Below are 57,192 nucleotides of genomic sequence, written 5' to 3' on the forward strand. Positions count from 1 at the left end.
CGCCGCCAGGTCTGTCGCCGAGCTCCAGGAGCTCCATGCGTGCCGCCGGTCGCCCGGACCCGGGGGTGGTCGTCAGCTTCTGCCGGAGACCTTCTCGGAGTCGTTCCCGGACTTCTGGCCGGAGTCGTCGGAGGAGTCGTGGGAGGAGTAGTCGAGCTGCTCGTGCTCGAGGCGCAGCTTCCGGCCCTGGTCGACGAGCTTCTCCTCCTTCTTCTCCTTCTTGTCGACCTGGCGGGTGTCGCGCGGCGGGAGCTGGATGGTCTCCTCGGCCTTGATCCCGCCCTGCAGCTGGCGGCCGCGCTCGACCTCGGCGTCGATCTCGGCGCCCAGCAGCAGCACGTTGTTGATGATCCACAGCCCCAGCAGCAGGATGATGACGGAGCCGATGATGCCGTAGGTCGCGTTGTAGGAGGCGAAGTTGATCACGTACCACGTGAAGGCCGCGGCCGCCAGGGCCGCCACGAGCAGGGCGACGATCGAACCCATGCTGATCCAGCGGAACTTGGGCTGCTGCACGTTGGGCGTGAAGTAGTAGAGCACCGCGATGAGCACGATCGCGAGGATCACGACCACCGGCCACTTGGCGATGCTCCACACCGTCACGGCCGTGCTGCCGAGGCCGACGAGGTCGCCCACCCACTGGGCGATGCCGCCGGAGATGAGCAGCATCAGCATGATCAGGACCACGATGAGGACCAGCATGAGCGTCACGAGGATGTTCATCGGCCGCAGCTTCCAGACGGGCCGGCCCTCCTCGACCTCGTAGATGCGGTTCATGGCCCGGCCGAAGGCCCCCGTGTAGCCGGAGGCCGTCCACAGGGCACCCAGGAGACCGGTGAGGAGGGCGAGCCCGGCGCCGGTGCTGGTGGTGAGGTTGTTGATCGGGCCCTCGAGCAGGGTCACGAGCTCGGCCGGAGCGTACTGGGAGAGGAAGTCCGTGAGCGCCTGGGTGGTGGCCTGTCCCTGGCCGAACACACCGAGCAGGGACACGATGGCCAGCAGCGCGGGGAAGAGGGAGAGGACTGCGAAGTACGTCAACGACGCGGCGAGGTCGGTGCAGTCGTCCTTGGAGAACTCGGAGAGCGCGCGCTTGACGACGTAGCCCCACGAGGGCTTGCTGATCTCGGTGGGGCTGTCCGGCTTGCGGGAGTCCTCGGGGTCCGGCGCGGTGCGCTCCTTGGAGCGGCTGTCCTGGGTGGTGTCCTGGGCCATGCTGCGTCCTTCGCGGTCGGCCGCCGGGTGCAGTGCGCGGGCTCCGGCCGGCGGCGGGGCGTGTGGGGGATGTCTCGTGCATCAGTGTACTGATGATCGCGCCGGTGGGCGACAATGGACCGGGCGGGCGATCGGTCCGCCGTCCGTCCCAGCACACCAGGAGGCCATCCGTGCCCACCACCCGGCGCACCGTCTCCGCGGAGGTCGACTTCGCGTCAGAGACCGACCACCTGGCGGTGTTCTCCCTCGCGGAAGCGCGCACCGGTGGCCGCGGCCGTCCCGGCGAGCGCCTGAGCCTGCGCGTCGACGGGGCCGAGGTGGAGCTCGAGGAGGCGGAGGACCTGCACGGCACCCGGCTGCACCTGGCCCGGGTGCCGGGCGGCACGCAGTGCACGGTGTCCTACGCGCTGGAGCTCGACGGCGACGCGGGCTCTCCGCCGCCGGCGGAGAGCGTCGACCACGTCCGCTACACCCGCCCGAGCCGCTTCTGCCCGTTCGACGAGATGGCCGGGACCGCCGACGCGCTCTTCCCCGGGGCACGGGGCGGCGGCTACGAGACGCTCCAGCGGGTGCGGGACTGGGTGCACGAGCACCTGGACTACGTGGCCGGCTCCTCGACGGCCACCGACACCGCCGTGCACACGTTCCTCACCCGGCGTGGTGTCTGCCGCGACTACGCGCACCTGCTCATCACCCTGCTGCGGGGTCTCGGGGTGCCGGCGCGGCTCGTGTCGGTCTACGCGCCCGGGCTGTCCCCCATGGACTTCCACGCGGTGGTCGAGGCCTGGGACGACGGCGCCTGGTACGTCCTCGACGCCACGGGCCTGGCTCCGCGCACGGACTTCGTGCGCATCGCCACGGGCGCGGACGCCTCGGAGACGGCGTTCCTGACCACCCTCGAGGGGGCGATCACGCTGGGGGGGATGCGGGTGTCCGCGGAGTCCTCCGCGCCCGCGCACGAGGACCCGCGGGCCAGGGTCGTCCTCCCGCTGCAGGACGGCCGGGCGGACCGGTTCACAGGTCGTTGACGGCCTCGCGCAGGCGGTCGGCGAGGCGGGTGAGGATCCGCAGCTCCTCCGGGTCCAGGCCCGCGGACATCAGCTCGTGGACGTGCAGCCGGAACTGCTCGGCGATCTGCACCTGCATCTGCCGGCCCCGGTCGGTCAGCCGGATCCGCAGCCCCCGCAGGTCCTGCGGGTCCTGCCAGCGGTGCACCAGCCCCTTGAGCTCGAGGCGTTCGAGCATCCGGCTGAGACTGGACTGGGTGAGCAGCACGTACTCGTTGAGCTCGTTGAGGCGCATGCCGGACTCGTCGGAGCGGGAGAGGTTGAACAGGACGTCGTACTCGCGGGCGGACAGCTCCGCGAACTCGGGTTGGCGCTGGAGACGCCGCATGACCGTCACCTGGGCCCTGAAGAGGGCCTCCCAGGCGTCGGCGCTGTTCTGCACACGATCTGTTTCTCTGCGGGGCACACGTTAATGCTACGACCCGGTTACATCGGCGTGCGGCGCCCCGGTGTCCCCCCTTTCGGGGGATGCTCCGTCCGGCCGCGCGGCGCACGGGCCCCGTGCCGCCCGCAATTCCCGGCGTGACCTGCGGAGATGATAACGCCCGGGGCTCCTGCGCACAGCAGGACGGCGTGCTCCCTCCTGTATTTTCTATAGCAAACGTCCACGAAAGAGCACACGGTGCCCGGCGTCACGTCCCGCGCGGCGGACGCGCGGAGCCCGTCCCGGACCCGGTCAGCGCGGTGATCCGCTCCTCACGGCGACGGTGCCGCTCCTCCTTGCGCGCCTCGACGAGCCGGTACAGCACCGGCACGAGCACCAGCGTCAGCAGGGTGGAGGAGATCAGCCCGCCGATCACCACCACGGCCAGCGGCTGGGAGATGAAGCTGCCCTGGCCCGTGATCCCCAGCGCCATGGGCGTCATCGCCAGGATGGTCGCCAGGGCCGTCATCACGATGGGCCGCAGCCGGCGGGCGGCGCCCTTCTCGATGGCCTCCCCCAGCACCATCCGGTGCTCCCCTCCCCGGTACTGGTTGATGAGGTCGATCAGCACGACCGCGTTGGTCACCACGATGCCCACGAGCATCAGCACGCCCACCAGCGACGCGAGCCCCAGCGGCACCCCGGAGGCCAGCAGAGCGAGCACCGCGCCCGTGGCGGCGAAGGGGATCGAGACCAGCAGGATCAGCGGCTGGACCAGCGACTTGAAGGTGGCCACGAGCACCACGTAGACGATCGCGATCGCGGCGAGCACGGCGAGCCCCAGCTGCCGGAACGTGGTCTCCTGCTCCGTGGCGGCCCCGCCCAGCTCGGCCGAGGCGCCCTGGGGCAGGTCCAGGTCCGCGAGCGCCTCCTGGACGTCGTTGCTCGTGGCACCGAGGTCGTCGCCGGCCGGGGTGACGGCCACGGTGGCGGTGCGCTGGTCGTTGCTCGACGTGATGGTCTCGACCGTGAGCGCCTCCTCGACCTCGGCCAGCTCGCCGAGCCGGACGGTCCCGCCCGCCGCCGGCACCGGCAGGGCCCGCAGCGCCTCGACGTCCTCGACGGCAAGGCCCTCGCCGATGGTCACGGCCACCGAGTCGGCGTCCAGGTCGATGGACCCGGCGGGGAGGGGGTTCACGGTGCCGGCGAGCGCGCCCGTGACCTGCTCCTCGCTCAGACCGCGCGCGGCGGCGGCGGCCCGGTCGACGGTGACGACCACGGTGGGCTGGGTCGCGGCCAGGTTGCTCGTGACCTGCCCCGCGGAGCCGAGCTCCCGCATGGCCCGGACCACGGCCTCGTCAGCCTCCACGAGCGTCGGCTGGTCCGTGGCGCTGACGGAGATCTCGACGTCGTTGCTTGTGAAGCCCTGGGCGCCCTGCACCGAGAACTCCCCGGCGCCCTCCAGCCGGTCCAGGCGCTCGCCGACGGTGCGGCGCAGCCGCTCCTGGTCCACCGCGGCGTCCGTCGTCACGGAGAACGTGGCGCTGTTGGTGCCGCTGCCGGGCAGGAACGCGGAGAAGCCACCGCCGGGGCCCATGGTGACCTGCACGTCCTCGATGCCCTCGGTCCAGTCCAGCACCTCCTCGGTGCGGCTCGCCTGCTCGGAGGTCACCGCGAGCGCGGTGCCGGGCGGCAGGTCCTGCTCGATCGTCATGGTGTTCTGCCCCGTGTCCCCGAGCAGGTTGGTGGGCAGCACCGGCAGCAGGGCGGCCGTTCCGCCGAGGATGAGCACGCTCACCCCGAGAGTGGCCCACGGGTGGCGCTGCGTGCCGCGCAGGACCGGGAGGTAGCCCTGGGCCAGCCGCGTCGGCGTCCCGGCCGCGGTGCCGGCCGCGGGCTCGGCCCAGGGCGCGGGGCGGTGCGCCGGCGCCCGGTGGCCCCGCCGGACCAGACGGGGGTCCCGCAGGAACCAGAACGCGAGGACGGGCACGATGGTCAGGGACACCACGAGCGAGGACAGCAGCGCGATGGTCGTGGTCAAGGCGAACGGGCGGAACAGCTCGCCGGTCACGTCGCCCACGAACGCGATGGGCACGAACACCGCCACCGTGATGAGGGTGGAGGCGGTGATCGCTCCCGCGACCTCGCGCACGGCGGTGAGGATGGCCCGGCGCTTCGCGTTGGCGGGGTCGGTGCGGAGGTCGACCGTCCCGTAGTGGCGCTTGATGTTCTCGATCACCACGATGGAGTCGTCCACGACCCGCCCCACGGACAGGGTGATCGCCGCCAGGGTCAGGAGGTTCAGCGAGTAGCCCAGGGCGTTGATCCCGATGAACGTGGCGAGCAGGGACAGCGGGATGGAGATCGCGGTCACCAGCGTCGAGCGCAGCGACGCCAGGAACACCAGGATGACGAGCACGGCGAACGCCAGCCCGAGGAGTCCCTCGACCGTGAGGTCCTCGATCGACTGCTCGATGTAGGGGGCCTGGTCGAAGACCGCGGTGATCTCGGCGCCGTTGCCGAGGTCCTCCTCGAGCTCGGGGATCATCTCCTCGACGGCCTGCGAGATCCCCACGGTGTCCCCGTCCGGGGTCTTGGTCACGGACAGTGCCAGGGTCGGGTCCCCGTTGGTGCGGGTGATCGACGTCTGCTCCTGCTCGTCGAGCTCCACGGTGGCCACCTCGCCGACGGTGGTGGGCTCGGCGCCGTCGGGCGCGTCCTCCGGGAGGGGCAGCGGGACGTTCTCCACGGCCTCGAGGGAATCGAGGGGGGAGCCGGCCTGGACGGGGAGGGTCGTGGCCCCGTCGTCCACGGTGCCCACGGGCACCAGGCCGCCGCTCTCCTCCAGGGCGGTGCGGATGTCGGCGGGCGTGGCTCCGGCCCGGGCGAGGTCGGCCCGGTCCGGCAGGATCGAGACGACCTGGTCGGGGGCGCCGCTGACCTCGGCGGAGCGCACGCCCTCGATCTTCTGCAGGTCCGGGACCGTCAGCCGTTCGAGGTCGGCCGCGAGCGGGCTGAGCTCCTCGTCGGAGGACACGGCCAGGAAGACGATGGGGAAGTCCGCCACGGAGCCGGCGAACGCGGTGGGCTCGACGTCGTCGGGCAGCTGCGTGCGCACGTTGGAGATCGCCCGCTCCACCTGGTTGCGAGCCCGGTCCAGGTCGGTGCCGTACTCGAAGCCGAGCTGGATGTTGGACAGCCCGCCGCGCGAGGTGGACGTCGAGCTCTCGAGGCCCTCCACGATGTTGAGCGCGCGCTCGAGGGGCCGGCCCACCTGCTCGTCGACGACCTCCGCGGACGCGCCGGGCATCGCCGAGACCACGCTGATGGCGGGGATCTCGAGGGACGGGATGAGCTCCTGCTTCATGGACCGCATGCTGAGCACCCCGAAGAGGGCGACGAACAGCGTGATGAGCACGATCAGGGCGCGGTTGGCCATCGATGCGCGGGCGAGGGAGAACACTCTGCTCCTTGGGGCGGGAAGGTCGAGGTCGTCCCGGCCGGGGCCGGGGCGCACGCCCCCCAGGGTACCGCCGCCTACCGACAGGTCACCGGGCCCCCCGGGCCCGGCCACGGGGGCGGGACGGACGACGACGAGGCCCCGGACCGACCTGCGGTCCGGGGCCTCGTCCCGCGGGCGGAGCCGTGCGGGGCGTCGCGGTGTCAGTTGATGCCGAGCACCCGGGCGGTGCGGCCCATGACCTCGTCCGCGAGCTGCGGGTTGTCGTTGAGCTTCACGCCGTAGGACGGGATGAGCTCCTTGATCCGCGGCTCCCACCCGGACATCCGCGCCGGGAAGGACTTCGCCAGGAGGTTGAGCATGATGGGCACGGCGGTGGAGGCCCCCGGGGAGGCCCCGAGCAGCCCGGCGATGGAGCCGTCCGCGGCGGTGATGAGCTCGGTGCCGAACTGCAGCACGCCGCCCTTCTCCTTGTCCCGCTTCATGACCTGCACGCGCTGCCCGGCCTCGACGAGCTCCCACTGCGGGCCGTCGGCGGTCGGGTAGAACTGCTGCAGCGCCTCGACCCGCTGGCCCTTGGACTTGGCCAGCTCGCTCAGCAGGTACTTCACCAGGTCCAGGTTGGCCAGGCCCGCGCGGGTCATCGGGTAGATGTTGTGCGGGCGCACGGACAGGGGCAGGTCCAGGTAGGAGCCCTGCTTCAGGAAGTTGGGCTTGAACCCGCCGAAGGGGCCGAACAGCAGCGCCCGGCGGCCGTGCTCGTAGCGGGTGTCCAGGTGCGGGACGGACATGGGCGGAGCGCCCACGGAGGCCTGGCCGTAGACCTTGGCGTTGTGCTGGGCGGCGACGTCCTCGTCGGAGTTGCGCAGCCACAGCCCGGAGACCGGGAACCCACCGTAGCCCTTGGCCTCCCGGATACCGGACTTCTGCAGCAGCGGCAGGGCGCCGCCGCCCGCCCCCACGAACACGAACTTCGCGCGGATGAGCCGGTGGCCCTCGGAGTTGAGCCGGTTCTTGACCTTCGCCACCCAGGTGCCGTCGCCCTGGCGGTCAAGGTCCACGACCTGCCGGCCGTAGCGCACCTCGCCGCCCCGGGCCCGGAGGTGGGCGACCTGCTGCCGGGTCAGCTCCCCGAAGTCGACGTCGGTGCCCTCGGGGGACCAGGACGCGGCCACGCGCCCCGCGCCGCGGCCGTGCATGGTCAGCGGTGCCCACTCGGCGATCTTCTCGCGGTCCTCGGTGTACTCCATGCGCTCGAAGAGCTTGTTCGGCCGGAGCGCCTCCCAGCGGCGGCGCAGGTAGTCGCTGTGGGCGTCGCCGAAGACGAGGGACATGTGCGGCACCGGGTTGATGAAGGTGCTGGGCTCCTGCAGCTTCCCCTCGGCCACGAGGGAGGCCCAGAACTGGCGGGAGAGCTGGAACTGCTCGTTGATGCCGAGCGACTTCTCGGGGCTCACGGATCCGTCGGCTGCCTGGGGGGCGTAGTTCAGCTCGCACAGCGCGGAGTGCCCGGTGCCGGCGTTGTTCCAGACGTTGGAGCTCTCCGCGCCCACCTGGTCGAGGCGCTCCAGCATCGTGACGTCCCACTGCGGCTCGAGCTCCTTGAGGAACACGCCGAGAGTGGCGCTCATGACGCCTCCGCCGATCAGGAGGACGTCGGTCGATTCCGTTGCCTGAGGTGATGTCACAGTCGATGCTCCCGTTGAAGGCCCGGCGCTGCGCCGGTGGATGGTCGGAATCAGACTATCGCCACGCCCGGACGATCCCCGAATGCGGCCGGGGGCGCGTCGGGGGCCGTGCTCATCCCTCGGTGTCGAGGTCCACCCGGTTGAAGGCCTCGTAGCCGGTCGAGCTCAGGGGGAAGGACGTCACGGAGTCGCCGACGGCGACCGCCGAGATCGGATGGGCCAGCGGGACGGCGGGCAGCAGGCGGGAGACGCGGTTGTTGATGGACGCGTACGCGCTCGACCGGGCCTCGCCGTCGGGCAGCGCCGGCGCGCGGTTGACCGCGCGGAACAGGGACGCGGCGTCCACCCCGAACTCGCCGTGCGGGGCGCCGAACAGCGCGGCCGTGAAATAGTCCGGGTCGCGGTATCCGCCGTTGAGCCCGAGCAGGTGCAGGGCGTGGTCGCCGTCCGGGTCCAGGACCCGCTCCACGTAGCCGTCCGACCACTCCACGGGGACGGGCTCGACCACGAACCCGGCCCGCACGAGCTGGGCCGCGATGTCGGCGTAGACCTTCTCGGGCTCCTGCATGTAGGTGCGGGAGGTGTTGCGCGGGTAGTAGAACCTCAGCGGCTCGCCGGCGTAGGACGAGGCCGCCAGCAGCTCCTGCGCCCGCTGCGGGTTGTAGGAGGGGACCTGCAGGTCGGTCCCGTCCATCGCGAAGCGGGCGGGCAGGAACTGGTCGGCCACCCGAGTGCCGTCGGGGTAGTGCTCGCGCACGATCGCCCCGCGGTCCACGGCGGCGGCGATGGCCGCCCGCACGTCGGGATCGTCCAGCGGCGCCACGTCCTGGTTGATGCCGAGGTAGGACACGGAGTACGGGTCGCGCTGGAGGACCTGCACGCCCTCGCGGGCGAGCGGGGCGAAGGAGTCCAGGCCCACCTGGTCGTAGCCGTCCACCTGGCCGAGGCGCAGGGCCACGTAGCGCAGCTCGGGCTCGGCGATCGTGCGGAACTCGAGCCGCCCGATGTCCCCGAGCTCGCCCCAGTAGTCCGGGTTCGCGCTGAGCACCACGTTCGTCCCGTCCCCCGACTCGTAGCGGAAGGGGCCGGTGCCCACGGGGTGCGTCTCGTGCGTGCCGGCCGCGAGGGCCGAGGGGGACGCGATCCCGAACGCGGGCTGCGTCAGCGCCCGGAGCAGGGGGGTGTGCGGCGCGGAGAGCGAGAGCACCACCGAGGAGGCCGATGCCGCGGTGCACCCCCCGTACAGGGACTCGGTGCCGGGAGCGGTGGTGCGGAAGACGGTGGCGAACGGGGTCCGCGCCCCGTCGGCGGCGAGCGACTCCCAGCGCTCGAAGTTCGCGCACACCGCCGCCGCGTCCAGGTCGGTGCCGTCGTGGAAGCGCACGTCCTCGCGCAGGGCGAAGGTGTAGGTGAGTCCGTCCGGGGAGCGTCTCCAGGAGCTGGCGAGGGCCGGTACCGCCTCTCCCGTGGAGGGGTCGGCGGAGACGAGTCCCTCGAGCATCTGGGCCCCGATCCGGGACGTCTCCAGGATGTTGACCGTGGCCGGGTCGAGGGTGGGGGCCGCGGCGGCGTTGGCGAAGACGAACTCCGCGCTCGGCACGGACCGGGAGGGGGTGGGCGCCCCGGGCGCGTCGTCGCCCCCGGGGGAGCACCCGCCGAGGGCGAGGAGCCCCGCGGCGAGCGCGAGCGCGGCCGCGGTGCGGGGGATTCGCCTGGGCGCCATGGGTCCTTCGCTGCCTCGCCGGATCGGTCGTGGGTGTCGTCGTGGGCGGTCCCCGGGCCGGGGACCGCCGGGTGCGCGAGGCGGGACTCGAACCCGCACGCCTGTCAGGGCACAGGAACCTAAATCCTGCGTGTCTGCCAGTTCCACCACTCGCGCCGAGGGGCCCGTGCGGGCCCCTCGTTCATCCTAGCCTCAGCCCTCGAGCCCGAGGTCGCGGCGCAGCTTCGCCACGTGGCCCGTGGCGCGCACGTTGTACTGGGCGAGCTCCACGTCGCCGTCGGGGCCGACCACCACGGTGGAGCGCACCAGGCCCTCGTAGGTCTTCCCGTAGTTCTTCTTCTCGCCCCAGGCCCCGTACGCCTCGGCGACCCGGTGGTCGGCGTCGGAGAGCAGGGGGAAGGTGAGGGACTCCTTCTCGGCGAACCGTGCCAGGGCCTCCGGCCCGTCCGGGGAGATGCCGAGCACGGCGAACCCGTCCGCGGCGAAGCGCTCCAGGCTGTCCCGGAAGTCGCACGCCTGCGTGGTGCAGCCGGGGGTGGACGCCTTCGGGTAGAAGTAGACGACCACTCGCCGCCCGCGGTGGTCGGCGAGCGAGACGGTCCGGCCCTGGGCGTCGGGCAGGGCGAAGTCGGGGGCCTGCCGGCCCGGTTCGAGACGTGCTGCCATGGGATGCTCCTCCGTGGTTCCGGTAGTGGTGCCGCCCGTGCCGCCGGTCGCGGTGCCGGTGCGGCGGGACGGCCGCGGACCACGAACACTACCGGCGCTCCCCCCGGGGATCCTGGACCCCTCGGCGGCGCCCCCCCCCCCCCGGCCCGCCCTGCGTTCACGCGCAGAGAAATGCTCATAAGTTTGCTTAGCATGGTGCTGTATTCCGTGTTCCGGGTCGGTAGACTGCTTTGCATGCCTTTCACCACTCAATGGCCGACCAACCGATTGCTCTCGACCGCGGCCCGGCTCGTGGAGCACGCGTGGAACGAGCGCCTGGCCACGCTCGGAGTGACCCACGCGGGTGTCATGGCCCTGGACGTGCTGAAGACGGCAGGGAGCATGACCCAGGCCCAGCTGGCGCACCGTGTCCGGGTGCAGGCCCAGACCATGGGCAAGACGCTGCACCGGCTCGAGCTGCACGGCCACGTGACCCGGTCGAAGAACATCCGTGACCGCCGCAGCCACCTCGTGTCGATCACCCCGGAGGGCCAGCGCATCCTCGAGGCCGCCACCCAGCTCGAGGACGAGCTGGTGGACCACGGGCTGCTCACGGACGAGCACCTGCGCCGCACCCTGGCCGACATCATCACCACGCTCGGCGGGGCCCGCTGGAAGCTGCGGGTCGAGCCGGACGGAACCGTCACCGACGCCGGTTCCGCCGACGCGACCCCGCCCGAGGAGTCGCGCGAGATCGCCGAGGCCGGCAGCCAGGGGGACGCCGCTCCCTGATCCGGCCACGGCCCACGGTTCCCCCACCCGCGGGCCGGGTCGCCAGGGGACGGGACCCCAGCACGAGACCCATGGGCGAGGTCACGAGGACGTGACCTCTGCCGAGAGCATCCGGGGGCACGGCGACGACCCCGGTTTTTTCGTGCCCGGCTCCCGTGCCCGGGAAGGACGGGTGCCTGCCCGGCGGTGGTGCGCGCGGTGTCGACCGCGGCCACGGGCCCGCCGGTGACGGACGGGAGGCGGGCGACGAAGAGCTCGCGCACGGCGAAGGGCCCCACCGCGACGTTCCGCGCTGGGGCCCTTCCGTGGTGCGCCCCCTCGGACTCGAACCGAGAACCCATTGATTAAGAGTCAATTGCTCTGCCAATTGAGCTAGAGGCGCTGGTGGTGCGGCAAGAACGTTAGCACGCCTCGGCCCGGGGGCCGAATCGCACCGGCCGGCTTCCGCCGTGCCCCGCCTCGCAACGAGAAAGTACTCTACCATCCCGGCCCGGCTTGTCCATTCCGCGGCCACGCCCACCGGCGGCCCCGACGTCTACCATGGCGGTCATGTCCTCCGCACAGACCCCGGCGCCGCCCACCTCGTCCGTCCCGCTCTCCGAGCTCCGCGTGGTCTCCCTCCCGGAGCAGCAGCTCGTGGACCACCTGAGCGCCCGCGTCCCGGGTTTCCGCTACGTCCTGTGGGACATGGCCGGTGACCCGGTGGGGGCCCGCGCCGACGAGATCGACATGGCGGTGGCCCCGTACTTCACCGGCCGCTGGATCGGGGCCCTGCCCGCCGCGACGCGCCTGCGGCTCCTGCAGCTGCAGAGCACCGGCTTCGACGGGGTGCCGGAGGCCGTCGGGCCGGATCTCGCGCTCTCGACCGCGGGCTGGGTGCACGCCGCCGGGACCGCCGAGCTGGCCCTGGGCCTGATCATCGCCGCCCAGCGCGAGCTCGACCGCGCCGTGCTGCAGCAGCACGACGGGATCTGGCAGCGCTTCGGGACCCGCAGCCTGGCCGACAGCCGCGTCCTGGTGCTGGGGGTGGGCGAGATCGGCTCCGCCGTGGTCGACCGGCTGCTCCCGTTCGAGGTCGACGTGACGCGGGTGGCCTCCCGCGCCCGCACCGACGAGCGCGGCCCCGTGCACGGGGTCGACGAGCTGCCGGCCCTGCTGCCCGACGCGGACGTGCTCGTGGTGGCACTGCCCGCGAGCCCGGCGACCGACGGCCTCGTCGACGCCCGCGTGCTCTCCCTGCTGCCCGACGACGCCCTGGTGGTCAACGTGGGCCGCGGCCGCGTGGTCGACACCCCCGCGCTCACCGAGGAGGTCGTGTCAGGGCGGCTCCGCTGCGCGCTGGACGTCGTCGAGCCCGAGCCCTTCCCCGGCGACCACCCGCTGTTCCGCGCCCCCGGGGCGATCCTCACGCCGCACACCGGGGGCTCCTGCACCTCGTACAAGCCGCGCGTGCGGCGGCTGCTGCGGACACAGCTCGAGCGCATCGCCGCGGGGGAGCGCCCGCTGTTCCTGCAGCAGGAGGGCCGGCTCGCCGTCCCGGCGGCCGGGGACCGGTAGTCCTGGACGTGCCGTGTCTCACATCTTGGGACACGGCGTCCGGAGATTGACACGCCTGGACGGGCGGCAGAGCATGGGACCATGCAACTCAGCCACGGTGTCGTCCAGCTCACGGTACGCGTCCTCGTCGGACGCGGGGCCTGAGCCGACGACCGGTCGAGCGCACGGGCCCTGTCGCACCTCCCGGTGCAGCGAGGGCCTTTTTTCTTGCCCGGCACCCCGGGGGACCGACTTCCCGGCCGGAACAGAACCACCCAGACCAGAAGGACTGCTGACATGAGCAAGGGACAGCCCATCAGCCCAGCGCTGATGGCCACCAAGCGCGCGGAGACCGCCGCTGACCACCGGCCCCCCGGGGCCCCGGAGAAGTCCGTCCCCGCCGTCCCGTCCGTCATGGGCCCGAGCAACACGGTGGCCCCCACGGAGATGACCGGCTCCCAGGCCGTCATCCGGGCGCTGGAGGAGCTGGGGGTCACCGACATCTTCGGCCTCCCCGGCGGCGCGATCCTGCCGACCTACGACCCGCTCATGGACACGGACAAGATCAACCACATCCTGGTCCGCCACGAGCAGGGCGCCGGTCACGCGGCCGAGGGCTACGCCCTCGCCTCGGGCCGCGTGGGCGTGTGCATCGCGACCTCCGGCCCCGGCGCCACGAACCTCGTCACCGCCCTCGCCGACGCCCACATGGACTCGATCCCGATGGTCGCGATCACCGGGCAGGTCTCGTCCAAGGTGATCGGCTCCGACGCCTTCCAGGAGGCGGACATCGTCGGGATGACGATGCCGGTCACCAAGCACTCCTACCTCGTGACGCGCGCCGAGGACATCCCGCGCGTGCTCGCCGAGGCGTTCCACCTGGCCTCGACCGGCCGTCCCGGCCCGGTGCTCGTGGACATCGCCAAGGACGCCCAGCAGGACACCATGACGTTCTCCTGGCCGCCCCGGATGGACCTGCCCGGCTACCGGCCCGTGACGCGCGGGCACGCCAAGCAGATCCGGGAGGCCGCCAAGCTCATCGCCGCGGCCCAGCGGCCCGTGCTCTACGTGGGCGGCGGGACGATGCGCGCCGACGCGGCCGCCGAGCTCAAGGAGCTGGCCGAGCTGACCGGCGCACCCGTGGTGACCACCCTGACGGCACGGGGCGTGTTCCCGGACTCCCACGAGCAGAACCTCGGGATGCCCGGCATGCACGGCACCGTCCCGGCCGTGTACTCGATGCAGCAGGCGGACCTGCTCGTGACCCTCGGCGCGCGCTTCGACGACCGCGTCACGGGCCACCTGGAGACCTTCGCCCCCACGGCCAAGATCATCCACGCCGACATCGACCCGGCCGAGATCTCCAAGAACCGCACCGCCGACGTCCCGATCGTGGGCGACGTCAAGGAGATCATCCCGGACCTCGTGACCGCCGTGCGCCAGGAGTTCGAGCGCGGCGGCAGCCCCGACCTCTCGTCGTGGTGGACCGCGCTGAGCAGTCTGCAGGCCACCTATCCGCTGGGCTATCCCCAGCCGGCCGACGGGCTGGGGTCGCCGCAGCACGTCATCGAGCGGATCTCCGCCCTGACCGGGCCCGAGGCCGTCTACGTCTCCGGCGTGGGCCAGCACCAGATGTGGAGCTCGCACTTCGTGCAGTACGAGCGGCCCCGCCAGTGGCTGAACTCGGCCGGCCTGGGGACCATGGGCTTCGCCGTCCCGGCCGCGATGGGGGCCAAGGTCTCCCAGCCCGACCGCGTGGTCTGGGCGATCGACGGCGACGGCTGCTTCCAGATGACCAACCAGGAGCTCGCCACCTGCACGATCAACAACATCCCGATCAAGGTGGCGGTGATCAACAACTCCTCGCTGGGCATGGTGCGCCAGTGGCAGACGCTGTTCTACGACGGCCGGTACTCCAACACCGACCTGAACACGGGCCACGACAGCATCATGGTGCCGGACTTCGTCAAGCTCGCCGACGCCTACGGGTGCGCCGCCCTGCGCTGCACCCGCGACGAGGACGTCGACGACGTCATCCGGCAGGCCCTCGAGATCAACGACCGCCCCGTGGTGATCGACTTCGTGGTCTCCGCCGACGCGATGGTGTGGCCGATGGTGCCCTCCGGCGTGTCGAACGACCAGATCCAGATCGCCCGCAACATGACCCCCGAGTGGGACGAGGAGGACTGACCATGAGCCGACACACCCTCTCCGTGCTGGTCGAGGACAAGCCGGGCGTGCTGACCCGGGTGGCCGGACTGTTCGCGCGCCGCGCCTTCAACATCGACTCGCTCGCCGTGGGACCCACGGAGCTCGACGGCGTCTCCCGCATCACCGTGGTGGTGGACGCCGAGGGCGAGCTGCTCGAACAGGTCACCAAGCAGCTGAACAAGCTCATCAACGTCATCAAGATCGTCGAGCTGACCCCCGACTCGTCGGTGCAGCGCGACCACATCATGGTCAAGGTCCGCGCCGACGCCGCGACCCGTCTGCAGGTCACCCAAGCCGCGGACCTGTTCCGGGCCACCGTTGTCGACGTCTCCACCGAGTCGCTCGTCATCGAGGCCACCGGCGCCCCGGAGAAGCTCCGGGCGCTGCTGGACATCCTGGAGCCGTTCGGCGTCCGGGAGATCGTCCGGGCCGGTACGCTGGCCCTCGGACGTGGTCCCAAGTCGATGAGCGACCGCGCCCTGCGCCACTGACGCCTCCGGGCGGCGGTGGCAGCGGGCGCCGGCCCGCAGACACCCCAACCACCTCGCGGCGGTGCAGCCGCCGCGCCCACCCATGCTTCAAGGAGACATTCCCATGGCAGAGATCTTCTACGACGACGACGCCGACCTCTCGATCATCCAGGACCGCTCCGTGGCCGTCATCGGCTACGGCTCGCAGGGCCACGCCCACGCGCTGAACCTGCGCGACTCCGGCGTGGACGTGCGCATCGGCCTCGCCGAGGGCTCGCGCTCCCGGGCCAAGGCCGAGGCCGAGGGCCTGCGCGTGCTCACCGTCGCGGACGCCGTCGAGGAAGCCGACGTCATCATGATCCTGACCCCCGACCAGGTCCAGCGCCACGTCTACGCCGAGTCCATCGCCCCGAACCTGGAGCAGGGCGACGCGATCTTCTTCGCCCACGGCTTCAACATCCGCTACGGCTACATCGAGGCCCCGGAGGGCGTCGACGTGGTCATGGTCGCCCCGAAGGGCCCGGGCCACACCGTGCGCCGCGAGTTCGAGGCCGGCCGCGCCGTGCCCGCCCTCGTGGCCGTGGAGAAGGACGCCTCCGGCAAGGCCCTCGAGCTGGGCCTGTCCTACGCCAAGGGCATCGGCGGCACCCGGGCGGGCGTGATCAAGACCACGTTCACCGAGGAGACCGAGTCCGACCTCTTCGGCGAGCAGGCGGTCCTGTGCGGCGGCATGTCCCACCTGGTGCAGTACGGCTTCGAGACCCTGACCGAGGCCGGCTACCAGCCGGAGATCGCCTACTTCGAGGTCCTGCACGAGCTCAAGCTCATCGTGGACCTCATGGTGGAGGGCGGCATCGCCAAGCAGCGCTGGTCGATCTCGGACACCGCCGAGTACGGCGACTACGTCTCCGGCCCCCGGGTGATCAACCCCGCGGTCAAGGAGAACATGAAGGCCGTGCTGGCCGACATCCAGGACGGCACCTTCGCCAAGCGCTTCATCGAGGACCAGGACAACGGGGGCGCCGAGTTCAAGAAGCTGCGCGAGAAGGAGGAGTCCCACCCGATCGAGGTCACCGGCCGGGAGCTGCGCAAGCTCTTCGCGTGGACCTCCCCGGACGCCGACTACGTCGAGGGCACCGCGGCCCGCTGATCCGCACCGCCCCCCGCCGCCGCGAGCGGTGGCGGGGGCACCGGCCGAGGGGCCGCGTCCGCNCCGCACGTGATGTGCCGAGCACTCCGTGCGGGCGCGGCCCCTCGCCGCGTCCGCCGGTCCGGCCCCGGCGCAGGTGCCCGTCGTCGTCCTCGCCCGCGGTCGCCGCTCGCCCGGCGGTGACCGGGCTCAGCCCTGCCGCACCGCCGGCACGCCCTCGGAGGGCTGGACGACGACGAAGCCCGGGCCGGAGAAGGCGAGCTGGAACGCCTCGCCGGAGCCGCCGCGCAGCAGCGAGCCCATCGACAGGTCGTTCTGGATCCCCGGCACGAGGTTCGCCGACCACGCGACCGCCGCCTGCGGGTCCACGAAGGTGGGCTGGACGGAGCAGTCGAGGATCATGGGCGGCCCGTCCGAGCACAGGGCGAGCACGCCCTGGCCGGAGAGCTCCAGGTTGAACAGCCCGCCGGACATCAGCCCGGCCCCGCCCACCCGCCGGATGTCCCAGGCCAGGGTGTCGTCGAAGGCCAGCAGGGACCCGCTGCCGACGGTGATGGCCTCGCCCTCGAGCAGGACGGTGAACACGTGGCGCGCCTGCCGGGCGAAGAACACCTCGCCCTCGCCCGAGACCCGCATCATGGGGGCGTCCTCGTTGGTGAGGACCTTCTTCATGAGCTTGCCGATGGAGCCGGAGCCCTCGTGCCGGAAGGCCATCCGGCCCTGGTAGGCGACCATGGCGCCCTTGGTGGCGACGACGTCGGGGCCCAGGCCCACGCGCAGCATCCGGTCGGACTGCCGTGCCCAGCGCTCCCGGCTCTGGTGCTCGAAGTGGTCCTGGGCGAAGAGCTCGCTGCGCACGGTGGCCTCCTGGGGTTCTCGGTGCTCGCTGTCCCCACCCATCGTGGCACCGGAACGCCCGGATCCGCACCGTCCGGGAGGTCGGTAGAGTGGAGGCCGTGACTTCCTCCCACCGCACCCCGTACTACATCACCACGGCCATCGCGTACCCCAACGGCACCCCGCACATCGGGCACGCCTACGAGGTCATCGCGACCGACGTCATGGCCCGGTTCAAGCGGCTGGACGGCTACGACGTCCGCTTCCTGACCGGCACCGACGAGCACGGGCAGAAGATGCAGCAGACCGCGGAGAAGGAGGGCCTCACGGCCCGGGAGCTCGCGGACCGCAACTCGGCGCGCTTCCGCGAGATGGACGACGCGCTGAACATCTCCTACGACCGCTTCATCCGCACCACGGACGCCGACCACTACGCGGCGTCGGCGGCCATCTGGCGGCGGATGGAGGAGGCCGGGGACATCTACCTCGGCAAGTACGCCGGCTGGTACTCCGTGCGCGACGAGGCGTTCTACGGCGAGGACGAGACCGAGCTCCGCGAGGACGGCGTGCGGTGCTCGACAGGCACCGGCACGGAGGTCACCTGGACCGAGGAGGAGTCCTACTTCTTCCGCCTCTCCGCCTACCAGGACCGGCTGCTGGCCCTCTACGAGCAGGAGGGCTTCGTCTTCCCCGAGACCCGCCGCAACGAGATCTCCTCGTTCGTGCGCTCGGGCCTGGAAGACCTCTCGATCTCCCGCACCACCTTCGACTGGGGCGTGCCCGTGCCCGGCAACCCGGACCACGTGATGTACGTGTGGGTGGACGCCCTCACCAACTACCTCACCGGGGTGGGCTTCCCGGAGACCGACGCCGAGACCTTCCGGCGGTACTGGCCGGCCGACGCCCACGTGATCGGCAAGGACATCGCCCGCTTCCACGCCGTGTACTGGCCGGCGTTCCTGATGTCCGCCGGGCTGCCCCTGCCCAGGCGCGTCTTCGCCCACGGCTTCCTGTTCAACCAGGGCGAGAAGATGTCCAAATCCGTGGGCAACGTCATCGACCCGCACGCCCTCGTGGCCGAGTACGGGCTCGACCCGCTGCGCTTCTTCCTGCTGCGCGAGGTGCCGTTCGGCCAGGACGGCAGCTACTCGCACGACGGGATCAAGAACCGGATCAACTCCGACCTCGCCAACGACCTCGGCAACCTCGCGCAGCGCTCGCTGTCGATGGTCGCCAAGAACTGCGAGGGCCGGGTCCCCGTGCCGGGGGAGCTCACGGCCGAGGACCGCGCCATGCTCGCGGCCGCAGCCGGGCTCTACGAGCCGGTGCGCGCCGAGTTCGACGAGCAGCAGTTCCACCGGGCGCTCGAGCGGATCTGGCGGGTGGTCGCCGAGGCCAACCGGTACTTCACCGCCATGGAGCCCTGGAAGCTGCGCAAGACCGACGCCGAGCGGATGGCCACCGTGCTCTGGGTGACGCTCGAGGTGGTGCGCGTGGTCGGCGTCCTGGTGCAGCCGGTGATGCCCGACGCCGCCGCCCGGCTGCTCGACGTGCTCGGCCAGGACGAGGGCGGGGCCCGGCTGTTCACCGCCCTGGGCACGGCCCTGGTCCCCGGCACGGAGCTGCCCCGGCCCGCGCCGGTCTTCCCGCGCTACGAGGAGCCCGCGGCGCTGCAGGCCTGAGCCCGCCCGCTCCGTCCATCATGTGAGACGTCCGTCCACTCCGTGGTCGGACGGGTCGTCGTGCTCCTATCCTGGGGCCATGAGCCAGCCGACATCCGCAGCAGCCCCCGTCCACCTGAAGATCGCCCTCGTCCCGGGAGACGGCATCGGCCCCGAGGTCGTCGCCGAGGCGGAGAAGGTCCTCGACGCCGTGACCGCCGCGGCCGGCGTCACCGTGGAGAAGCGGGAGTTCGGCCTCGGCGCCCGGCACTGGCTCGAGACGGGGGAGACCCTCACGGACCGCACGCTGGACGAGCTGCGCGCCTACGACGCCATCCTGTTCGGCGCCGTCGGCGCCGCGCCGGACGACCGGCGGGTCCCGTCCGGGATCATCGAGCGCGACGTGCTGCTGAAGATGCGCTTCAGCCTCGACCACTTCGTCAACCTCCGCCCGTCCAAGCTGTTCCCCGGCACCACGAGCCCGCTCTCCGCCCCCGGGGACATCGACTTCGTGGTGGTGCGCGAGGGCACCGAGGGTCCCTACGCCGGCAACGGCGGGGTGCTGCGCGGCGGCACCGACGCCGAGATCGCCACGGAGGTCTCCCTCAACACCGCCCACGGCGTGCGCCGCCTCGTGCGCTACGCCTTCGAGCTCGCCGCCACGCGGGAGCGCAAGAGGCTCACGCTGGTCCACAAGCACAACGTGCTCGTCAACGCCGGCCGCCTCTACTCCCGCCTCGTCGAGGAGATCGGCGCCGAGTTCCCCGACGTCGCCGTCGACTACCTGCACGTGGACGCGGCCACGATCTTCCTCACGACCGACCCGGCACGCTTCGACGTCATCGTCACCGACAACCTCTTCGGGGACATCCTCACCGACCTCGCCGGCGCGGTGACGGGCGGCATCGGCCTGGCCCCGGCCGGCAACATCAACGCGGACCGCACCGCGCCGTCGATGTTCGAGCCCGTCCACGGCTCCGCCCCGGACATCGCCGGGCAGCAGCTGGCGAACCCCGTGGCGGCGATCCTCGCGACCGCCATGATGCTGGACCACCTCGGCCACCCCGGGCCGGCCGCCCGGATCGAGGCCGCCGTGCAGCGGGACCTCGCCGAGCACGGCAACGAGACCCGCACCACCGCCCAGGTGGGCGACGACGTGCTCGCCGCCCTGGCCTGAGCCGCTCCCGGCGTGCTCCGGGGATAGGCTGGGGCACGGAAGCAACAGCTGAGCCCCGCGTGCCGGTCGCCACGGGGTCGACCTCGCAGGGAGACGCAGTGACCACACAGCCCACCACCTTCGCCCACCACCTCAGCCAGGACCCGGTCCCGGAGGAGGTGCGGGCGGCCATCCTCGCCGATCCTGGGTTCGGCACGAACTTCACGGACCACATGGTGAAGATCGACTGGTTCGGGGACGTCGAGCAGGGGACGGGGCGCTGGAGCGACCCCAGGATCGAGCCGTACGGCCCCCTGGTGCTGGACCCCGCCGCGGCCGTGCTGCACTACGGCCAGGAGATCTTCGAGGGGCTCAAGGCCTACCGCCACGCGGACGGCTCCGTGTGGACGTTCCGGGCCGAGGCCAACGCCGCCCGGCTCAACCGGTCCGCCCGCCGGCTGGCGCTGCCGGAGCTGCCCGAGCAGATGTTCCTGGACTCGCTGCGGGAGCTGGTCTCGGTGGACGAGCAGTGGGTGCCGGACGGGGACGGCGAGTCCCTGTACCTGCGCCCGTTCATGATCGCCACGGAGGCGTTCCTGGGCGTGCGCCCGGCCCGGCAGGTGCTGTACTCGGTGATCGCCTCCCCGGCCGGCAACTACTTCGGCGGACCCGTGAAGCCCGTGGACATCTGGCTCTCCCGGGACTGGGCCCGGGCCGGGCGCGGCGGCACGGGGGCGGCCAAGTGCGGCGGCAACTACGCCGCCTCCCTGATCGCCCAGATGGAGGGCGACGCCCACGGGTGCCAGCAGGTGATGTTCCTGGACCGCGACCGCGGGGACGCCGTCGAGGAGCTGGGCGGCATGAACGTGTTCTTCGTCTACGAGGACGGCCGCCTGGTGACGCCCGAGCTCACCGGCACGATCCTCGAGGGCGTCACCCGCCGCTCGATCATCCAGCTCGCGAAGGACCGTGGGATGAGCGTCGAAGAACGTCGTTTCACCCTCGACGAGTGGCGCGAGGGCTGGCAGGCCGGGACCATCACCGAGGCGTTCGCGTGCGGGACCGCCGCCGTCATCACGCCCATCGGCCGGCTCCTCTCCCCGGAGGAGACCATCGGCGACGAGGGCTCCCGGCCCGGCGAGGTCACCATGGACATCCGCAGGCAGCTCCTGGAGATCCAGACGGGCCGTGCGGAGGACCCGCACGGCTGGCTGACCCGCCTGGTCTGAGCCCCGGCGGCCCCCGGGACGCCCCCGGGGGCCGCGCCGCGGCCCGCGGACCGTGGGATAGCCTGGTCCCATGCGAATTGCCAGGTTCACGGTCGACCACGAGATCCACTTCGGCGCGGTGCAGGGCGCCGCCGGCGAGGAGACGGTCACCGTCCTCGCGGGCGACCCCTTCTACACCGGGATCAACCCCACCCAGCAGCGCCACGACATCGCCGACGTCCGGCTCCTGGCCCCCGTGATCCCGCGCTCCAAGATCGTGTGCGTGGGCCGCAACTACGCCGACCACGCCGCGGAGCTGGGCAACGAGCTGCCCGCCTCCCCGATGCTGTTCCTCAAGCCCAACACATCCGTCGCCGGTCCGGGCGACCCCGTGACGCTGCCGTCGTGGACCGAGCAGGTCTCCTACGAGGGCGAGCTCGCCGTCGTCATCGGGCGGATGTGCAAGGACGTCCCGGCGGAGCGCGTGTCCGAGGTGGTCTTCGGCTACACCGCCGCCAACGACCTCACCGGCCGCGACGTGCAGAAGACCGACGGTCAGTGGGCGCGCGCCAAGGGCTTCGACGGCGCCTGCCCGCTCGGGCCCTGGATCGAGACGGACCTCGACACCTCCGCCCTCGCCGTGCGCAGCCGCGTCAACGGCGAGACCAAGCAGGACGGCAACACCCGGGACATGGTCTTCGACGTCCCGTTCCTCGTCTCCTACGTCTCCCAGGCCTTCACGCTCCTGCCCGGCGACGTCATCCTCACGGGCACGCCCGCAGGCGTCGGCATCGTCGACGAGGGCGACCGGATCGAGGTGGAGGTCGAGGGCATCGGCGTCCTGTCGACCGTCCTGCGCCGCTGACCTCCGCGAGCCCCGGCTCGCCCCGCCCTCCCGCACGACCACGCCCGCACCCCGATCGATCCACGAAAGAGCCATGACCGACACGTCCGCCAGCCCGGCCACCGCCTCCACCACGTCCACGCCCGTGCGCGTGCGCTTCTGCCCGTCCCCGACGGGCACCCCGCACGTGGGGCTGATCCGCACCGCGCTGTTCAACTGGGCCCACGCCCGGCACACCGGCGGCACCATGGTCTTCCGCGTCGAGGACACCGACACCCAGCGGGACTCGGAGGAGAGCTACCAGCAGCTGCTCGAGGCGCTGGCGTGGCTGGGGATCGACTGGGACGAGGGCGTCGAGACCGGGGGCCCGCACGCACCGTACCGGCAGTCGCAGCGCCTGGACGTCTACCGGGACGTGGCGGCCCGGCTGCGGGAGCACGGGGCCGTCTACGAGGCCTACTCCACCCCGGAGGAGGTCGAGGCCCGCCACCGCGCGGCCGGCCGCGACCCCAAGCTCGGCTACGACAACTTCGACCGCGACCTCACCGAGGAGCAGATCGCGGCGTTCCGCGCCGAGGGCCGGGAGCCCGTGCTGCGGCTCCGGATGCCGGACGAGGACATCGTGGTCCACGACATGATCCGCGGCGAGATCGTCTTCCGCGCCGGTTCCATCCCGGACTACGTGGTGGTCCGCGCCAACGGCCAGCCGCTGTACACGCTCACCAACCCCGTGGACGACGCCCTCATGGAGATCACCCACGTGCTGCGCGGCGAGGACCTGCTCTCCTCGACGCCGCGCCAGATCGCGCTGTTCCGCGTGCTGGTGGAGATCGGCTTCGCGAAGTACGTGCCCGAGTACGGCCACCTGCCCTACGTCATGGGGGAGGGCAACAAGAAGCTGTCCAAGCGTGACCCCGAGTCCAGCCTCTTCCACCTCAAGGACAGCGGGTTCGTCCCCGAGGGCCTGCTCAACTACCTGGCCCTGCTGGGCTGGTCCCTGTCCGCGGACGAGGACGTCTTCACCGTGGAGCAGCTCGTGGAGCACTTCGACGTCCACGACGTCCTGGCGAACCCCGCGCGGTTCGACCTCAAGAAGGCCACCGCCATCAACGGCACCCACGTCCGCCGGCTCGCCCCCGAGGACTTCCGGGACCGGCTCGTCCCGTACCTGCAAGCCGGCGGCGTGCTGGGGGAGGACCTGGACGAGCGCCAGCAGGAGATCCTCGACCGGGCGGCGCCGCTGGTCCAGGAGCGGATGAACCTGCTCGGCGAGGCCCCCGAGCTGCTGTCCTTCCTCTTCGCCGGCGACGACGAGATCGAGGTCGCCGACGACGCCCGCAAGCAGCTCAAGGACTCGGCCGGCGACGTCCTCCGGGCCGCGCTCGCGGCCCTGGAGCCGCTCGAGCAGTGGAGCGCCGCCGACCTCGAGGCCGCGCTGCGCGAGGCCATCGTGGACGGGCTGGGCATCAAGCCGCGCCTGGCCTTCGGGCCGGTCCGCACCGCCGTGTCCGGGCGGCGGATCTCCCCGCCGCTGTTCGAGTCCCTCGAGATCCTCGGCAAGGACTCCTCCCTGACGCGCCTGCGCGCGCTCGCCGCCCAGCTGGGCTGAGCCCCCGCACGGCCGGCGACGNCGGTCCGGGACTCGTGCCGCGGCAGGAGGCCCGGACCGTCGTCGTCATCTGCGCGCACCGGGGCTCTCCGGCGTAGCCTGGAGCACGGGGGGCGATCACCATGGAACGGACCGACGAGCAGATCGACGCGCTGCGCGCAGGACGCCCGCAGCACCGCAACCCGGTGCAGCGGGACACCGTCACGTGGTTGCGGACCGGGGCCGAGACGGGGGGCGAGCACGCCCTGCTGCACGTCGAGGTGGAGCCCGGCGGAGAGGTGCTCGCCCACTACCACCGCCGGTTCGGGATGCGCCTGCGCGTCCTGGAGGGCACGCTGCGCGTGCAGGTGGGCCACGTGGTGCGGGACCTGGCCGCCGGGGGAGAGGTCGAGGTGCCCCAGGAGCACGTGTTCCGCTGGAAGAACCCCGCCGGGACGCCGGCCCGGTTCGTCGTGGAGCTGCGGCCTGCCCACGAGGGCTTCGAGAAGGGCCTGGTGGCCCTGTACGGGCTGGCCCGGGACGGCCGCGCCCGCCGGGACGGCCGGCCGAAGAGCCTGCTGCGCACGGCCCTGCTCATCCAGTGGACGGACATCAACCTGCCGGGGATCTACCGCTGGCTCGGACCGGTCCTCCGGGTCCTCGCGGGGGTCGCCCGCCGCCGGGGGATCGACCGTGAACTCGAGGACCGCTACTGCGGCTGAGCCCGATTTGCCGCCCCGCCGGAAGGCCGGTATAGTTTTCTTGCGTTGCGCCGGTCGCCGCGGGAAACCGCCGGACCGGGGACGACAGTGGGATATGGTGTAATTGGCAACACTACGGTTTCTGGTACCGTCATTCTAGGTTCGAGTCCTGGTATCCCAGCACTGCTCCATCGGATCAGTACGGCCCCATCGTATAGCGGCCTAGTACGCCGCCCTCTCACGGCGGTAACGCGGGTTCGAATCCCGCTGGGGTCACCACCGCTGAACACCCCCGGACCACACGGTCCGGGGGTGTTCTCGTGTGCGGGCTCCGGCTGCCGGGCCGGCGTCCGGAGCAGGGTTCCGGACCTGGTACAGTGTACGAGGCCGGTCGCGGTGAAGCCGCGGACCGGATCGTCAGGGCCCCATCGTATAGCGGCCTAGTACGCCGCCCTCTCACGGCGGTAACGCGGGTTCGAATCCCGCTGGGGTCACCACGAGCGAAATCCCCCGGACCGCACGGTCCGGGGGACTTCTGCGTCTCCGGGGCCCGGCGTCCGCAGCGACGGTCCCGCCGAGGTGACAGCCCGTCGGGCCCTGTGCCGGTGCGCTTGTCGACCGGTCTCCTCCAGGGGCGGGACGCGTCCGTCCCACGAGCCGGCCCGGGTCAGCCGTCCAGCTCGTTCGACGGACGGGCCCACGGACCTGTGATGGCCAGGGTGAAGCCGGGCTGCTGGATGTTGACGAACAGGTGGTTCCCGTCCTCGGAGAACGCCGGGCCGCAGAACTCCGAGTCGTTGTAGTCGTTCCGGGCCAGGGCGTAGGCGCGTCCCCGCTCCGTCACCCCCACCAGGTGGCTGGTCCCGTCCCCGTCCTCGGCGAGCACGAGACCGCCCTGCGGGGAGATCGTGATGTTGTCGGGCCGCTCGAAGCGCATCTCGAGGTCCGGGTCCTCCCTGACCCCGAAGAGCACGGTCAGGGTCACCGTCCCGGCGGCCGGATCGTGGAACCACACCTGACCGTTGTGCACGTGCTCGGCCCCGCCCCGGGTCCCGCCGGCCCCACCGTCCTCCTCCGGCCCGTCCTGGGCGTCCGCGTAGCTGGAGACGAAATAGACCCCGTCGTCGTTCCACCACTGTCCCTCGAGCTTGTGCGCACGGGTGATCGCGTCGTCGGAGAACTGCCTGCGCACCGATTCGTCCCGGCCATCGCGGTCGGGGACGTCGATCCACTCGACGTCGTAGCGGGTGCCCACGCCGGTCGCCTCCGCCAGGTCCTGGACGACGGTCCCCTCCACGAGGCACCGCATGGCCTGCAGCCGGCCGGCGGTGTCACCGTCCTGCGACTCCGCGAGCTCGCGCAGGGCGTTCCGTCCCGGCACGAAACCGGGTGGGGGAGTCCAGCGGAAATAGAGCCCGCTGGGGTCCCCGGCGTCCTCCGTCAGGTAGATCCGGGTGGTGGCCGGGTCGACGGCCACGGCCTCGTGCGAGTAGCGGCCCAGGAACTTCAGGGGGACCGGGGACCTGCCGAGGTTGGCCTCGCGGCTCTCCGGGTCGACCTCGAACACGTAGCCGTGGTCCTTGGTGAGGCCGTCCTCGCCCGCTCGCGCGCTCGTCTCCTCGCAGCTCAACCACGTGCCCCAGGGCGTGACGCCGCCGGCGCAGTTGTTGACCGTCCCGGCCAGCGACGTGTACTGGGACACCCTGCGTCCCTGGGTGTCCACGACCAGGGTGGACGTGCCGCCGGAAGCGCCCGGATCGTAGGTGAGCCCGTCCACCGCGGGCACCGCGTGCGGCTCGGAGCCGTTGTTCTCGTGGTTGCAGACCAGCACGGTGCCGCCCTCGGGGCCGCCGAAGACGCCCATGCCGTCGGGGTCGGACGGATGGGTCCCGTCGGACGTCGCGGTCTCGCCGGAGCGTGCCAGCACCGTGTAGGAGAAGCCGCTCGGCAGCGCGAGGACGCCCGCGGGATCGGCGATCAGCGGCCCGTAGCCGACGGCCGCACGGGTCGTGGGATGGTCGATGCGACCGCACGACGCCAGACCCCCGAGGCCGGCGACCGCGAGGCCGAGGGCACCGGCGCCGAGAAAGCCGCGGCGGGAGAGACGAGATGGCATGGCACGGCTCCTCGGTCGAGGACAGGTGGCTGCCGGAGTGCAGCCCTTCGGCTCCGGTCACCCTAGCGGCGGCCGTGGCGTCGCGGCACTCCTTGACGCCGGGTGATGGGCGCGCGCGGCCCCGCCACAGCACTAAGCAGGCTTACATTTACGCCCCGGCACTGCTAGGTTGGCAGGGCGGCGCAGCACCGAAGCCGAGACCGTCGCCGGGACGAAGGAGCGCAGCATGAACGAGAACTACGACGTGGTCGTCGTCGGAGGGGGACCGGCAGGCCTCGCGGGGGCCCTGTGCCTGGTCCGCGCCCGGCGGACGGTCCTCGTGGTGGACGCCGGGGCCCCGCGCAACGACCCCGCCGAGCACATGCACAACTACCTCGGCCGGGACGGCGACGCCCCGGGCGCGCTGCTCGCCGACGGACGGGCCGAGATCACCGGCTACGGCGCCGACGTCGTCGACGGCACCGTGGTCTCCGCGCGCGCCACCGGGGAGGGCGGCTGCGACGCACGGTTCGACCTGACGCTCGAGGACGGCCGGTCCGTGCGGGCGCGCCGGGTGCTGATCACCACCGGGCTCACCGACGAGCTGCCGGACGTCCCCGGCCTGGCGCAGCGGTGGGGGCGCGACGTCATCCACTGTCCCTACTGCCACGGCTGGGAGTGGCGGGACGAGCCGCTGACGGTCCTGGGCACGGGACCCACGGCGGTGCAGCAGGCCCAGCTGTTCCGCCAGTGGAGCCACGACATCACGCTCGTGCAGCACACCGCCCCGGATCCCGACGACGACGAACGCGCGCAGCTGTCGGCCCTCGGCATCGCGTGCGTGTCGGGAGAAGCATCGGGCGTGGAGGTGGTCGACGACCGGATCGCCGGGCTGAGGCTCGTGTCCGGGGACCTGGTGCCGTGCCGTGCCGTGGTGGTCGTGCCGCGTTTCGCGGTCAGCTCCCGTCTCATCGACTCCCTCGCTCTGAGCACGGCGCAGGAGGAGGAGAAGGGCCACGCGGTCGGCAGCTACGTGCCCTCGGCGCCCACGGGAGGCACGGACGTGCCGGGCGTCTACGTGGCCGGCAACGTCACGGACCTGCACGCCCAGGTCCTCGCCGCGGCGGCCGCCGGGCTCAAGACCGGCACGGCCGTCAACACCGACCTGCTCGCCGAGGACCTCGACCGTGCGCTCGCCGGGCACGGCCGGACATGACGGACCCGGTCGACCACGAGCGGATCCACGAGGCGCTGGAGCGCACGCGCAGGACCTTCCACGCCCACGTCTCCTCCGCCGCGCCGGAGGCCCTGCAACGGACCGGGGCCTTCCCGGCCGGCTGGGACCCGTGCTTCCGGCCGTCCATCACTCTCACGGAGGTCTGCCGCTGCGCGACGGCGCACGTCGACCACCACCGGCAGCAGCTCGGACCCGGCACGGGTGACCAGGTGCGCGCCCAGGGCGCCGCGGCCCGAGGCGGTCCCGAAGGCGCCGTACGGGGTCATGGGGTCCTCCGCGAGGGGAGGCCCCCGCCGGCCCTGGTCTCCCCGGGTCGGCGGGGCCGGAGACCGGCTCAGGCCAGCGAGGCGTCCAGGGTGATGTCGACGGACAGGGCCTGCGAGACCGGGCAGCCGGCCTTGGCCTCCTCGGCGATGCGCGCGAAGTCCTCCTGGGAGAGGTTCTCCACCTGCGCCTCCACGATGAGCTTGACCCCCTTGATGCCCTCGCCCGCCACGAAGGTGACCTCGGCGGAGGAGTCCAGGCGGGTGGGCGGGGTGTCGTTCTGGGCGAGCATGTTGGAGAACGCCATGGCGAAGCAGGTGGCGTGCGCGGAGGCCAGGAGCTCCTCGGGACTCGTCCGGGGCCCCGCGCCGCTCTCCGCGCGCGTGTCCCAGTCCACGTCGAAGGGGCCCAGGCCCGAGCCGCCCAGGCTGGTGGTGCCCGAGCCGTTGAAGAGATCGCCGGTCCAGACGGTGCTGGCCTTGCTGACGACGGGTTTCGGCATAGTTCCTCCTGAGGTCCACGGCAGCCGGGCACTCCGCCTGCCGGCGCCGGTCGGCGCTGTTGTCACGCTAACGGATCCCCGGCGGCCTGCGACCGGCCGAGGACGTGTTTCGTCGGTCAGCGCGACCGCGGACGACCGTGGCACGCGCTATCCGAGGGGCTTCCTCGGGGTGTCCGGGCTGCGGGGGGTCCCGCGGTCGGCGACGGCGCGGGTGGTCGCGTGCGCGGCCGCGGACACGACCCGTTCCAGCGGGCCCCTCCCGAACGCGTGCCGCCAGGCGAGCGCCACGAGGGCGGAGACGACGAGGCAGGCGACGAACCAGAGGAGGGGGCTGCTGTAGTGGACCTCGGTGGAGAGCAGGACCAGCTGGCCCGTGTACAGGGACAGGGTCATCGCTCCCATGGCCGTGAGCGGCAGCAGCCACTTGCCGAACTCGCGCCCGACGAGCAGGAGGGCTCCGAGCACGGCCGTGCTCACGCCCAGGCTCCACGCCACCGACAAGGGCGTGTTCGCGTGCGGGGCGGAGAGCACCTGCCACCACAAGGAGGAGGTCGGCAGAGGCCCGTCGCCGCCGAACACGATGAGGTGGTCCAGGTCCGCCCGGGTCAGGGAGACGATGCTGTAGAGCAGGACGTTGTAGCCGTCCATGCCGTAGAGGAGCACCCAGGAGACGAGCTTGGCGAGGGCCGCGAGGCCGAGCCCCGCCGCCAGGAGGCGGGCCTGCAGGCGCAGGCTCTTGAGGTTGAGCCGGCCGAGGGCCAGGCCGGCGAGCAGGTACGCCATGTAGGTCACGGCCGGGTACGTGCCGGTCAGCGTCAGCTGCCAGAACAGCGCGACCGGTTCGGTGACCACGTGCGCGAAGGTCGGGTTGGCGGCGCTGTGCTCGGGCACCAGATCGCCCAGCCAGTGGATCAGGAACGGCCCGAGGAGCAGGAAGCCGCCGGAGCACAGGAGCAGGGTCCGCGCCCGCAGACCGAGGAAGGGCAGCGCGAGCAGGAAGAAGAGCCCGTAGTGGACCAGGATGTTGACGGCCGGCGGGTCCTCCGGCATGAGGTAGCCCACGGTCAGGCCGACTGCCATGATCAGCAGCGCGCGCACCGCCATCCCGGCGCGGGCGGCGGTGAGGTCCCGGCCCCTGCGGGGCCTGCGACCGCCGGTGGAGAAGGCGAGGCTGACCCCGGCGAGCAGGGCGAACAGCGCCGCGGAGTCCCCCGCGAACAGTATCCAGGACAGCGTCGGCCGGGCGTTGTCGGGGTAGGACTGCGGCAGGAAGTGGACGGCCGTCAGCCCGACGAGAGCCAGTCCCCGCGCGGCGTCCACGGCGACCAGGCGCCCGGCCGATCGGCGGGGGTCGAGCCCGCCGGCGGTCTCCGCGAGCCGGTCTCTCGTGGGGTGGTCGTTCATGGGTCCCGCCGTCCTGTTCCTCATCCCCGGTCCCACGGTGGGCCGCGCTCAAGGATGTCGTGTGCACTGCCGACAATCTTCGCACCCGGGCGGGTCGTCGCGGCAACGTTGCGCCGGGAGGCTCAGGAGGCCGTGCCCAGCGCCGGCCCGGCCAGTCCTGCGGAGCGGCGGTGCAGCACCTTGGCCCGCATCCGGCGCCGGGCGTCCACGGCGGCCGCGGCCGGTTCGGCGGGCTCCACCTCGGGCACGAGGATCTCCACCGCTCCGCGCAGGTCCTCGTCGTGCTCGACGGCCCCGCGGAGCAGGTCCACCGTGGCGGGCTCGAGCTCGCGCGCGCACGTGAGGTCCACGCTCACCCGCGCCGCGGGGAGCGTCGTGCGGGCCCGCCGGAGGACGGGGTGGAGCGCCTGCTGGTTCGTCCGGGTCAGGGCGCCGGTCACGCTGACCCGGACGTACCGGCCGTCGAGGTCCACCTCGACGAGGACGGCGATCTTGCGCTGCACGGAGTTCACTCCTTCACGGTGCTCGCGGTCCACCGCACCCACCGATGGACAGTAAGCACACTGTTCTTCCGGGTGCTGACAAACCATAAGCCGACTGTCGGTCGGGTCGCAAGCGTGGCGGAGGGGAGATCGGGAGCCCAGGGCCGCGCCGCCCCCTGTCAGCGGCCGCCCCCGCCGCTCTCTCCGCCGTCCTCTCCACCGTCCTCTCCGTGGTCCGACGGGGCCGCCCGGGACGCCCGGAGGTGCTGGAGCGCCGTGAGCTCCGCGGCGGTCGCGGTCCGGAACGGCGGAGCCCCCGCGCTCTCCGGCGCCCGCCGTCCCTGGCCACGGGTGGCGCGGAGGCTCGTCACGACCGACACGGTCAGGACGGCCGTGATCACCGCGAGGGACAGTCCCGTGGGGACGTCGACCACGTCGACCTTGAGCGCCATCTTGACGCCCACCCACACCAGGACCAGGGCCAGCCCGGCACGGAGGTGGACGAACCGGTGCATCAGGTCCGCCAGCAGGAAGTACATGGCCCGCAGCCCCAGCACGGCGAAGGAGTTGGCGGTGAACACGATGAAGACCTCGTCGGTGACCGCGAAGATGGCCGGGATCGAGTCGACGGCGAAGACCACGTCGGTCGCCTCGATCAGCACCAGGACCGCCAGCAGCGGCGTGGCCCGCAGCGCCCCGCCGACGCGCACCACCAGCCGCTGCCCGTAGAAGACCTCGGTCATCGGCACCAGCCGGCGGAAGACCCGCAGCACCTTCGACTGGTCCGGGTTCAGGCGCGCGTCCCGCTGCCGGAGCATCCGCCACCCGGTGTAGAGCAGGAACGCGGCGAAGAGGTAGAGCACGCCCTCGAAGGCGTGGATCAGCGCCGCGCCCGCGGCGATGAAGCCGCCGCGCAGCACCAGTGCGCCGAAGACGCCCAGGAACAGCACCCGGTGCTGATAGGCGCGAGGAACGGCGAAGTACGTGAGGATGACCGCCCAGACGAACACGTTGTCCACGGAGAGCGACTTCTCGATCAGGTACCCGGCGTAGTACTGCTGACCCGCCCGCGCCCCGAAGACGATCCAGACGACCACCCCGAAGCCCACCCCGCAGGCCACCCACGCCGCGGTCCACACCGCGGCCTCGCGCAGCCCGATCGCGTGCGGACGCCGGTGGGCGAGCAGGTCCACGGCCAGCAGCACCGCGATGCCGCCGATCACCGCTGCCCACCCCCAGAGCGGGACGTCCATCGCGACCAGCCACCCTCCGGTTCCGGACCGGAGGTCTCTCCCGGCCCGTTCCGGGCCCGCGCGCCGGATCCTGCGGGGGACCGTCGTGACGACGCTGCGCGGGGGGATACTCCCCTCCTGGAACCTCCAGCGAACCCCGCCGCGGGCTCCCCGTCAAGAGCCGGTCGCGGCGCCCGGCGACCGCCGGGCGGCCCGGCAGGCCCCGGTGCTACGCTCCGAAGTGCGCCGGAACTTCCCCGGCGACGACGGCCGGCCCGCCCGCCGTGCCCGTCCGCACCGCTCCAGCCCGTCCCGGATGGTGGTGATCACCGTTTCCCCGCACCCGTCCCCCGCAGGCTCCACCGGACCCACCCGCACGTTCGGCGTGGAGGAGGAGCTCCTCCTCGTGGACGCCGAGACGCTCGAGCCCGCGGCGGTGAGCCGCAGCGTGGTCCGTGACCGCGACGGGCACCCGGCGCGCTCCGGGCACTGGATCACCACCGAGCTGCAGCAGGAGCAGATCGAGGTCGCGTGCCCACCGGTGACCGGCCTCGCGGACCAGCTCACGGCCATCCGCCAGGGCCGGGCACTGCTGGACGCCGCCGCGCGCCGCACGGGCGCCCGGGCCGTGGCCCTGGCCGCGCCGGTGTTCCCGGCCCGGCCGCACCTCGTGCCCCATCCCCGCTACGAATGGCTCCGCGATCGCTTCGGCCTGGTCGCCGTCGAGCAGCAGACGTGCGGGATGCACGTCCACGTGGGCGTCTCCGACCCGGCCGAGGGCGTGGCCGTGCTGGACCGGATCCGCGTCTGGCTCCCGGTGCTCCTGGCGCTCAGCGCGAACTCGCCCTTCTGGTACGGCCAGGACACCGGCTACGACAGCTACCGGTACCAGACGTGGACCCGGTGGCCCACGGCCGGGCCCGACGAGCTCCTGGGCACGCCCGAGGAGTACGACCGCCGGTGCGAGGCCCTCCTGCGGTCCGGGGTGGCCCTGGACCGCGGCATGCTGTACTTCGACGCCAGGCTCTCCGCCCGGTACCCCACCGTGGAGATCCGGATCGCGGACGTGTGCCTCGAGGCCGAGCACGCCGCGGCGCTGGCGGCCCTGTCCCGCGCCCTGGTCGAGACGGCGGCCGCGCAGTGGCGGGCCGGCGCCGCGGCTCCGCCCACCGGCGTGGGACAGCTGCGGGCGTGGTCCTGGCAGGCCGGCGTCGCCGGGGTCGGGGGAGCGCTGGTCAGCCCGGTCTCCGGCGCGCCCGCGCCCGCCGCGGAGGTCGTGGCCGAGCTGGTCGACCTCGTACGCCCAGTGCTCGCGGAGTGGGGCGAGGCCGAGCAGGTGGAGGCGGCGGTGGCCGGCGTCCTGCGGGACGGCTCCGGGGCGCGGCAGCAGCGCGCGGCCTTCGCCGCACGGCAGGACCCGCACGACGTCGTGCGCGTGGCGCTCGAGGCGACCCACCGGTGAGGACCCGGCGGCGCCCCGCCCTGGAGCGGCGGCGGCTCGACGTCGGAACCCGCACGGTGGTCGTGCGGGGGACCTTCCACCGGGGCCTGCCCCCGGTGGTCCTCGTGCACGGCATCGGGATGTCGGGGAAGTACTTCCTGCGCCTGGCGGACGCGCTGGCGGCCACGCACGACGTCTACGCCCTCGACCTGCCGGGCTACGGGGCCGCGCCGCGCCCGGACCGGGCACTGTCGGTCCCCGAGCTCGGCCGCGTGGTCGCGGGAGCGATCGTCGGGCTGGGGCTGGAGGCACCCGTCGTCGTCGGACACTCCATGGGCTGCCAGATCGTGGTGGACACCGTCAAGGACCATCCCGGGCTGTGCTCGGGCTACGTGCTGGTGGGACCGACCGTGGACGCCTCCGCACGCACCCTGCTCCGCCAGGCGTGGCGGCTGCTGCGGGACACCCTGCGCGAACCGCCTCGGGCCAACGCGCTGATCGTCCGCGACTACCTCCGGATGGGCCCGCTGCGCTACCTGCGCACCACCCGGCACATGCTCCGCGACCGGATCGAGGAGGACATCCGGGACTGTGCGTCCCCCGGCCTGGTCGTGCGCGGGTCCCGCGACCCCATCGCCGGCCGGGACTGGGCCCGCCGGCTGGCCCGGGCCGCCCCCGACGCCGGCCTCCTCGAGATCCCCGGCGCCCCGCACAACGTCCAGCACACCGACCCCCGGGAGCTCGCCGCGGCGTGCGCCCCCTTCCTCGCCGCCTGCCGGCCCGGTCCCCGGCCCGGGAGCCCGTCGTGACCCCGCGCCGGGCGGGCGGCGCGGGCGCCGATCTCGCGGCATGGGCCCGGGACTACGTCTACGCGGTCCGGTGGCAGGCAGCCGGCCTCCTCGGCCGCTGGGACGCCGCCCACTACCGGGGTCCGGTGGCGCCCGGGAGGTCTCCGGTCGTGCTGATCCCCGGCATCTACGAGTCGTGGACCTTCATGCTCCCGGTGGCCGGAGTCCTGCGGGAGCACGGCCACGACGTCCACGTGGTCGAGGACCTGAGGTTCAACACCGGGACCATCGAGGAGATGGCGGCGCTGGTCGACGAGCACATCCGGCGCGAGGGGATCGAGCGCTGCGTGATCGTGGCGCACAGCAAGGGCGGGCTGATCGGCAAGCACCTGCTGGCCCACCACAACGAGCGCTCCGTGATCCAGGGCCTCGTGGCCGTCAACACCCCTTTCTCCGGCTCGAAGCTCGCCCGTCTGCTGCCCCTCCCGACCATCCGGGTGTTCCTGCCGCACTCCCCGGAGCTCACGGCCCTGACCACCAGCCGGGAGGTCAACCGGCACATCGTCTCCGTCTACGGGCTGTTCGACCCCCACATCCCGGGCGGCAGCCGGCTCGAGGGGGCGCGCAACGTCCAGCTGGGCACGCGCGGACACTTCCTGCCCCTGAGCGACCCCCGCGTGCACCGGGCGATCGTCGAGGGGGTCAGCGCGCTCGCCCGCTGACCCCTGGACCCGTCCCGGCCGGAACGGGCACGGCGTGGCGTCGGAGGCGACTGCTACGGTTCCGGCACCGGGTGCTCCCGCGCCAGGACGCCGGGGCAGGAGCGTCGGACGACGTCGGAGGGACCGGTGGGACCGTGGTCGTGATGGGACTGACGCCCTTCCAGGGCTGGGAGGTGATGTCCTGGACGCTGCTGCTCGCCGCCGCGGTGTGGACCGCGTCGCGGGGCGTCCGGTGGATCGTGGGCCGCTACGGGCAGGACACCCGCTGGGGCCGCAGGTCGCGCACCCGGCTCGGCCTGCGCCGGGCCCGCGACGGCCTGCTGGAGCGCCACGCGGCCGGCGAACTCACGGAGGAGGAGTACCGCGAGCGGCTGCGGCTGCTCGAGCAGGAGGGCCGCTCCGGCCCGTGAACGGCCGACCCCGGCGGGTGAGAACCGCCGGGCCGATCGGCTCCCGGGGCCGAGTCCCGCGACATGACGCGAGGGGTCCGCCCTGCGGACGGGCCCCTCGTCTCCGGCCCGGCCTCGTCCGGGACGACCGGGCTCACTGCTCCCCGGGGTGGGCCGGCTCCTCACCGGGAGCGGACTCGATGTGCTCGGGGCCCGCAGCCACGTCCCGGACGGTGTGGCCGCCGAACTGGTTGCGCATCGCCGCGATCATCTTCATCGCCGGGGACTCGTCCTGCCGGGAGGTGAAACGGGCGAAGAGGGCGTTGGAGATGTTGGGCACGGGGACCGCCAGGTCCAGGGCGGCCTCGACCGTCCACCGGCCTTCGCGGGAGTCCTCGGCGTAGCCCCGGAGCCGGTCCAGGTGCTCGTCCTCGTTCAGCGCGTTCACGGCCAGGTCGAGCAGCCAGGACTTGATCACCGATCCCTCGCGCCAGGAGTTGAACGTCTCCCGCACCGAGCGGACGTGACCGGCGGCCTCGAGCAGTTCCCAGCCCTCGGCGTAGGCCTGCATGATCGCGTACTCGATGCCGTTGTGGACCATCTTCGCGAAGTGCCCCGCACCGTGCTCCCCGGCGTGGACGAAGCCGAACTCGCCCGCGGGTTTGAGCGAGTCGAAGATCGGCTGCGCCTTGGCCACGGTGCCCACGTCCCCGCCGACCATGAGGGCGTAGCCCTGGGTGATGCCCCACACGCCGCCGGAGACCCCGCAGTCCAGGTACTCGATGCCCCGGCCCGCCAGCTTCTGGGCTCGTGGGGCGTCGTGGACCCACCGGGAGTTGCCGCCGTCGATGATCACGTCGCCCTCGCCCAGCACACCGGCCAGCTCGTCGATCACGGTGTCCACCACCGTGTCCGGCACCATGATCCACACGACCCGCGGCGTGCTGCCGATCTGCTTCACCATGGCGGTGAGGCTCGCGGCGTCGGAGATCCCGGGAGCGGTGTCGAACCCGATCACCGTGTGTCCGGCCTCGCGCAGCCGCTCGCGCATGTTGCCGCCCATCTTGCCCAGTCCTACGAGTCCCATCTGCATGGTGTGCTCCTTCGTCGGTCGTGCGTCGTTCCCGCGGACGTCAGCCGACCCCGAGCCGCCGCGGAGGACGGCCCTCCGGGAGCCTGCGCGCACCCGGGTGCTGAGCACGCCTCCGGGCAGCGGCCGTGGGCACCACCCCCGAGGAGGACCGCACCGATGTCCTCCGGTCCGGGGTCTCCCATGCCTGCACGCTACGCCGTCCGGCCCTGGGTGTCGCGGGGCAGGACTGCTTGAATGGAGCCATGCGAGATCCGCTTGCCGAGCACGCGTCCACCCCGCTGGAGGACTACGCCCTGCTCTCGGACCTGCACACCGGCCCGCTGGTGTCGAGGGACGGCAGCGTCGACTGGCTGTGCCTCCCGCGCTTCGACTCCCCGTCGGTGTTCGCGGCCCTGCCCGGCACCCCGGAGGACGGCCGGTGGAGGATCTTCACCGTGGACGGCGAGGTCACGCGGCGCCGCTACCTGCCGCGCACGTTCGTGCTCGAGACGACCTGGCGCACCCCCGCCGGCACCCTCGTGGTGACCGACTTCCCGCCCCCGGGCAGCGACCAGGCCGATCTCGTCCGGCGGGTCGAGTGCACCCAGGGGCAGGTGGAGGTCGAGCACGACCTGCGGATCCGCTTCGACGACAACCGGGCCAGGCCCTGGACCCGGCGCGTGGAACTGGACGGGGTCGACCGCCACGGGCTGCTGTCGGTGGCCGGGCCCGACGGGCTGCTGCTGGCCGGCCCGCTGCTGCGCCCCCACGAGGAGCAGCAGGAGAAGCCGCAGACCGGGATGGAGGACCGTCACCAGGGGACTCCGAAGGGGCGCCCCGACGACTACCAGGGGGCGGTCGCCGACCGGCTCACCGGGGTGTTCCCGCTGTCCGCGGGCTAATCGCTGGACTGGATGCTGACCTGGCACCCGTCCCACCGGTACCCGCCCGCCCCGGAGGACCCGCAGGAGGCCCTCGACCGCACCCTGCGGTACTGGAGGCAGTGGTCCGCGCGCGTGGACACGGAGGACGAGCACGGCCAGGCCGTGCTGCGCTCGCTGCTGGTGCTGCGGGCGCTGACCAACCGCGAGACCGGGGGCATCGTGGCCGCGCCCACCACGTCGCTGCCCGAGGAGTTCGGCGGGGTGCGCAACTGGGACTACCGCTACACCTGGTTGCGGGACGCCGCCCCGACCATCGAGGTGCTCGTGGCCCACGACTTCACCGACGGCGCCCTGCTGTGGCGCGACTGGCTGCTGCGGGCCGTGGCCGGGCAGCCCGACGACCTGCAGATCATGTACGGGATCGCCGGTGAACGCGAGCTTCCCGAGCGCCGTCTGGTCCACCTGGCCGGCTACGAGGGCTCCGTGCCCGTGCGGATCGGCAACGGTGCCGTGGGCCAGTACCAGGCCGACGTCGTGGGGGAGGTGATGCCGGCCCTCGCCGCGCTGCGCGGCGCCGGGATCGAGGAGAACGAGTACTCCTGGGGCCTGCAGAAGAACCTGCTGCGCTTCTGCGAGGACAACTACGACCGCAGCGGCCACGGGATCTGGGAGATGCGCGGCGAACCGGCGATGTTCGTGCACGGGCGGGCCATGATGTGGGCGGCCTTCGGCCAGGGGAACCGCGCGGTCGAGGGGCACGCGTTCGACGGGCCCGTGGAGCGGTGGCGGGAGCTGCGGGACCGGCTGCGTGCCGAGATCATGGAGCGCGGCTTCTACGAGGAGCTCGGCTCGTTCACCCAGACCTACGGGAGCACCGAGGCCGACGCCTCCCTGCTCCAGCTGCCGCACACCGGGTTCGTGGTCCACGACGAACCGCGGATGCTCGGCACCGTGGCCCGCATCGAGACCGACCTGCAGGACGAGCACGGACTGCTGCACCGCTACCGGACGGCCTCGGCCCTGGACGGCCTGGCCGGGGACGAGTACCCCTTCCTGATCTGCACCTTCTGGCTCGTGGAGCAGTACGCCTGCAGCGGCCGGGTCGAGGACGCCGGCGCCCTGCTGGACCAGCTCACCGGCTACGCCAACGACCTCGGCCTGTTCAGCGAGGAGTACGACCCCCGAAGCGAGCGGCTGGCGGGGAACTTCCCCCAGGCGTTCAGCCACCTCGGCTTCATCCGGGCCGTCGACGCCCTCGCCCGGGTCCGGGCGATGTCCTGAGGCCGGATGCGGCTTCTGCCGTCGCCAGGGATTTTGCAGCCGCGGGCAGGGAACCCTCCCGCCCGGCCGGTCCTGGATCGCGGTGACCGGAGCGAGCAGCACGGAGCCCACCGGCAGGGTGGTGCGCACGAAGGCCGGACCCAGGGCCCACGACGCAGCTCTGCCGGATGCTCATCGCCGCGGTGCCGGCGGTTCGCGCCGATCGTCACCGCCCAGGGTCTCGATCCCGCGGATGTCCTCGAGCGCGGACCCGCTGCCGTACTTGCCGGCCGTGATCACGCTGAGCTTGCCGTTGGTCTCGAGCACGACCGCCTGGACCTGGGAGAGGTCACCGGTGCCCTGCATGCGCACCGCCTGGCGCAGCTCCGACTCGGTGAGCCGGTTCCGGTGCAGCGCCTCGTAGCGGATCTCGCCGTCCGCGAGCAGCAGCGCGGGCTGCGATGTGAAGATCCCCCGCACCCGGGGCCACCGGGTCGAGATCCAGGCCACCAGCATCTGCAGCCCGGCCAGCAGGGCGAACGCGGTGAAGCCCTCCGCCCAGGAGACGTCGGTGCTCAGGAAGATGGTCGCCAGGGTGGAGCCCAGGGCCACCGTCACGATGAAGTCGAAGACGTTGAGCTGCGCGAGCGTGCGCTTGCCGGAGACCCGGAGGCACACGACGAGCGCGGCGTAGGCCGCCGCGCCGACCAGGATGATGCGCATGATCTGGGGCCAGCCGTCAAACCACACGACGACCACCTCCCGGGCGGGCGACGGGGACGGTGCAGGACTCGCTCATGGGGTGGTCTCCTCGTGTTGTTTCCGTTCCGGCTCCCGGTTCTGGAGCCAGGCGCTCAGCGGGGCCGTGGACAGCCCGTGGATCACTACCGACAGGGTGACGGCCAGGGTGGCGTGGACGAAGATCTCGTGGTTGCCCGTGTGCCGCTCCGCGAGGGTCGCGTAGAACAGGGCGGAGACGCCGATGGGCCCGAACCAGCTCAGGAAGAACGTCTCGGAACGGTCGTGCACGCCCCGCAGCAGCGGCCGCAGCGCCCACAGGGCGATCAGCCGGCGGAGCAGCAGCGCGGCGGCGAGGACCACGGGGGCGCCCCAGCCCAGCCGCGCCCACTCCGCGACCGGCAGGGCCATGCCGAGCAGCACGAAGACCGGCAGCAGGAACAGCCGGGCGACGGCGTCCTGGACCTTGTCCTCCTGCGCCTCGTCGCGCTGGGGGATCACCTGGCCGAAGACGGCGACGCCGACGAAGACGGCCAGCAGGGCGTCGGTGCCCAGCAGCTTGCCGGTCCCGAGCATCCCCAGGGCCAGCGGCACGACGAACGCCAGGTAGGAGCTCTCCTCCATGAGCCCGTGCCGGCGGACGAGGACGAACAGCTTGCCCAGCAGGAAGCCGGCCAGCGCCCCGAAGGCGGCGGCGCCGAGCACCTCCCACAGCAGGACCTCGGTCAGCAGCTCGTGCCACGCCCGGTCCGCTCCGGTCATCAGCAGCACCGGCAGGAGGACGAAGAGGTAGGCCAGTCCGTCGTTGAGCCCGCTCTCGGCCGAGAGGTTGTGCCGGACCCGCTCGGGGATCTTCTCCTCGGCCAGGGACCCCGTGACGACAGGGGTCGTGACCACCGGATCGGTGGGGGTGAGAACCGCCCCGAGCAGCAGCGCCAGCAGGAACGGCACTCCGAGCCCGGCCCACAGCACGCCGGTGGCCACGGCGAGCATCAGGCCCATGCCGAGACCGATGATGAGGGCGATCCAGCGTGCGTCGCGCCGCCAGTAGCCGTGCGGCAGGCGCAGGGCGACCCCGGCCAGCCCGACGGCCAGGGTGATCCGTGCGGCCTGCTCGAGCAGCGTGCCCGGGGGCAGGCCGAAGTCCTCGATCCGCACGAGGTCCAGCGCCAGCGGGCCGATCAGCGCCCCGAACGCCAGGGCGAGCACGGGCCCGGGGAGGCTGATCCGCTGCAGCAGCGTCGAGAACGCCGAGAGCAGGAGGATGGCTCCGGCGAAGAGCGCCAGCACCAGGTCGATGTCCATCTGCGTCCTTCCGCTGGGTCCGGGCAGGCGCGGGCCCGCCCCGGGCCGCGCGTGGACCCACCGTAACCCTGCTGATGGTCGTCCGGGCAAGCGCGGACCACGGCCGCTCCCACCGGGTAGGGTCACGGGGGAAGCAAAGCGCGAGCGGGAACGGAGCCACGACGTGGACGTGCTGATGACGCTGCTGGGGATCACGATCGTCCTGGTGGGCCTCTGGGACATCTACCACAGCCTGCTGCACCCCAGCGGCACGGGTGCCGTCGGCGGGAGGGTGCAGTCCGCCGTCTGGTGGCTCTCCCGGCGCACCGGGCACCGCTTCGGCTCGGCCGTGGGCCCGGGGTCGATGGTCACGGTGGTCCTCCTGTGGGTGCTCCTGCAGGGGACCGGCTGGGCCCTGGTCTACCTGCCGCACGTCCCCGGCGGCTTCACGTACTCGCCCGGGGTGGACCCGGCCAACTACCCCGACTTCGTGGACGCGCTCTACATCTCCCTGGTGACGCTCGCGACGCTGGGCTTCGGGGACGTCGTGGCCACCGACCCCTGGGTCAGGATGGCCTCCCCGCTGGAGGCGCTGACCGGTTTCGCCCTGCTCACCGCGGCCCTGACGTGGTTCACCCAGATCTACCCGCCCCTGTCCCGCCGGCGGTCCCTGGCGCTCGAGCTGAAGTCGCTCGCCGAGGTGGGCTACGCGGACGGCATCGCGGAGGAGGACCCCGTCACGGCGACCCGGGTGCTCGACGGTCTGGCCGCGGAAGTGGCCAAGGCCCGGATCGACTTCACCCAGCACGGCGAGACATACTACTTCCAGGAGGAGGACCCGGACCTCTCCCTGGCCCGGTACCTGCCCTACGCGCTCGAGCTGCGCGACCGCGCCGCCGCGTCCTCCGTGCCGCGGGTGCGCACGAGCGCCCGCCGCCTGGGCCTGGCCCTGGAGCAGCTCGGGAAGAAGCTGCGGGAGGACTTCCTCGCCTCGGGGGAGACCCCCGAGGAGGTCTTCGCCGCCTACGCCGAGGACCACGGGCGGGAAACCCACCGCTGAGCCGGCACGGGGAATAGGCCCCCGGAGTCCCCTGTTGCGCCGAGCATGAAGGCATTGACGTACGACCGCTACGGCGGCCCCGAAGTCCTCGAGCTCACCGACCTCCCCGAGCCCAAGGTGCCCCCGGGCTGGGTGCTCGTCCGGGTGCGCAGCGCCGCGGTCAACCCCGTGGACTGGAAGATCATGGCCGGCGGCCTCGATCCGCTCATGGAGGTCCAGTTCCCGGTGGTGCCCGGGTGGGACGTGTCCGGGGTCGTGGAGGACGTCGGCATCGACGTGCCCGAGTGGGCACCCGGCGACGAGGTGATCTCCTACGCCCGCACGGACTGGGTGCACGGCGGGACGATGGCCGAGTACGTCGCCCTGCCCTCCCGCCTGCTCGCGCCGAAGCCCGCCTCCGTGGACTGGGACCGGGCGGCCTCCCTCCCGCTGGCCGGGCTCACCGCCTACCAGGTCCTCGGCCGGCTCGAGGTCGCCGCCGGTCAGACCGTGCTCGTGCACAACGCCTCCGGGGGCGTGGGCGGCTTCGCCGTGCAGCTCGCCGCGGCCCGCGGCGCCCGGGTGATCGGCACGGCGTCGGAGAGCAACCACGAGTACCTGCGCGGGCTCGGCGCCGAGCCCGTGGCCTACGGGGACGGACTGCCGGAGCGGGTCCGGGAGCTGGCGCCCGAGGGCGTGGACGTCGTGGTCGACCTCGTCGGCGGGGTCGTCGAGCAGACGCTCGCCGTCCTGAAGGACGGCGGACGGCACGCGTCCGTGGCCGACGACGCCGTCGAGGCCCACGGTGGGACGTGGATGTGGGTGCGTCCCTCGGCCGAGGACCTCACCGAGCTGAGCCGGCTGGTGGACCGGGGCGCGCTCCGGGTCGAGCTCGCCCGCAGCGTGCCGCTGGCCGAGGGCGTCGAGGCCTACCGGCTCAGTCAGGAGGGGCACGTCCGCGGGAAGATCGCCGTCAGGATGGCCTGAGCCCCGGCGCCCCGCGTAGGTGGACAGCAGGCTTACTGGCACAATGGCCCTGTGACCGACCAGACAGAGATCCTGAGCGCCCTCGAGGACGCGCGGGCGCTGCTCGCGGCGTCGAACCTCCCGCTGTCCACGACCGACGTGCTGCGCGAGCGCGAGGACGTCGACCGCGCCGTCGCCCAGCTCGACGACTACGTCCTGCCCCGGGTGCGCTCCCTCGACGCGCCGCTGCTCGCGGTGGTCGGCGGATCCACGGGCGCCGGCAAGTCGACCCTGGTCAACGCGCTCGTGGGGCACCCGGTGACCCGTTCCGGGGCCATCCGCCCGACCACCCGGCAGCCCATCCTGATCCACCACCCGCGCGACGCCGAGGCCTTCTCGACCCAGCGGGTGCTCCCGCACCTGAGCCGGATCCACGCGCAGAAGGTCGCCCCCGCGGGCTCGACCGCCGCCGACACCGCCTCCCCGTCCGCGCTGCCCGGAACCGCGGACGGCCAGGCCCTGGTCCTGCTGGCCGAGCCGCGCATCCCCGAGGGCGTCGCCCTGCTCGACGCCCCGGACGTCGACTCGATCTCCGACGAGAACCGCCGGCTCGCGGGACAGCTGCTCGCCGCCGCCGACCTCTGGCTGTTCGTGACCACCGCGAACCGCTACGCCGACGCCGTGCCGTGGCGGCTGCTCGTGGAGGCCGCCCAGCGGGACATCACGGTGGCCGTGGTCCTCGACCGGGTCCCGCACGGGCTCGAGGCCGAGATCGAGGAGGACCTCCGGCGGATGCTCGCGGAGCAGGGCCTCGGGGACGCTCCGGTGTTCACGATCCCGGAGTCGCCCCTCAACGAGACCGGCATGCTCCCGCCCCACGTGGTCGCCCCCGTCGCGGACTTCCTCGCCGAGCTGGGGCGCAACGCGGCCTCCCGCTCGGAGATCGCCCGCCGGACCCTCGGCGGCGCGGTGCGCTCCATCGCCGAGCGCACCGGCGCGGCCGGGACCGCGGTGCTCTCCCAGCAGCGCGTCGAGGCGCAGCTGCGCAACGACGTGGACCGCGCCTTCGACGAGGCGCTGGCCGCCGTCATCGAGTCGACCCGCGACGGGACCCTGCTGCGCGGGGAGGTCCTCGCCCGCTGGCAGGACTTCGTGGGCACCGGCGAGTTCTTCCGCAATCTCGAAGCGGGGATCGGCCGGATGCGGGACCGGCTCACCGCCTTCTTCAGCGGGAGGCCCGCGCCCGAGGTGCAGGTCGAGGAGGCCATCGAGACCGGGCTGCAGACCGTGATCGTCGAGGAGGCGGCCCGCGCCTCCGAGACCGCCGAGCGCCGCTGGCAGGACGAGCCCGCCGGCCGGGTGCTCCTCGGCGGCTCCGACCTCGGCTCCCTGCCCCCGGACTTCCGCGAGCGCACGGCCGAGCAGGTGCGCGCCTGGCAGGGCGACCTCATGGAGCTCATCCAGCGCGAGGGCGCGGACAAACGCACCAAGGCGCGGGCCATGTCCCTGGGCGTCAACGCACTCACCGTGATCCTCATGATCGGCGTGTTCTCCATGACGGGCGGGCTCACCGGACTGGAGGTCGGCATCGCCGGCGGCTCCGGCGTGGTCGGCACCAAGCTGCTCGAGGCGGTCTTCGGGGAGGACGCCGTGCGGCGGATGGCCGAGGAGGCCCGCCAGAACCTCGAGTCCCGGATCCACACGCTCATGGACCAGCAGGCGTCCGTGTTCCTGCGCCGCCTCGACGTCCTGGAAGGTCACCCGGAGGCGAACGAGCTCGCCGCCGTGGCCGAGCGCATCCGCGCCGCGGGCCGGACGCTGGGGGAGAGCCGGTGAGCCCCTCCCGGCAGCCGACCCCGACCCTCTCCGAGCGGCTCACGGCGCTCGCGCGCGCCACGGAGCTGGCCTCCGGCCGGCTCGACGACGAGGCCGTGGCGGCATCCCGCACCGTCCTGGACCGTGCCGCCGAGCGGCGCTCCCTGTCCGCCGACCACACCGTGGTGGGCTTCTTCGGGGCGACCGGTTCCGGCAAGTCCACCCTGTTCAACGCCGTCGTGGGACGGGACATCGCCCGGGCCGCCGCCCGCCGTCCCACCACCTCGGAGCCCCTGGCCGCCGTCTGGGGGGAGCCGGGCAGCGAGGCCCTGCTGGACTGGCTCGACGTCTCCCAGCGCCACCACGTCGACACGCCCCTGCCCACGGGGCACGAGGACACCGGCCGGTGGACGCGCGTCAAGGAGCGGCTCACCGGAGGGCCGGCCGCGGAGGGGCGCGGCGGGCTGATCCTCCTCGACCTGCCGGACTTCGACTCCGTGAGCCTGCACCACCGCACCATCGTGCAGCGTCTCGTGGGGATGGTGGACGTCGTGGTGTGGGTCGTGGACCCGCAGAAGTACGCCGACGCGGTCATCCACCAGGACTTCATCGCGCCGCTGGCCCGGCACGGGGCGGTGACCATGGTGGTGATGAACCAGGTGGACCGGCTGCCGCCCGCGGAGGTCCCCTCCGTGATGGCCTCCCTCGAGGAGCTCGTGGCCCAGGACGGTCTGCCCACCTCGGGGCTGTCGAGACCGGTGGCCGTCTCCGCGGTGACGGGGGAGGGCGTCGAGGCCCTCCGCGCCCGGATCCGCCAGGTGGCCGACTCCAAGGCCGCGGCCGGCGCCCGGCTCGACGCCGACGTGGACGACGCCGCCGCGCGGCTCGCCGAGGCCTCCGGGGAGGGGGATCCGGCCGGGATCACCGAGCCGGCGCAGGAACGGCTCACCGACGGCCTGGCGCAGGCCGCCAACGTGCCCGGCATCGCCCGGGCCGCCGGGCGGTCCTACGCCCTGCACGCCGCCGGTCACACCGGGTGGATCGCCACCCGGTGGCTGCTGAAGTTCCGCAAGGACCCGATGCGGCGGCTGAACCTCGACCGGGGCGAGACCGTGAACCCCGAGGTCAACCGCACGTCCCTGCCGCCCATGGGTGCCGCCCAGCGGGCGGCGGCCGACTCCGCGGTGCGCACGTTCGCCCACGACGCCGCGGAAGGGGCCGCGGAGCCGTGGACCCGGTCGGTCCGCCAGGCCGCGCGCACCCACGAGCAGAAGCTCCCGGACGCGATCGACCAGGCCGTCGCCCGCACCGACTTCCGGGCCGGGAGGAACTCCTGGTGGTGGATCGTCTTCGACGTGGTGCAGTGGGTCGCGATGCTCGCGGTGGTGGCGGGCCTGGTCTGGCTGCTGGGGCTGTTCCTGCTCGAGTGGTTCCAGATCCCCGTCCCGCCGCCCCCGTACGTCGAGGGCTTCCCGCTGCCCGTGCCCACGCTGCTCGTCCTCGCCGGAGTGGTGCTCGGGATCTTCACGGCCCTGACCGGCCGGATCCTCGCCGGCTTCGGCGCCCGGATGCGGGAGCGCTCGGTGCGGCGCCGGCTGCGCGCCTCGGTGGCGGAGGCGGGTCGGCGCACCGTCGTCGAACCCGTGCGGGCGGAGCTCGAGACCTTCACCGCCTTCCGGAGGGCCCTGGCCGTCCTGCGCGGCTGAGCCGCGGCCCGCTCCCGCGGATCCCGGGCCGGCGCCCACCCCGTGGGGGCAGGGATCTCAGCGGTCACCGGCGCCCGGGCGGAGCGCGAGGATCCATCCGCCCGCGACGCCGATGGCGAGCAGGACGGCGGCGAAACCGATCGCGGGGGCGCCGGCCCACACCAGGGCGTCGCCGTACCTCAGCAGGGCGATCGCCTGCAGGAGGGCGAAGGCGAGGGCGCTCAGCCCGAGGGGCCGGACCGTGCGGGCGTCGCCGCGCGACCGGGCGTACGCCGCGGCCCACCCGAGACCCACCAGCCAGGCCCCGACCGCCCTCGCCGTGAGTGCGGTCAGCGGCCAGGGCCACAGCACCGCGGCCGGTACGGGCAGGACCAGGAGCGCGACGCCGACCACCAGCAGCACAGCGGCGATGCCGGCCAGGAGCAGCCGCAGCCCGGGGGGCAGCGCGGGCCGGGCCACGGACACGGTCCCGGCGGCAGGCTGCCGGGCCCGGGTCTGGAGGCGGCCGACGACGAGCATCGCCACGGGGACGACGGCGTAGATGGCCAGCCACGCCCAGGTGGCGAACCGGGCCAGGGGCGGGTGGTCCGCCGACAGGTGGAACCGGTCGAGGTGGAGCAGGGTCACGCCGAGGGTCAGTGTCGTGAAGACGAACACGGGCCACACGGCCAGCCGCGCGCGGTCCCAGCCGGCGGAACGGGCCCCCGCCACCTCGAGGAGCGCGCTCGACCAGTACGCCGCTCCGAGGAAGACGGCGGTCATGGGCGGCTGGATCGTCCACGCGAACCAGTCCGCCGTGCGCAGCGGGAACACGAACAGCACCAGCCCCGCGAGGAACACCAGGAATGCGGCGACGTAGAGCATCCCCCGCATCGCCGGGATCAGCGGCGCCGCCTCAGTCGAGGAGCGCATCGCCGACCGGCTCCTCGGGGACGGCCCCCCGTGCGGCGGGGGACGGCCGGGCGGGCGGCGGGTGCTCGGCCAGGTACCCGTGCAGGAGGGAGATCACGGTGGCGCCGTCTCCCACAGCGGTCGCGACCCGCTTGATCGAGCCGGCCCGGACGTCGCCGATGGCGAAGACGCCCGGCAGGCTGGTCTCCAGCGGCAACGGCGAGCCGGAGGGCTCACCCGACGCCGGTTCCGCGACGTCCCGGGCGCCGCCCGTGCGCAGGAATCCGGCGGGATCGCGCTGCACCGTGTCGGGCAGCCACGACGTCCGGGGCACCGAACCGATCAGCACGAACAGCGCGGCCGCCGGGATCTCCTCGATGGGTGCACCGCCGGGCGCCCCGGTGGCGGCGACCTCGACGGCGGCGAGGCTCCCGTCCCGCTCACGCGCACCCACGACCGTGGTGCCGTAACGAATGTTCACGTTCCGGGTCGCCTCGAGCTGGGCGATGAGGTAGTCCGACATGCTGGCGGCCAGCGAGGGTCCCCGCACCAGCAGCGTCACGTCCACCGCGTACTTCGCGATGTGCAGGGCCGCCTGCCCGGCGGAGTTGCCGCCGCCCACGACGCAGGCGTGCTGCCCGACCAGCGACGGCGCCTCGGAGACCGCGGCACCGTAGAAGACGCCCCTGCCGAGCAGCTCCTCGAGCTGCGGCACGCCGAGGCGGCGGTAGTCCACGCCGGTGGCCACCACGACCGTGCGGCCCCGCACCACACCGCCGTCGGACAGCACCACCGTGCGCACCGCCCCCTCGTCCCGGAGGCTCTCCGCCTGCCGCAGGAACACGAACTCGGCGCCGAAGACCCACGCCTGCTGGAAGGACCGGAAGGCCAGGTGGGCGCCGCTCACCCCGCGGGAGAAGCCCGGGTAGTTGCGGATCAGGGAGCTGGTCCCCGCCTGCCCGCCCACGGCCTGCTGCTCCACCACGATCGTGGCGAGGCCCTCGGACGAGGCGTACACCGCCGCCGCGAGGCCGGCCGGTCCGGCACCGACGATGACGACGTCGAAGACCTGATCCGCGGGCAGGGGCCGGTTCAGCCCGAAGGCTTCGACGATCTGCGGGTTGCTGGGATTCTCCAGGACGGTCGGCGGCGACGTGAACTGCAGCACCAGGACGGGCAGCTCGGGGTCGTGCAGGCCCAGGTTCGCCAGCATCCGCTGCGCGGCCGCGGACCCGGCCGGCTGGAATCCCACCGGGATGTGGTTGCGCACGAGCATGTCGCGCAGCGAGTGGGCCCGTTCGTCGCGCCGGTCCCCGATCATCCGCACCGCCTCGAACCCGCCGCCCTGGGCCAGGTGCCAGTCGTCGAGGGCATCGGTGATCGCGCCGTGGAACTCCTCGTCGCGCGGCCGCTCGGGGCGCAGGACGAGGAGGTCGGCGTGCCCCCGGGACACGGCCCGGAAGACGGTGGGGGCGCTGGTGAAGTCGCCCCAGGTCACCGCCACGGCCCGTTTGGCGGCGGGGTGGACGGTGTAGGAACGCCGCAGGAAGTCCAGGCCCTTGCGGTCGGCCGGACCGTAGCACCCCACGACGAGAGCGACCGTGCGGCCCCAGCGACGGAGCCCTTGGAGCACCGCGTGGCCATGGGCGTGGTCGGCGCAGACCACCACCTCGTAGTCGGCGCCGTAGCGTCGGCGCAGCTCGTCTCCCAGGATCTCCTGCGAGACCGGATCGGTGGTCGCGAGCAGCAGGACCGGAACCGGGTCGTCCATGGCCGCCACCTCCTGGTGGGTCCCCTGGCCGGATGGCGCTCACGCTACTCGCGCGGGAATCCGGGGACAAGAGGGTTCTTCCGGGAGCCGGGACCGGGGGAGAGGGAGCGCGCCATGACGGTGCTCACGTGTCCTGCTCCGCGGCACCGCTCCCGCCCCCGGGCGAGTCCCGCGCTGCCGCCCGGCCGCGGTGCGGGCGCGCCTCGGGCCTGCTACTGGACGGTGGCCCGGACGGCCTCCGTGAGCTGGCGCGCGGCCTGCACCACGACCTCGGCGTGCAGCCGCCCGGGCTGGCGGGTGAGGCGCTCGATCGGCCCCGAGATCGACACCGCGGCGATCACCCGCCCCGAGGGCCCGCGCACCGGCGCCGAGACGGAGGCGATGCCCGGTTCCCGCTCGCCCAGCGACTGCGCCCAGCCCCGGCGGCGCACCCCGGCCAGCACGGTCGCGGAGAACCGCGCGTGGCGCAGGCCCTCGAGCAGGCGGTCGTGGTCCTCCCACGCGACGAGCACCTGTGCGGCGGAGCCGGCCTTCATGGACAGCTGCGTGCCCACGGGGATCGTGTCCCGCAGCCCGATCGGCCGCTCGGCCGAGGCCACGCACACGCGCCAGTCGCCCTGGCGGCGGAAGATCTGCGCGGACTCCCCGGTGGCGTCCCGCAGGTTCACCAGGACGGGGCCGGCGGCGGCGATCAGCCGGTCCTCGCCGGCCGCGGACGCCAGCTCCACGAGCCGGGAGCCGAGCACGAACCGGCCCTGGACGTCCCGGCCGACGAACCGGTGGTGGGCCAGCGCCACGGCCAGCCGGTGCACGGTGGGGCGGGCGAGCCCCGTGGCGCTCACCAGCTGGGCGAGACTCGCCGGCCCGGCCTCGAGGGCGTCGAGGATCATCGCGGCCTTGTCCACCACCCCCACCCCGCTGGGCGCGGTGGTCGCGGTCAGCGCCAGGGCCTCCCCGGTGCCCTGGCCGCCGAGCGGCGTGCCGAGCGGGGCGCCGGACGGGTCCATGTGTCCAGATGTGTCCATGCATTGATACTGCCGTCTCAGAATGTGAGAAGCAAGCCGGAAAGCTGGCCCGGCGCGAGCCGGGCGCCGACCATGGAGGAAAGACGTTGCACAGGCAGCACGGAAGGATCCGCCATGCCGGACTACCAGTCCTCGACCCCCTCCACGACTCCCGCCCGGGCCTCCGAGGCCGCGGGCGGGCGCACCCTGGCCGAGAAGGTCTGGGCGGACCACCTCGTGCGCAAGGGCGAGGACGGGCGGCCGGACCTGCTCTACATCGATCTGCACCTGCTCCACGAGGTCACCTCCCCCCAGGCCTTCGAGGGCCTGCGCCTGGCGGACCGCCCGCTGCGCCGCCCCGATCTGACGATCGCCACGGAGGACCACAACACGCCCACGCAGGACATCTTCTCGCGCATCGCCGACGACACCTCCCGCAAGCAGATCGAGACCCTGCGGGCCAACTGCGCCGAGTTCGGCGTGCGCCTGCACCCGCTCGGGGACGCCGAGCAGGGCATCGTGCACGTGGTGGGCCCCCAGCTGGGTCTCACGCAGCCGGGGATGACCGTGGTCTGCGGGGACTCCCACACCTCCACCCACGGCGCGTTCGGGGCGCTGGCCTTCGGCATCGGCACCTCCGAGGTCGAGCACGTCATGGCCACCCAGACGCTGCCGCTGGCCCCGTTCCGGACCATGGCCATCAACGTCGAGGGCACGCTGCGCCCGGGCGTCTCCGCCAAGGACATCATCCTGGCCGTGATCGCGAAGATCGGCACCGGCGGCGGGCAGGGCTACGTCCTGGAGTACCGGGGCTCGGCCATCCGCGCGCTGTCCATGGAGGCCCGGATGACCATCTGCAACATGTCGATCGAGGCCGGGGCCCGGGCGGGCATGATCGCCCCCGACGAGACCACGTTCGACTACGTGCAGGGCCGCCCGCACGCCCCGGAGGGCGCCGACTGGGACGCGGCGGTCGAGTACTGGCGGACCCTGCGCACCGACGAGGACGCCGTCTTCGACGCCGAGGTCTTCCTCGACGCGGACGAGCTGGAGCCGTTCGTCACCTGGGGCACCAATCCCGGCCAGGGCGTCCCGCTGTCCCAGTCCGTCCCCGATCCCGAGGACGTGGGGGACGAGAACGACAAGGCCAACGCCCGCCGGGCCCTGGAGTACATGGGCCTGACCGCGGGCACGCCGATGAAGGAGATCCCGGTCGACACCGTCTTCCTGGGCTCCTGCACCAACTCCCGGATCGAGGACCTGCGGGCCGCGGCGGAGATCGTCAAGGGCCGCACCAAGGCCGGGAACGTGCGGATGATGGTGGTGCCCGGCTCCGCCAAGGTGCGGCTGCAGGCCGAGGCCGAGGGCCTGGACCGGGTGTTCAAGGAGTTCGGCGCCGACTGGCGCTTCGCGGGCTGCTCGATGTGCCTGGGCATGAACCCGGACCAGCTGGCCCCCGGCGAGCGGTGCGCCTCGACCTCGAACCGCAACTTCGAGGGGCGGCAGGGCAAGGGCGGGCGCACCCACCTGGTCTCGCCCGTGGTGGCCGCGGCCACCGCGGTGCGCGGCACGCTGTCCTCCCCGTCCGATCTCGACGCGCCCGGCGACGTCGCCACCGCGGCCTGACCGGCGCGCAGAACCCCAGGAAGGTCCTCCCCATGGAGAAGTTCACCACCCACCGCGGTGTCGGCGTCCCGCTGCGCCAGTCCAACGTGGACACCGACCAGATCATCCCGGCCGTCTACCTCAAGCGGATCACCAAGACCGGTTTCGAGGACGCCTTGTTCGCGGCCTGGCGCAAGAACGAGGACTTCGTGCTCAACCGGGAGCCCTACCGGCACGGGACCGTGCTGGTGGCCGGGCCCGACTTCGGCACCGGCTCCTCCCGCGAGCACGCGGTGTGGGCGCTGCGCGACTACGGCTTCCAGGTCGTGATCTCCTCCCGGTTCGCGGACATCTTCCGCGGCAACTCGGGCAAGCAGGGACTGCTGGCTGCGCAGGTGGACCAGGCCGACGTCGAGCTGCTGTGGAAGCTGATCGAGGAGCACCCCGGCACCGAGATCGAGGTCGACCTCGAGGCCCGCACCGTGACCTGCGACACGGTCACCGTCCCGTTCAGCATCGACGACTACACGCGCTGGCGCCTCATGGAGGGCCTCGACGACATCGGCCTGACCCTCCAGCGCGAGGAGGACATCACCGCCTACGAGGCCCGCCGACCCGCGTTCAAGCCCACCACGCTGCCCGCCCGTACCTGACCTCCGCACGCCCGGCACGGCCCGGCGGAGCCTCCACGGCCCCGCCGGGCCGTCGTGCTGTCCCGGACACGCACGACGGCCGTCCCTGTGCGGGGGCCCGCGCCGGGGAACCTACACTGTACGGGTGCCGCTCCCGCTCGGGGGTGGCCCGGCAACAGCAGATCGGAAGGTCATGAGCAGCGCACTGCACATCACGGGCGGGATCCCCCTGGCCGGGCAGGTCACCGTGCGAGGTGCCAAGAACCTCGTCCCCAAGGCCATGGTGGCCGCCCTCCTGGGCTCCACACCGTCCGTCCTGGCGAACGTGCCCGAGATCAAGGACGTCCAGGTCGTCACCAACCTGCTGGCGCTGCACGGGGTCGACGTGGGTCGCGAGGACGGCCGGCTGTCCCTGGACCCCTGCAACGTCACCACGGCGCGGCACGCGGACATCGACGCCCACGCCGGGGACTCCCGGATCCCGATCCTGCTGTGCGGGCCCCTGCTGCACGCCATCGGCGAGGCCTTCATCCCCGACCTCGGCGGGTGCAAGATCGGCGACCGCCCCATCAACTACCACCTCGACGTGCTGCGCCACTTCGGCGCCCGGGTCGAGAAGCTGGAGTCCGGGATCCGGATGAGCGCGCCGCACGGCCTGCACGGCGCCAAGGTGGAGCTGCCCTACCCCTCGGTCGGCGCGACCGAGCAGGTGCTGCTCACCGCCACCCGCGCCGACGGCCACACCGAGCTGCGCGGGGCGGCCACCGAGCCCGAGATCATGGACCTCATCGCGATCCTGCAGAAGATGGGCGCCATCATCACGGTCCAGACCGACCGGGTGATCCGCATCGAGGGCGTCCCCGAGCTCACCGGCTACCGTCACCGGGCCATGCCCGACCGCATCGAGGCGGCGTCCTGGGGCTCCGCGGCGCTCGCCACCGGCGGCGACATCTTCGTGGCCGGGGCCCGGCAGTCCGACATGATGACCTTCCTCAACACCTTCCGCAAGATCGGCGGCGGCCTCGACATCACGGAGGACGGGATCCGCTTCTACCACCCCGGCGGGGACCTCAACCCGCTCATCGTCGAGACCGACGTGCACCCCGGGTTCATGACCGACTGGCAGCAGCCGCTGGTGGTCGCCCTGACCCAGGCCACGGGCGTGTCCATCGTGCACGAGACCGTCTACGAGAACCGCTTCGGCTTCACCGCCGCCCTCAACGGGATGGGGGCCACGATCCAGCTGCACCGCGAGTGCCTGGGCTCCGTGCCGTGCCGCTTCGGGCAGCGCAACTTCGTGCACTCCGCCGTGATCTCCGGGCCCACCCCGCTGCAGGCGTCCGAGATCAACATCCCCGACCTGCGCGGCGGCTTCTCCCACCTCATCGCGGCGATGGCCGCCGAGGGCACGTCCCACGTCACGGGCGTGGAGCTCATCGAGCGAGGCTACGAGCACTTCACCCACAAGCTGGCGGGGCTCGGGGCGTCGTTCGAGCTCGACGGCGAGTGAGCCGGGCCCGCCGATGAGCCGCACCTCGAACCGCCGCCTGTTCCGCGTGCTCGCGTGCGTGGTCAAGCCGGCCTACGGGCTGGCGGCCCGGCTGCGCTGGACGGGGGAGGAGCACCTGCCCGCCGAGGGAGGCTTCATCGTGGTGCCCAACCACCTCACCGAGCTCGATCCCCTGACGGTCGCCATCACGCTCTACGACAACGGGATCATGCCGCGCTTCCTGGCGAAGGAGTCGCTGTTCCGCGCTCCCGGGGTGGGATCGGTGCTCCGGGCCACGGGCCAGGTCCCCGTGCTGCGCGGCACGGCCGACGCCGCGGCGGCACTGACGGCCGCCCGCGCCGAGCTGGCCTCCGGCGGCGCCGTGGTGATCTACCCCGAGGGGACCCTCACCCGCGACCCCGACCGGTGGCCGATGACCGGGCACACGGGTGCCGCGCGCCTGGCCCTCGCCACCGGGGTCCCGGTGGTCCCGGTGGCGCACTGGGGGGACCAGGAGGTCCTCGACCACGACCGCTCCACCGGCCGGCGCACGGTCAGCCTCTTCCCCCGGAAGGACGTGCGCGTGCGGATCGGTCCGCCCGTGGACCTCGCGCCGTGGCGGGACGACGTCCCCGACCTGACCCATCCGGTGGGCCGCCACGCGGCACAGCTCGAGGACGCCACGGACGCCGTCATGCGCGCCGTGACCCGGGAGCTCGCGGTGCTGCGCGGGACGGACGCGCCGGCCGCCCTCTGGGACCGCCGCCGAGGAGGCCGCCCGTGACACCGCCCGAGACCACCGTGCCCCGCCCCGGCGGCCTGCCCGCCGCCGGACCTCGGAGGATCGCCGTCCTCGGCGCCGGGTCGTGGGGCACGACCTTCGCCAAGATCCTCGCCGACAGCGCGCGGGAGGCCGCGCACGGCCGCCACGAGCCGCTCGGGCGGACCGTGGCGCTGTGGGGGCGCAGCACCTCCGCGATGGGCCACACCGCGCGCACCCGCGTCAACGACCGGTACGTCCCCGGCATCCGACTGCCCGAGCGGCTGGAGATCACCGCCGACCTCGCCGCCGCCGTGCGCGGGGCGGACCTCGTGGTCCTCGCCGTGCCCGCCCAGTCCCTGCGCGCCCAGCTGGCCGCCGTGGCCGGGCACCTGGAGCGGGACACCGTGGTGCTGTCCCTCGCCAAGGGGCTCGAGCGGGACACCGGCCTGCGGATGAGCGAGGTGGTCGCCGAGGAGCTGGGACGGTCCACCGGCCTGGGCGCCGAGCACTGGCGGACGCGCACGTGCGTGCTCTCCGGCCCCAACCTGGCCATGGAGATCGCGGAGGAGCAGCCCACGGCCTCCGTCGTGGCGGCCCCCGCCACGGACCTGGCCACCTGGGTGGCGCACGCCTGCCGGACCCGCTACTTCCGCCCCTACACGAACACGGACGTGGTGGGCACCGAGATCGGCGGCGTCGTCAAGAACGTCATCGCCCTCGGCGTGGGCATCGCCGACGGCCGTCACTTCGGGGAGAACTCGAAGGCCTCCATCATCACCCGCGGGCTCGCCGAGACCACCCGGCTCGCGCTCGCCCTGGGCGGGAAGCTGGAGACGCTCTCCGGGCTGGCGGGGCTGGGGGACCTCGTGGCCACCTGCTCCTCGCCGCTGTCCCGCAACCGCACCGCGGGCCGGCTCCTCGGCCTGGGCCTGACCCCCGCGGAGGTGCAGGAGGAGATGACCCAGACCGCCGAGGGCATCAAGTCCGCCCCGGCCGTGCTCGCCCTCGCCCGCCGCCACGGCGTCGACATGCCCATCACCGAGGCCGTCGTGGCCATCCTCCGCGAGGAGATCACCATCGACGACGTGGCTCAGCTGCTGCTGGGCCGAGAGATCAAATCCGAAGGGACCGCCCCATGACTCCCCGCCCCTGCGTCGCCGTGCTGTTCGGCGGGCGCTCCAGCGAGCACGCCATCTCCCTCATCACGGCCCGGGGCGTCCTGCGCGCCATCGACCGGGAGAAGTGGGACGTGGTGACCGTCGGCATCGCCACCTCCGGCGAGTGGTTCCTCTGCCCGCAGGAGGAGCTGGAGGCCCTGCTCGACGCGAACCCGATCGCCGAGCTGCCCGTGGGCGACGAGCTCGTGAGCCTGCCGCTGAAGGTCGGGGAGAGCGAGCTCATCGTCCGCCAGGACGGTCCCTGCGGGCAGACCGTCAGCCGGGACCGGCACATCGACGTGGTCCTGCCCCTGCTGCACGGCCCGTTCGGCGAGGACGGCACCCTGCAGGGCCTGCTCGAGCTCGCCGACCTGCGCTACGTGGGCTGCGGCGTCACCGCCTCCGCGGTGGGGATGGACAAGCACTTCATGAAGCTCGCCTTCGAGGCGGCGGGCCTGGAGGTGGGCCCCTACACCGTGGTGACCGACCGGCAGTGGGCCCTGGACCCCCACGCCGTGCGCGAGCGCATCGCCGAGCTGGGCTTCCCCGTGTTCGTCAAGCCCGCCCGCGCGGGGTCATCCTTCGGCATCACGAAGGTGGACCGCGCCGAGGAGCTGGACGACGCGATCGGGTCCGCCCGCGAGCACGACCGCAAGCTCGTGGTCGAGGCCGGGATCGTGGGACGGGAGATCGAGTGCGCCGTGCTCCAGGGCCGCGGGACGGCCGCCGCCCGGACCTCCATGCCGGGCGAGATCGAGATCGTCGACGAGCACGCGTTCTACGACTTCGAGGCGAAGTACGTCTCGCAGGCCTCCGCGAAGCTCAGCTGCCCGGCGGACCTGCCGGCGGAGGCGATCGAGACGATCCGCCGCCGCGCCGTGACCGCCTTCGAGGCGCTGGACGGGGAGGGCCTGTGCCGTGCCGACTTCTTCTACACCCCGGACGGCCGGGTGGTCATCAACGAGATCAACACGATGCCCGGGTTCACGCCGATCTCGATGTACCCCCGGATGTGGGCCGCGTCGGGACTCGACTACGCCGGGCTGATCGACGAGCTCCTGGGCCTCGCCCTGGAACGGCCGGTGGGGCTGCGCTGAGCCGCGGCACGGTGCGGGGGCGGGACGCCCGCCTCACGGAGCGGGCGACGCGGTGACGACGACGTTCTTGTCGACCGCGTCCCGGGTGTAGCAGCTGATCAGGACGATGCGGTTCGGGACGACCCGCCAGATCTCGCTGTCCTTCAGCGTGTCCTTCTCGTAGGTGGTCACCGACTCCACCACGTAGTCGAGGGTCCCGTCCACGGTCTCGACCTCGAGCTCCTCCCCGACCAGCGCCGGGTCGCTCAGCTTGTTGAAGGGCAGCTCGACCTTCTCGTAGCTGTGCCCGGCGATGTACGTGGTGTTCGTCGAGCCCTCACCGGGCATCCCGTACGGGGTGAGCCGGTAGCCGTTGTAGGTCTGCGGCGGCACGAGGGACCCGCCCGCGAGATCCTCGTCCGTCGGGTCGTAGGGGCGCACGTCCGCGTCGAAGCCCACGGAGTCGATGCTCAGGCGCAGCGGCGACGCCGCGGCCGGCGTGTGCCCCAGGAGGTGCTGGGCGAGGAACCACTGGTTCATCAGCGCCACCCACAGCACGGCGGCGCACAGCGTCACCACGGCCGCCCGGCGGGCCAGCGGGTCCTTCTCCGTGGCCGGGGCCGGGCGCGGCGGACCCGCCACGGTGCTGGTTGCCATGCTGTCCTGTCCGTCCTGGTCTGTCGCTGTCCCGGTCGGGCGCGCCGGGTGCTGTGCCGTGCCGGCGCCGCCCCGCGGGCGCCACCGGCACGGCACGGGGACGCTCAGGCGCCGCTGCGCCCGAGCCGCCGTGCCCGGTACGCGAGCGCACCGGGAAGGGCCACCGCCGCCGCGAGCAGCGCCGTGAGCAGACCGGCGCCGGCCGTCTGCTCCAGCGGTGCCGCGGTGAGGCGGGTGTCCACGTTGAGCCCCGGGTTCGCGGCCCCGACCGCGGTCTCCTGGAGCGCGAGCTCCGGGGCCACCGCCTGCTCGACCGCGGCCGGTGCCGCGGGTGCCGCGTCGGAGAGCTCCGCTGCCGCGGGTGCCGCAGGTGCCGCAGGTGCCGCGGGTGGCGCGTCGGCGAGGGCCGGTGCCGGCTCGGGGACCGGGGCCGCCGCCGGTGCGGGCGGGCCCGCCTCGACGGGGGCGGGGACGTCCACGGCTGCCGCGGCCGGCAGCTCGATCGCGGCCACGT

General features: G+C 72.9%; 47 protein-coding genes, 5 tRNA genes and 1 pseudogene (1 of these 53 only partly in view). 31 read left to right on the plus strand and 22 right to left on the minus strand.

All coding sequences use genetic code 11. From position 1 onward, the window contains the following. Positions 1-72: 72 nt before the first annotated feature. Positions 73-1,212: a YihY/virulence factor BrkB family protein gene (locus ACH9D2_RS11740; protein ID WP_396362987.1), complete on the minus strand. Its 1,140-nt coding sequence runs from the start codon at positions 1,210-1,212 to the stop codon at positions 73-75. Between the two features lie 170 nt (positions 1,213-1,382). On the opposite strand from ACH9D2_RS11740, the gene ACH9D2_RS11745 reads away from it, so the two are divergent. Then, complete coding sequence (locus ACH9D2_RS11745; protein WP_396362988.1) at positions 1,383-2,240, plus strand: transglutaminase-like domain-containing protein; 858 nt, start codon at positions 1,383-1,385, stop codon at positions 2,238-2,240. Here the strand turns inward: ACH9D2_RS11745 and ACH9D2_RS11750 are convergent. The 6 genes from ACH9D2_RS11750 to bcp form a co-directional block, all read right to left on the minus strand. Beyond that, positions 2,227-2,685: a MarR family winged helix-turn-helix transcriptional regulator gene (locus tag ACH9D2_RS11750; protein WP_396362989.1), complete on the minus strand. Its 459-nt coding sequence runs from the start codon at positions 2,683-2,685 to the stop codon at positions 2,227-2,229. The two genes, ACH9D2_RS11745 and ACH9D2_RS11750, sit on opposite strands and share 14 nt — an antisense overlap. A gap of 226 nt (positions 2,686-2,911) precedes the next feature. Next, positions 2,912-6,106, minus strand: coding sequence for an efflux RND transporter permease subunit (locus ACH9D2_RS11755; RefSeq protein WP_396362990.1), 3,195 nt, complete (start codon positions 6,104-6,106; stop codon positions 2,912-2,914). 200 nt (positions 6,107-6,306) lie between these two features. Continuing rightward, positions 6,307-7,791: a malate:quinone oxidoreductase gene (locus ACH9D2_RS11760; protein ID WP_396362992.1), complete on the minus strand. Its 1,485-nt coding sequence runs from the start codon at positions 7,789-7,791 to the stop codon at positions 6,307-6,309. 112 nt (positions 7,792-7,903) lie between these two features. Continuing rightward, positions 7,904-9,514: an ABC transporter substrate-binding protein gene (locus ACH9D2_RS11765; RefSeq protein WP_396362993.1), complete on the minus strand. Its 1,611-nt coding sequence runs from the start codon at positions 9,512-9,514 to the stop codon at positions 7,904-7,906. A gap of 72 nt (positions 9,515-9,586) precedes the next feature. Further along, positions 9,587-9,670: transfer RNA gene (locus tag ACH9D2_RS11770), tRNA-Leu, on the minus strand. A 36-nt stretch (positions 9,671-9,706) separates the two neighbouring features. Next, a complete protein-coding gene (bcp, locus tag ACH9D2_RS11775; protein ID WP_396362995.1) occupies positions 9,707-10,180 on the minus strand; it encodes a thioredoxin-dependent thiol peroxidase in 474 nt (157 codons plus the stop codon). A 234-nt stretch (positions 10,181-10,414) separates the two neighbouring features. Here bcp and ACH9D2_RS11780 point away from each other — a divergent pair, with 234 nt between their 5' ends. Continuing rightward, a complete protein-coding gene (locus tag ACH9D2_RS11780; protein ID WP_396362996.1) occupies positions 10,415-10,951 on the plus strand; it encodes a MarR family winged helix-turn-helix transcriptional regulator in 537 nt (178 codons plus the stop codon). 306 nt (positions 10,952-11,257) lie between these two features. Here ACH9D2_RS11780 and ACH9D2_RS11785 read toward each other — a convergent pair. Further along, positions 11,258-11,333: transfer RNA gene (locus tag ACH9D2_RS11785), tRNA-Lys, on the minus strand. 167 nt (positions 11,334-11,500) lie between these two features. Here ACH9D2_RS11785 and ACH9D2_RS11790 point away from each other — a divergent pair. From ACH9D2_RS11790 to ilvC, 4 genes are all read left to right on the plus strand, one after another. Further along, positions 11,501-12,508: an NAD(P)-dependent oxidoreductase gene (locus ACH9D2_RS11790; RefSeq protein ID WP_396362997.1), complete on the plus strand. Its 1,008-nt coding sequence runs from the start codon at positions 11,501-11,503 to the stop codon at positions 12,506-12,508. Positions 12,509-12,784: 276 nt separating this feature from the next. Then, the gene (locus ACH9D2_RS11795; RefSeq protein WP_396362998.1) at positions 12,785-14,677 is read left to right on the plus strand and encodes an acetolactate synthase large subunit; all 1,893 of its coding nucleotides are present in this window, start codon (positions 12,785-12,787) and stop codon (positions 14,675-14,677) included. A gap of 2 nt (positions 14,678-14,679) precedes the next feature. Beyond that, complete coding sequence (ilvN, locus tag ACH9D2_RS11800; protein ID WP_017833218.1) at positions 14,680-15,189, plus strand: acetolactate synthase small subunit; 510 nt, start codon at positions 14,680-14,682, stop codon at positions 15,187-15,189. A gap of 103 nt (positions 15,190-15,292) precedes the next feature. Further along, complete coding sequence (gene ilvC / locus ACH9D2_RS11805; protein ID WP_396362999.1) at positions 15,293-16,318, plus strand: ketol-acid reductoisomerase; 1,026 nt, start codon at positions 15,293-15,295, stop codon at positions 16,316-16,318. A gap of 189 nt (positions 16,319-16,507) precedes the next feature. On the opposite strand, the gene ACH9D2_RS11810 is transcribed toward ilvC, so the two are convergent. Next, the gene (locus ACH9D2_RS11810; RefSeq protein WP_396363000.1) at positions 16,508-17,176 is read right to left on the minus strand and encodes an AIM24 family protein; all 669 of its coding nucleotides are present in this window, start codon (positions 17,174-17,176) and stop codon (positions 16,508-16,510) included. Between the two features lie 98 nt (positions 17,177-17,274). Between ACH9D2_RS11810 and metG the strand changes: the two genes are divergently transcribed. The 9 genes from metG to ACH9D2_RS11855 all read left to right on the plus strand — a co-directional run bounded on the left by metG (position 17,275) and on the right by ACH9D2_RS11855 (position 24,810). After that, entirely contained in the window at positions 17,275-18,837 is a 1,563-nt protein-coding gene (gene metG, locus ACH9D2_RS11815) for a methionine--tRNA ligase (protein WP_396363001.1), read from the plus strand. Positions 18,838-18,916: 79 nt separating this feature from the next. Then, on the plus strand, positions 18,917-19,993 hold the full coding sequence (locus ACH9D2_RS11820; protein ID WP_396363003.1) for a 3-isopropylmalate dehydrogenase: 1,077 nt from the start codon (positions 18,917-18,919) through the stop codon (positions 19,991-19,993). Positions 19,994-20,091: 98 nt separating this feature from the next. Beyond that, on the plus strand, positions 20,092-21,201 hold the full coding sequence (locus tag ACH9D2_RS11825; protein ID WP_396363004.1) for a branched-chain amino acid aminotransferase: 1,110 nt from the start codon (positions 20,092-20,094) through the stop codon (positions 21,199-21,201). 70 nt (positions 21,202-21,271) lie between these two features. Then, complete coding sequence (locus ACH9D2_RS11830) at positions 21,272-22,045, plus strand: fumarylacetoacetate hydrolase family protein (RefSeq protein WP_396363005.1); 774 nt, start codon at positions 21,272-21,274, stop codon at positions 22,043-22,045. 73 nt (positions 22,046-22,118) lie between these two features. Further along, on the plus strand, positions 22,119-23,633 hold the full coding sequence (gltX, locus tag ACH9D2_RS11835) for a glutamate--tRNA ligase (RefSeq protein WP_396363006.1): 1,515 nt from the start codon (positions 22,119-22,121) through the stop codon (positions 23,631-23,633). 122 nt (positions 23,634-23,755) lie between these two features. Continuing rightward, positions 23,756-24,334, plus strand: coding sequence for a cupin domain-containing protein (locus ACH9D2_RS11840; protein ID WP_396363007.1), 579 nt, complete (start codon positions 23,756-23,758; stop codon positions 24,332-24,334). 88 nt (positions 24,335-24,422) lie between these two features. Beyond that, positions 24,423-24,494, plus strand: a tRNA-Gln gene (locus tag ACH9D2_RS11845). Between the two features lie 22 nt (positions 24,495-24,516). After that, positions 24,517-24,592 (plus strand) — tRNA-Glu (locus ACH9D2_RS11850). A gap of 142 nt (positions 24,593-24,734) precedes the next feature. Next, a tRNA-Glu gene (locus tag ACH9D2_RS11855) sits at positions 24,735-24,810 on the plus strand. 170 nt (positions 24,811-24,980) lie between these two features. Here ACH9D2_RS11855 and ACH9D2_RS11860 read toward each other — a convergent pair. Further along, on the minus strand, positions 24,981-26,429 hold the full coding sequence (locus ACH9D2_RS11860) for an alkaline phosphatase PhoX (RefSeq protein ID WP_396363008.1): 1,449 nt from the start codon (positions 26,427-26,429) through the stop codon (positions 24,981-24,983). 226 nt (positions 26,430-26,655) lie between these two features. Between ACH9D2_RS11860 and ACH9D2_RS11865 the strand changes: the two genes are divergently transcribed. After that, positions 26,656-27,624, plus strand: a complete 969-nt coding sequence (locus tag ACH9D2_RS11865; RefSeq protein ID WP_396363010.1) for an NAD(P)/FAD-dependent oxidoreductase — start codon at positions 26,656-26,658, stop codon at positions 27,622-27,624. A gap of 355 nt (positions 27,625-27,979) precedes the next feature. On the opposite strand, the gene ACH9D2_RS11870 is transcribed toward ACH9D2_RS11865, so the two are convergent. The 4 genes from ACH9D2_RS11870 to ACH9D2_RS11885 all read right to left on the minus strand — a co-directional run bounded on the left by ACH9D2_RS11870 (position 27,980) and on the right by ACH9D2_RS11885 (position 31,550). Next, a complete protein-coding gene (locus tag ACH9D2_RS11870) occupies positions 27,980-28,411 on the minus strand; it encodes an OsmC family peroxiredoxin (RefSeq protein WP_396363011.1) in 432 nt (143 codons plus the stop codon). Positions 28,412-28,558: 147 nt separating this feature from the next. Next, positions 28,559-29,815 carry a heparan-alpha-glucosaminide N-acetyltransferase domain-containing protein gene (locus ACH9D2_RS11875; protein ID WP_396363012.1) on the minus strand — a complete coding sequence of 419 codons (1,257 nt, stop codon included), beginning with the start codon at positions 29,813-29,815 and terminating at the stop codon, positions 28,559-28,561. 122 nt (positions 29,816-29,937) lie between these two features. Beyond that, positions 29,938-30,318, minus strand: a complete 381-nt coding sequence (locus tag ACH9D2_RS11880; RefSeq protein ID WP_396363014.1) for a hypothetical protein — start codon at positions 30,316-30,318, stop codon at positions 29,938-29,940. Positions 30,319-30,476: 158 nt separating this feature from the next. Continuing rightward, positions 30,477-31,550 (minus strand): TerC/Alx family metal homeostasis membrane protein, encoded by a 1,074-nt coding sequence (locus ACH9D2_RS11885; protein ID WP_396363015.1) that lies wholly within the window; start codon positions 31,548-31,550, stop codon positions 30,477-30,479. Between the two features lie 205 nt (positions 31,551-31,755). Between ACH9D2_RS11885 and ACH9D2_RS11890 the strand changes: the two genes are divergently transcribed. From ACH9D2_RS11890 to ACH9D2_RS11905, 4 genes are all read left to right on the plus strand, one after another. After that, a complete protein-coding gene (locus ACH9D2_RS11890; protein WP_396363016.1) occupies positions 31,756-32,991 on the plus strand; it encodes a glutamate--cysteine ligase in 1,236 nt (411 codons plus the stop codon). Beyond that, positions 32,988-33,779 carry an alpha/beta fold hydrolase gene (locus ACH9D2_RS11895; RefSeq protein WP_396363017.1) on the plus strand — a complete coding sequence of 264 codons (792 nt, stop codon included), beginning with the start codon at positions 32,988-32,990 and terminating at the stop codon, positions 33,777-33,779. Before ACH9D2_RS11890 ends, ACH9D2_RS11895 begins: the two co-directional genes overlap by 4 nt. Then, positions 33,776-34,480, plus strand: a complete 705-nt coding sequence (locus tag ACH9D2_RS11900) for an esterase/lipase family protein (protein WP_396363018.1) — start codon at positions 33,776-33,778, stop codon at positions 34,478-34,480. Before ACH9D2_RS11895 ends, ACH9D2_RS11900 begins: the two co-directional genes overlap by 4 nt. A gap of 143 nt (positions 34,481-34,623) precedes the next feature. After that, complete coding sequence (locus tag ACH9D2_RS11905) at positions 34,624-34,890, plus strand: hypothetical protein (protein ID WP_396363019.1); 267 nt, start codon at positions 34,624-34,626, stop codon at positions 34,888-34,890. A gap of 133 nt (positions 34,891-35,023) precedes the next feature. Here the strand turns inward: ACH9D2_RS11905 and gnd are convergent, their stop codons facing one another. Next, complete coding sequence (gnd, locus tag ACH9D2_RS11910) at positions 35,024-35,962, minus strand: phosphogluconate dehydrogenase (NAD(+)-dependent, decarboxylating) (protein WP_396363020.1); 939 nt, start codon at positions 35,960-35,962, stop codon at positions 35,024-35,026. 242 nt (positions 35,963-36,204) lie between these two features. Here gnd and ACH9D2_RS11915 point away from each other — a divergent pair. Then, positions 36,205-38,106, plus strand: a pseudogene (locus ACH9D2_RS11915) (glycoside hydrolase family 15 protein). Between the two features lie 171 nt (positions 38,107-38,277). Here ACH9D2_RS11915 and ACH9D2_RS11920 read toward each other — a convergent pair. Beyond that, on the minus strand, positions 38,278-38,835 hold the full coding sequence (locus tag ACH9D2_RS11920) for a DUF421 domain-containing protein (RefSeq protein WP_396363021.1): 558 nt from the start codon (positions 38,833-38,835) through the stop codon (positions 38,278-38,280). 45 nt (positions 38,836-38,880) lie between these two features. Continuing rightward, positions 38,881-40,128: a cation:proton antiporter domain-containing protein gene (locus ACH9D2_RS11925; RefSeq protein ID WP_396363022.1), complete on the minus strand. Its 1,248-nt coding sequence runs from the start codon at positions 40,126-40,128 to the stop codon at positions 38,881-38,883. 163 nt (positions 40,129-40,291) lie between these two features. Between ACH9D2_RS11925 and ACH9D2_RS11930 the strand changes: the two genes are divergently transcribed. Genes ACH9D2_RS11930 through ACH9D2_RS11945 form a run of 4 tightly spaced genes read left to right on the plus strand, consistent with a single transcriptional unit; the run spans position 40,292 to position 45,633 of the window. After that, positions 40,292-41,167 (plus strand): potassium channel family protein, encoded by an 876-nt coding sequence (locus ACH9D2_RS11930; RefSeq protein ID WP_396363023.1) that lies wholly within the window; start codon positions 40,292-40,294, stop codon positions 41,165-41,167. A 45-nt stretch (positions 41,168-41,212) separates the two neighbouring features. Then, the gene (locus ACH9D2_RS11935; protein WP_396363024.1) at positions 41,213-42,133 is read left to right on the plus strand and encodes an alcohol dehydrogenase catalytic domain-containing protein; all 921 of its coding nucleotides are present in this window, start codon (positions 41,213-41,215) and stop codon (positions 42,131-42,133) included. A gap of 51 nt (positions 42,134-42,184) precedes the next feature. Next, entirely contained in the window at positions 42,185-43,948 is a 1,764-nt protein-coding gene (locus tag ACH9D2_RS11940) for a dynamin family protein (protein ID WP_396363025.1), read from the plus strand. After that, positions 43,945-45,633: a dynamin family protein gene (locus tag ACH9D2_RS11945; RefSeq protein WP_396363026.1), complete on the plus strand. Its 1,689-nt coding sequence runs from the start codon at positions 43,945-43,947 to the stop codon at positions 45,631-45,633. The genes ACH9D2_RS11940 and ACH9D2_RS11945 overlap by 4 nt, the downstream gene beginning before the upstream one ends. Positions 45,634-45,690: 57 nt before the next feature. On the opposite strand, the gene ACH9D2_RS11950 is transcribed toward ACH9D2_RS11945, so the two are convergent. From ACH9D2_RS11950 to ACH9D2_RS11960, 3 genes are all read right to left on the minus strand, one after another. Then, a complete protein-coding gene (locus tag ACH9D2_RS11950; protein ID WP_396363027.1) occupies positions 45,691-46,545 on the minus strand; it encodes a hypothetical protein in 855 nt (284 codons plus the stop codon). Then, on the minus strand, positions 46,529-48,295 hold the full coding sequence (locus ACH9D2_RS11955) for an FAD-dependent oxidoreductase (protein WP_396363028.1): 1,767 nt from the start codon (positions 48,293-48,295) through the stop codon (positions 46,529-46,531). Before ACH9D2_RS11955 ends, ACH9D2_RS11950 begins: the two co-directional genes overlap by 17 nt. Positions 48,296-48,507: 212 nt before the next feature. After that, positions 48,508-49,320: an IclR family transcriptional regulator gene (locus ACH9D2_RS11960; protein ID WP_396363029.1), complete on the minus strand. Its 813-nt coding sequence runs from the start codon at positions 49,318-49,320 to the stop codon at positions 48,508-48,510. 114 nt (positions 49,321-49,434) lie between these two features. On the opposite strand from ACH9D2_RS11960, the gene leuC reads away from it, so the two are divergent. The 6 genes from leuC (at position 49,435) to ACH9D2_RS11990 (ending at position 56,042) form a co-directional block, all read left to right on the plus strand. Then, positions 49,435-50,925, plus strand: a complete 1,491-nt coding sequence (leuC, locus tag ACH9D2_RS11965) for a 3-isopropylmalate dehydratase large subunit (RefSeq protein ID WP_396363030.1) — start codon at positions 49,435-49,437, stop codon at positions 50,923-50,925. Positions 50,926-50,957: 32 nt separating this feature from the next. Then, positions 50,958-51,557 carry a 3-isopropylmalate dehydratase small subunit gene (gene leuD, locus ACH9D2_RS11970; protein WP_396363031.1) on the plus strand — a complete coding sequence of 200 codons (600 nt, stop codon included), beginning with the start codon at positions 50,958-50,960 and terminating at the stop codon, positions 51,555-51,557. 172 nt (positions 51,558-51,729) lie between these two features. Then, positions 51,730-53,046, plus strand: coding sequence for a UDP-N-acetylglucosamine 1-carboxyvinyltransferase (murA, locus tag ACH9D2_RS11975; RefSeq protein WP_396363032.1), 1,317 nt, complete (start codon positions 51,730-51,732; stop codon positions 53,044-53,046). 13 nt (positions 53,047-53,059) lie between these two features. Then, positions 53,060-53,809: a lysophospholipid acyltransferase family protein gene (locus ACH9D2_RS11980; protein ID WP_396363034.1), complete on the plus strand. Its 750-nt coding sequence runs from the start codon at positions 53,060-53,062 to the stop codon at positions 53,807-53,809. Then, positions 53,806-54,927 (plus strand): NAD(P)H-dependent glycerol-3-phosphate dehydrogenase, encoded by a 1,122-nt coding sequence (locus tag ACH9D2_RS11985; RefSeq protein WP_396363035.1) that lies wholly within the window; start codon positions 53,806-53,808, stop codon positions 54,925-54,927. The genes ACH9D2_RS11980 and ACH9D2_RS11985 overlap by 4 nt, the downstream gene beginning before the upstream one ends. Then, positions 54,924-56,042 (plus strand): D-alanine--D-alanine ligase, encoded by a 1,119-nt coding sequence (locus ACH9D2_RS11990; RefSeq protein WP_396363036.1) that lies wholly within the window; start codon positions 54,924-54,926, stop codon positions 56,040-56,042. Before ACH9D2_RS11985 ends, ACH9D2_RS11990 begins: the two co-directional genes overlap by 4 nt. A 33-nt stretch (positions 56,043-56,075) precedes the next feature. Here ACH9D2_RS11990 and ACH9D2_RS11995 read toward each other — a convergent pair whose 3' ends face one another. Continuing rightward, complete coding sequence (locus ACH9D2_RS11995) at positions 56,076-56,678, minus strand: sortase domain-containing protein (protein WP_396363037.1); 603 nt, start codon at positions 56,676-56,678, stop codon at positions 56,076-56,078. Positions 56,679-56,782: 104 nt separating this feature from the next. Then, positions 56,783-57,192, minus strand: the 3' portion of a protein-coding gene (locus ACH9D2_RS12000) for a hypothetical protein (protein ID WP_396363038.1). It continues 274 nt past the right edge of the window; the window shows 410 of its 684 coding nt (coding positions 275-684); its start codon lies off the right edge, out of view; its stop codon occupies positions 56,783-56,785.

Origin of the sequence: Kocuria rhizosphaericola (assembly GCF_044462205.1) — a bacterium.
Classification (GTDB): Bacteria; Actinomycetota; Actinomycetes; order Actinomycetales; family Micrococcaceae; genus Kocuria; species Kocuria rhizosphaericola.

What these genes read in the sequence shown, in the direction of transcription:
- ACH9D2_RS11955 (WP_396363028.1), bottom strand. Translation starts at nt 48,295, where the DNA reads ATGGACGACCCGGTTCCGGTCCTGCTGCTCGCGACCACCGATCCGGTC.
- ACH9D2_RS11990 (WP_396363036.1), top strand. Translation starts at nt 54,924, where the DNA reads ATGACTCCCCGCCCCTGCGTCGCCGTGCTGTTCGGCGGGCGCTCCAGC.
- ACH9D2_RS11765 (WP_396362993.1), bottom strand. Translation starts at nt 9,514, where the DNA reads ATGGCGCCCAGGCGAATCCCCCGCACCGCGGCCGCGCTCGCGCTCGCC.
- ACH9D2_RS11870 (WP_396363011.1), bottom strand. Translation starts at nt 28,411, where the DNA reads ATGCCGAAACCCGTCGTCAGCAAGGCCAGCACCGTCTGGACCGGCGAT.
- ACH9D2_RS11840 (WP_396363007.1), top strand. Translation starts at nt 23,756, where the DNA reads ATGGAACGGACCGACGAGCAGATCGACGCGCTGCGCGCAGGACGCCCG.
- ACH9D2_RS11875 (WP_396363012.1), bottom strand. Translation starts at nt 29,815, where the DNA reads ATGAACGACCACCCCACGAGAGACCGGCTCGCGGAGACCGCCGGCGGG.
- ACH9D2_RS11795 (WP_396362998.1), top strand. Translation starts at nt 12,785, where the DNA reads ATGAGCAAGGGACAGCCCATCAGCCCAGCGCTGATGGCCACCAAGCGC.
- ACH9D2_RS11885 (WP_396363015.1), bottom strand. Translation starts at nt 31,550, where the DNA reads ATGGACGTCCCGCTCTGGGGGTGGGCAGCGGTGATCGGCGGCATCGCG.
- murA (WP_396363032.1), top strand. Translation starts at nt 51,730, where the DNA reads ATGAGCAGCGCACTGCACATCACGGGCGGGATCCCCCTGGCCGGGCAG.
- ACH9D2_RS11995 (WP_396363037.1), bottom strand. Translation starts at nt 56,678, where the DNA reads ATGGCAACCAGCACCGTGGCGGGTCCGCCGCGCCCGGCCCCGGCCACG.
- ACH9D2_RS11740 (WP_396362987.1), bottom strand. Translation starts at nt 1,212, where the DNA reads ATGGCCCAGGACACCACCCAGGACAGCCGCTCCAAGGAGCGCACCGCG.
- bcp (WP_396362995.1), bottom strand. Translation starts at nt 10,180, where the DNA reads ATGGCAGCACGTCTCGAACCGGGCCGGCAGGCCCCCGACTTCGCCCTG.
- ilvC (WP_396362999.1), top strand. Translation starts at nt 15,293, where the DNA reads ATGGCAGAGATCTTCTACGACGACGACGCCGACCTCTCGATCATCCAG.
- ilvN (WP_017833218.1), top strand. Translation starts at nt 14,680, where the DNA reads ATGAGCCGACACACCCTCTCCGTGCTGGTCGAGGACAAGCCGGGCGTG.
- ACH9D2_RS11960 (WP_396363029.1), bottom strand. Translation starts at nt 49,320, where the DNA reads ATGGACACATCTGGACACATGGACCCGTCCGGCGCCCCGCTCGGCACG.
- ACH9D2_RS11820 (WP_396363003.1), top strand. Translation starts at nt 18,917, where the DNA reads ATGAGCCAGCCGACATCCGCAGCAGCCCCCGTCCACCTGAAGATCGCC.
- ACH9D2_RS11830 (WP_396363005.1), top strand. Translation starts at nt 21,272, where the DNA reads ATGCGAATTGCCAGGTTCACGGTCGACCACGAGATCCACTTCGGCGCG.
- ACH9D2_RS11860 (WP_396363008.1), bottom strand. Translation starts at nt 26,429, where the DNA reads ATGCCATCTCGTCTCTCCCGCCGCGGCTTTCTCGGCGCCGGTGCCCTC.
- gnd (WP_396363020.1), bottom strand. Translation starts at nt 35,962, where the DNA reads ATGCAGATGGGACTCGTAGGACTGGGCAAGATGGGCGGCAACATGCGC.
- ACH9D2_RS11950 (WP_396363027.1), bottom strand. Translation starts at nt 46,545, where the DNA reads ATGCGCTCCTCGACTGAGGCGGCGCCGCTGATCCCGGCGATGCGGGGG.
- ACH9D2_RS11905 (WP_396363019.1), top strand. Translation starts at nt 34,624, where the DNA reads ATGGGACTGACGCCCTTCCAGGGCTGGGAGGTGATGTCCTGGACGCTG.
- gltX (WP_396363006.1), top strand. Translation starts at nt 22,119, where the DNA reads ATGACCGACACGTCCGCCAGCCCGGCCACCGCCTCCACCACGTCCACG.
- leuC (WP_396363030.1), top strand. Translation starts at nt 49,435, where the DNA reads ATGCCGGACTACCAGTCCTCGACCCCCTCCACGACTCCCGCCCGGGCC.
- leuD (WP_396363031.1), top strand. Translation starts at nt 50,958, where the DNA reads ATGGAGAAGTTCACCACCCACCGCGGTGTCGGCGTCCCGCTGCGCCAG.
- ACH9D2_RS11780 (WP_396362996.1), top strand. Translation starts at nt 10,415, where the DNA reads ATGCCTTTCACCACTCAATGGCCGACCAACCGATTGCTCTCGACCGCG.
- ACH9D2_RS11980 (WP_396363034.1), top strand. Translation starts at nt 53,060, where the DNA reads ATGAGCCGCACCTCGAACCGCCGCCTGTTCCGCGTGCTCGCGTGCGTG.
- ACH9D2_RS11925 (WP_396363022.1), bottom strand. Translation starts at nt 40,128, where the DNA reads ATGGACATCGACCTGGTGCTGGCGCTCTTCGCCGGAGCCATCCTCCTG.
- ACH9D2_RS11935 (WP_396363024.1), top strand. Translation starts at nt 41,213, where the DNA reads ATGAAGGCATTGACGTACGACCGCTACGGCGGCCCCGAAGTCCTCGAG.
- ACH9D2_RS11790 (WP_396362997.1), top strand. Translation starts at nt 11,501, where the DNA reads ATGTCCTCCGCACAGACCCCGGCGCCGCCCACCTCGTCCGTCCCGCTC.
- ACH9D2_RS11865 (WP_396363010.1), top strand. Translation starts at nt 26,656, where the DNA reads ATGAACGAGAACTACGACGTGGTCGTCGTCGGAGGGGGACCGGCAGGC.